The 53,398-nt window shown below is 43.9% G+C and carries 77 protein-coding genes, 2 tRNA genes, 1 rRNA gene and 1 pseudogene (1 of these 81 cut by a window edge); 71 read left to right on the plus strand and 10 right to left on the minus strand.

The window, feature by feature from the left end; translation table 11 throughout:
- Positions 1–20 precede the first annotated feature (20 nt).
- From rrf to tsaD, 8 genes are all read left to right on the plus strand, one after another.
- Positions 21–136: ribosomal RNA gene (gene rrf / locus ACWJJS_RS17395) — 5S ribosomal RNA — on the plus strand.
- Between the two features lie 19 nt (positions 137–155).
- Positions 156–232 (plus strand) — tRNA-Met (locus tag ACWJJS_RS17400).
- A gap of 10 nt (positions 233–242) precedes the next feature.
- Positions 243–319: transfer RNA gene (locus ACWJJS_RS17405), tRNA-Asp, on the plus strand.
- A 182-nt stretch (positions 320–501) separates the two neighbouring features.
- Positions 502–1,479 (plus strand): thiamine-phosphate kinase, encoded by a 978-nt coding sequence (gene thiL / locus ACWJJS_RS17410; RefSeq protein ID WP_454023752.1) that lies wholly within the window; start codon positions 502–504, stop codon positions 1,477–1,479.
- A gap of 15 nt (positions 1,480–1,494) precedes the next feature.
- Positions 1,495–1,971, plus strand: coding sequence for a tRNA (adenosine(37)-N6)-threonylcarbamoyltransferase complex ATPase subunit type 1 TsaE (tsaE, locus tag ACWJJS_RS17415; RefSeq protein ID WP_070081450.1), 477 nt, complete (start codon positions 1,495–1,497; stop codon positions 1,969–1,971).
- Entirely contained in the window at positions 1,952–2,641 is a 690-nt protein-coding gene (gene tsaB / locus ACWJJS_RS17420) for a tRNA (adenosine(37)-N6)-threonylcarbamoyltransferase complex dimerization subunit type 1 TsaB (protein WP_070081451.1), read from the plus strand. The genes tsaE and tsaB overlap by 20 nt, the downstream gene beginning before the upstream one ends.
- A 10-nt stretch (positions 2,642–2,651) precedes the next feature.
- Entirely contained in the window at positions 2,652–3,107 is a 456-nt protein-coding gene (rimI, locus tag ACWJJS_RS17425; protein WP_003155993.1) for a ribosomal protein S18-alanine N-acetyltransferase, read from the plus strand.
- Positions 3,100–4,140: a tRNA (adenosine(37)-N6)-threonylcarbamoyltransferase complex transferase subunit TsaD gene (gene tsaD / locus ACWJJS_RS17430; RefSeq protein WP_014304467.1), complete on the plus strand. Its 1,041-nt coding sequence runs from the start codon at positions 3,100–3,102 to the stop codon at positions 4,138–4,140. Before rimI ends, tsaD begins: the two co-directional genes overlap by 8 nt.
- A 223-nt stretch (positions 4,141–4,363) precedes the next feature.
- Here tsaD and ACWJJS_RS17435 read toward each other — a convergent pair whose 3' ends face one another.
- Complete coding sequence (locus ACWJJS_RS17435) at positions 4,364–6,292, minus strand: ABC-F family ATP-binding cassette domain-containing protein (protein ID WP_278071624.1); 1,929 nt, start codon at positions 6,290–6,292, stop codon at positions 4,364–4,366.
- A gap of 139 nt (positions 6,293–6,431) precedes the next feature.
- Here ACWJJS_RS17435 and moaC point away from each other — a divergent pair, with 139 nt between their 5' ends.
- From moaC to tatC, 4 genes are read left to right on the plus strand one after another with little or no spacing between them, the layout of a single operon-like run.
- The gene (moaC, locus tag ACWJJS_RS17440) at positions 6,432–6,944 is read left to right on the plus strand and encodes a cyclic pyranopterin monophosphate synthase MoaC (RefSeq protein ID WP_003155986.1); all 513 of its coding nucleotides are present in this window, start codon (positions 6,432–6,434) and stop codon (positions 6,942–6,944) included.
- Positions 6,941–7,588, plus strand: a complete 648-nt coding sequence (locus ACWJJS_RS17445) for a redox-sensing transcriptional repressor Rex (RefSeq protein ID WP_013351182.1) — start codon at positions 6,941–6,943, stop codon at positions 7,586–7,588. The genes moaC and ACWJJS_RS17445 overlap by 4 nt, the downstream gene beginning before the upstream one ends.
- An 18-nt stretch (positions 7,589–7,606) precedes the next feature.
- Positions 7,607–7,777 carry a twin-arginine translocase TatA/TatE family subunit gene (locus tag ACWJJS_RS17450; RefSeq protein ID WP_003155981.1) on the plus strand — a complete coding sequence of 57 codons (171 nt, stop codon included), beginning with the start codon at positions 7,607–7,609 and terminating at the stop codon, positions 7,775–7,777.
- 6 nt (positions 7,778–7,783) lie between these two features.
- Entirely contained in the window at positions 7,784–8,542 is a 759-nt protein-coding gene (gene tatC, locus ACWJJS_RS17455) for a twin-arginine translocase subunit TatC (RefSeq protein WP_088005343.1), read from the plus strand.
- A gap of 41 nt (positions 8,543–8,583) precedes the next feature.
- Here tatC and ACWJJS_RS17460 read toward each other — a convergent pair whose 3' ends face one another.
- Together ACWJJS_RS17460 and ACWJJS_RS17465 are read right to left on the minus strand one after the other, a co-directional pair.
- Entirely contained in the window at positions 8,584–8,775 is a 192-nt protein-coding gene (locus ACWJJS_RS17460; protein WP_003155975.1) for a YdiK family protein, read from the minus strand.
- A complete protein-coding gene (locus ACWJJS_RS17465) occupies positions 8,772–9,506 on the minus strand; it encodes a CPBP family intramembrane glutamic endopeptidase (RefSeq protein WP_015416945.1) in 735 nt (244 codons plus the stop codon). Before ACWJJS_RS17465 ends, ACWJJS_RS17460 begins: the two co-directional genes overlap by 4 nt.
- A gap of 236 nt (positions 9,507–9,742) precedes the next feature.
- On the opposite strand from ACWJJS_RS17465, the gene groES reads away from it, so the two are divergent.
- Both groES and groL read left to right on the plus strand, forming a co-directional pair.
- Positions 9,743–10,027, plus strand: a complete 285-nt coding sequence (groES, locus tag ACWJJS_RS17470; RefSeq protein ID WP_013351185.1) for a co-chaperone GroES — start codon at positions 9,743–9,745, stop codon at positions 10,025–10,027.
- Positions 10,028–10,068: 41 nt separating this feature from the next.
- Positions 10,069–11,703, plus strand: coding sequence for a chaperonin GroEL (groL, locus tag ACWJJS_RS17475; RefSeq protein WP_003155941.1), 1,635 nt, complete (start codon positions 10,069–10,071; stop codon positions 11,701–11,703).
- A gap of 90 nt (positions 11,704–11,793) precedes the next feature.
- On the opposite strand, the gene ACWJJS_RS17480 is transcribed toward groL, so the two are convergent.
- From ACWJJS_RS17480 to ACWJJS_RS17495, 4 genes are all read right to left on the minus strand, one after another.
- Positions 11,794–12,990, minus strand: a complete 1,197-nt coding sequence (locus ACWJJS_RS17480; protein WP_003155938.1) for a tyrosine-type recombinase/integrase — start codon at positions 12,988–12,990, stop codon at positions 11,794–11,796.
- A 17-nt stretch (positions 12,991–13,007) separates the two neighbouring features.
- Positions 13,008–13,514, minus strand: a complete 507-nt coding sequence (locus ACWJJS_RS17485; RefSeq protein ID WP_003155936.1) for an ImmA/IrrE family metallo-endopeptidase — start codon at positions 13,512–13,514, stop codon at positions 13,008–13,010.
- 72 nt (positions 13,515–13,586) lie between these two features.
- Positions 13,587–14,498 carry an SHOCT domain-containing protein gene (locus tag ACWJJS_RS17490; RefSeq protein ID WP_454023753.1) on the minus strand — a complete coding sequence of 304 codons (912 nt, stop codon included), beginning with the start codon at positions 14,496–14,498 and terminating at the stop codon, positions 13,587–13,589.
- A 242-nt stretch (positions 14,499–14,740) separates the two neighbouring features.
- Positions 14,741–15,103 (minus strand): helix-turn-helix domain-containing protein, encoded by a 363-nt coding sequence (locus ACWJJS_RS17495; protein WP_003155933.1) that lies wholly within the window; start codon positions 15,101–15,103, stop codon positions 14,741–14,743.
- Positions 15,104–15,266: 163 nt separating this feature from the next.
- Between ACWJJS_RS17495 and ACWJJS_RS17500 the strand changes: the two genes are divergently transcribed.
- Positions 15,267–15,494: a helix-turn-helix transcriptional regulator gene (locus ACWJJS_RS17500; RefSeq protein ID WP_003155931.1), complete on the plus strand. Its 228-nt coding sequence runs from the start codon at positions 15,267–15,269 to the stop codon at positions 15,492–15,494.
- A gap of 40 nt (positions 15,495–15,534) precedes the next feature.
- The gene (locus ACWJJS_RS17505; RefSeq protein ID WP_003155930.1) at positions 15,535–15,714 is read left to right on the plus strand and encodes a hypothetical protein; all 180 of its coding nucleotides are present in this window, start codon (positions 15,535–15,537) and stop codon (positions 15,712–15,714) included.
- On the opposite strand, the gene ACWJJS_RS17510 is transcribed toward ACWJJS_RS17505, so the two are convergent.
- Complete coding sequence (locus ACWJJS_RS17510; protein WP_003155923.1) at positions 15,698–15,943, minus strand: hypothetical protein; 246 nt, start codon at positions 15,941–15,943, stop codon at positions 15,698–15,700. The two genes, ACWJJS_RS17505 and ACWJJS_RS17510, sit on opposite strands and share 17 nt — an antisense overlap.
- Before the next feature lie 80 nt (positions 15,944–16,023).
- Here ACWJJS_RS17510 and ACWJJS_RS17515 point away from each other — a divergent pair, with 80 nt between their 5' ends.
- The 20 genes from ACWJJS_RS17515 (at position 16,024) to ACWJJS_RS17610 (ending at position 25,749) form a co-directional block, all read left to right on the plus strand.
- The gene (locus tag ACWJJS_RS17515) at positions 16,024–16,338 is read left to right on the plus strand and encodes a hypothetical protein (RefSeq protein WP_003155921.1); all 315 of its coding nucleotides are present in this window, start codon (positions 16,024–16,026) and stop codon (positions 16,336–16,338) included.
- Positions 16,335–17,105 (plus strand): phage antirepressor Ant, encoded by a 771-nt coding sequence (locus ACWJJS_RS17520; protein WP_003155918.1) that lies wholly within the window; start codon positions 16,335–16,337, stop codon positions 17,103–17,105. Before ACWJJS_RS17515 ends, ACWJJS_RS17520 begins: the two co-directional genes overlap by 4 nt.
- 109 nt (positions 17,106–17,214) lie before the next feature.
- A complete protein-coding gene (locus ACWJJS_RS17525; RefSeq protein ID WP_003155916.1) occupies positions 17,215–17,787 on the plus strand; it encodes a helix-turn-helix domain-containing protein in 573 nt (190 codons plus the stop codon).
- On the plus strand, positions 17,784–18,041 hold the full coding sequence (locus ACWJJS_RS17530) for a YqaH family protein (RefSeq protein ID WP_003155914.1): 258 nt from the start codon (positions 17,784–17,786) through the stop codon (positions 18,039–18,041). Before ACWJJS_RS17525 ends, ACWJJS_RS17530 begins: the two co-directional genes overlap by 4 nt.
- Positions 18,038–18,241, plus strand: coding sequence for a YqaI family protein (locus tag ACWJJS_RS17535; RefSeq protein ID WP_003155912.1), 204 nt, complete (start codon positions 18,038–18,040; stop codon positions 18,239–18,241). The genes ACWJJS_RS17530 and ACWJJS_RS17535 overlap by 4 nt, the downstream gene beginning before the upstream one ends.
- A 102-nt stretch (positions 18,242–18,343) precedes the next feature.
- Positions 18,344–18,694, plus strand: coding sequence for a hypothetical protein (locus tag ACWJJS_RS17540; RefSeq protein ID WP_015388427.1), 351 nt, complete (start codon positions 18,344–18,346; stop codon positions 18,692–18,694).
- Complete coding sequence (locus tag ACWJJS_RS17545; protein WP_095315794.1) at positions 18,694–18,882, plus strand: hypothetical protein; 189 nt, start codon at positions 18,694–18,696, stop codon at positions 18,880–18,882. The genes ACWJJS_RS17540 and ACWJJS_RS17545 overlap by 1 nt, the downstream gene beginning before the upstream one ends.
- Complete coding sequence (locus tag ACWJJS_RS17550) at positions 18,879–19,796, plus strand: hypothetical protein (protein ID WP_454023754.1); 918 nt, start codon at positions 18,879–18,881, stop codon at positions 19,794–19,796. Before ACWJJS_RS17545 ends, ACWJJS_RS17550 begins: the two co-directional genes overlap by 4 nt.
- The gene (locus tag ACWJJS_RS17555; protein ID WP_454023755.1) at positions 19,756–20,553 is read left to right on the plus strand and encodes a PD-(D/E)XK nuclease-like domain-containing protein; all 798 of its coding nucleotides are present in this window, start codon (positions 19,756–19,758) and stop codon (positions 20,551–20,553) included. Before ACWJJS_RS17550 ends, ACWJJS_RS17555 begins: the two co-directional genes overlap by 41 nt.
- Positions 20,554–20,750: 197 nt before the next feature.
- Positions 20,751–21,458, plus strand: a complete 708-nt coding sequence (locus ACWJJS_RS17560) for a DnaD domain protein (RefSeq protein ID WP_071348588.1) — start codon at positions 20,751–20,753, stop codon at positions 21,456–21,458.
- A complete protein-coding gene (locus ACWJJS_RS17565; protein ID WP_014470587.1) occupies positions 21,388–22,170 on the plus strand; it encodes an ATP-binding protein in 783 nt (260 codons plus the stop codon). The genes ACWJJS_RS17560 and ACWJJS_RS17565 overlap by 71 nt, the downstream gene beginning before the upstream one ends.
- On the plus strand, positions 22,163–22,306 hold the full coding sequence (locus ACWJJS_RS17570; RefSeq protein WP_454023756.1) for a hypothetical protein: 144 nt from the start codon (positions 22,163–22,165) through the stop codon (positions 22,304–22,306). Before ACWJJS_RS17565 ends, ACWJJS_RS17570 begins: the two co-directional genes overlap by 8 nt.
- Before the next feature lie 145 nt (positions 22,307–22,451).
- Complete coding sequence (locus ACWJJS_RS17575) at positions 22,452–22,841, plus strand: YopX family protein (RefSeq protein WP_454023757.1); 390 nt, start codon at positions 22,452–22,454, stop codon at positions 22,839–22,841.
- Entirely contained in the window at positions 22,828–23,286 is a 459-nt protein-coding gene (locus ACWJJS_RS17580; protein ID WP_071347885.1) for a DUF1064 domain-containing protein, read from the plus strand. The genes ACWJJS_RS17575 and ACWJJS_RS17580 overlap by 14 nt, the downstream gene beginning before the upstream one ends.
- Positions 23,287–23,404: 118 nt before the next feature.
- Entirely contained in the window at positions 23,405–23,557 is a 153-nt protein-coding gene (locus ACWJJS_RS17585; protein ID WP_003155895.1) for a hypothetical protein, read from the plus strand.
- Positions 23,558–23,638: 81 nt separating this feature from the next.
- On the plus strand, positions 23,639–23,842 hold the full coding sequence (locus ACWJJS_RS17590) for an XtrA/YqaO family protein (RefSeq protein ID WP_003155894.1): 204 nt from the start codon (positions 23,639–23,641) through the stop codon (positions 23,840–23,842).
- A 31-nt stretch (positions 23,843–23,873) separates the two neighbouring features.
- Complete coding sequence (locus tag ACWJJS_RS17595) at positions 23,874–24,257, plus strand: hypothetical protein (protein WP_454023758.1); 384 nt, start codon at positions 23,874–23,876, stop codon at positions 24,255–24,257.
- On the plus strand, positions 24,254–24,511 hold the full coding sequence (locus ACWJJS_RS17600; protein WP_150941133.1) for a hypothetical protein: 258 nt from the start codon (positions 24,254–24,256) through the stop codon (positions 24,509–24,511). The genes ACWJJS_RS17595 and ACWJJS_RS17600 overlap by 4 nt, the downstream gene beginning before the upstream one ends.
- Positions 24,512–24,514: 3 nt before the next feature.
- On the plus strand, positions 24,515–25,357 hold the full coding sequence (locus ACWJJS_RS17605) for a DNA adenine methylase (RefSeq protein WP_308837352.1): 843 nt from the start codon (positions 24,515–24,517) through the stop codon (positions 25,355–25,357).
- Positions 25,336–25,749 carry a hypothetical protein gene (locus ACWJJS_RS17610; RefSeq protein WP_454023759.1) on the plus strand — a complete coding sequence of 138 codons (414 nt, stop codon included), beginning with the start codon at positions 25,336–25,338 and terminating at the stop codon, positions 25,747–25,749. The genes ACWJJS_RS17605 and ACWJJS_RS17610 overlap by 22 nt, the downstream gene beginning before the upstream one ends.
- Before the next feature lie 143 nt (positions 25,750–25,892).
- On the opposite strand, the gene ACWJJS_RS17615 is transcribed toward ACWJJS_RS17610, so the two are convergent.
- Positions 25,893–26,243: an Ig-like domain-containing protein gene (locus ACWJJS_RS17615; protein ID WP_017417491.1), complete on the minus strand. Its 351-nt coding sequence runs from the start codon at positions 26,241–26,243 to the stop codon at positions 25,893–25,895.
- A gap of 108 nt (positions 26,244–26,351) precedes the next feature.
- On the opposite strand from ACWJJS_RS17615, the gene ACWJJS_RS17620 reads away from it, so the two are divergent.
- The 34 genes and pseudogenes from ACWJJS_RS17620 to ACWJJS_RS17785 all read left to right on the plus strand — a co-directional run bounded on the left by ACWJJS_RS17620 (position 26,352) and on the right by ACWJJS_RS17785 (position 52,011).
- Positions 26,352–26,786: a hypothetical protein gene (locus ACWJJS_RS17620; protein ID WP_454023760.1), complete on the plus strand. Its 435-nt coding sequence runs from the start codon at positions 26,352–26,354 to the stop codon at positions 26,784–26,786.
- A 10-nt stretch (positions 26,787–26,796) separates the two neighbouring features.
- Positions 26,797–26,979 (plus strand): hypothetical protein, encoded by a 183-nt coding sequence (locus tag ACWJJS_RS17625; protein ID WP_014304491.1) that lies wholly within the window; start codon positions 26,797–26,799, stop codon positions 26,977–26,979.
- 95 nt (positions 26,980–27,074) lie between these two features.
- Positions 27,075–27,203, plus strand: coding sequence for a hypothetical protein (locus ACWJJS_RS17630; RefSeq protein WP_014304492.1), 129 nt, complete (start codon positions 27,075–27,077; stop codon positions 27,201–27,203).
- Positions 27,204–27,217: 14 nt separating this feature from the next.
- Positions 27,218–27,733, plus strand: a complete 516-nt coding sequence (locus ACWJJS_RS17635) for a sigma-70 family RNA polymerase sigma factor (protein ID WP_454023761.1) — start codon at positions 27,218–27,220, stop codon at positions 27,731–27,733.
- 104 nt (positions 27,734–27,837) lie between these two features.
- Positions 27,838–27,975, plus strand: a complete 138-nt coding sequence (locus tag ACWJJS_RS17640) for a hypothetical protein (RefSeq protein WP_162861726.1) — start codon at positions 27,838–27,840, stop codon at positions 27,973–27,975.
- 297 nt (positions 27,976–28,272) lie between these two features.
- Positions 28,273–28,485 carry a helix-turn-helix domain-containing protein gene (locus ACWJJS_RS17645; protein WP_003155868.1) on the plus strand — a complete coding sequence of 71 codons (213 nt, stop codon included), beginning with the start codon at positions 28,273–28,275 and terminating at the stop codon, positions 28,483–28,485.
- Between the two features lie 132 nt (positions 28,486–28,617).
- A complete protein-coding gene (locus tag ACWJJS_RS17650; RefSeq protein WP_454023762.1) occupies positions 28,618–28,932 on the plus strand; it encodes a hypothetical protein in 315 nt (104 codons plus the stop codon).
- Positions 28,933–29,089: 157 nt separating this feature from the next.
- Entirely contained in the window at positions 29,090–29,845 is a 756-nt protein-coding gene (gene terS / locus ACWJJS_RS17655; protein ID WP_454023763.1) for a phage terminase small subunit, read from the plus strand.
- A complete protein-coding gene (locus tag ACWJJS_RS17660; RefSeq protein ID WP_454023764.1) occupies positions 29,832–31,106 on the plus strand; it encodes a PBSX family phage terminase large subunit in 1,275 nt (424 codons plus the stop codon). Before terS ends, ACWJJS_RS17660 begins: the two co-directional genes overlap by 14 nt.
- Before the next feature lie 21 nt (positions 31,107–31,127).
- Positions 31,128–32,576, plus strand: a complete 1,449-nt coding sequence (locus tag ACWJJS_RS17665; protein WP_454023765.1) for a phage portal protein — start codon at positions 31,128–31,130, stop codon at positions 32,574–32,576.
- Complete coding sequence (locus ACWJJS_RS17670; protein WP_454023766.1) at positions 32,563–33,480, plus strand: phage minor head protein; 918 nt, start codon at positions 32,563–32,565, stop codon at positions 33,478–33,480. Before ACWJJS_RS17665 ends, ACWJJS_RS17670 begins: the two co-directional genes overlap by 14 nt.
- Before the next feature lie 160 nt (positions 33,481–33,640).
- Entirely contained in the window at positions 33,641–34,276 is a 636-nt protein-coding gene (locus ACWJJS_RS17675; RefSeq protein WP_454023767.1) for a phage scaffolding protein, read from the plus strand.
- A gap of 63 nt (positions 34,277–34,339) precedes the next feature.
- Positions 34,340–34,456, plus strand: a pseudogene (locus ACWJJS_RS17680) (collagen-like triple helix repeat-containing protein); the annotation flags it as partial.
- Positions 34,457–34,494: 38 nt separating this feature from the next.
- On the plus strand, positions 34,495–35,457 hold the full coding sequence (locus ACWJJS_RS17685; protein ID WP_139890470.1) for a major capsid protein: 963 nt from the start codon (positions 34,495–34,497) through the stop codon (positions 35,455–35,457).
- A gap of 14 nt (positions 35,458–35,471) precedes the next feature.
- Entirely contained in the window at positions 35,472–35,627 is a 156-nt protein-coding gene (locus ACWJJS_RS17690; RefSeq protein ID WP_180375368.1) for a hypothetical protein, read from the plus strand.
- A gap of 4 nt (positions 35,628–35,631) precedes the next feature.
- Positions 35,632–35,928 carry a phage head-tail connector protein gene (locus tag ACWJJS_RS17695; protein ID WP_013351228.1) on the plus strand — a complete coding sequence of 99 codons (297 nt, stop codon included), beginning with the start codon at positions 35,632–35,634 and terminating at the stop codon, positions 35,926–35,928.
- Positions 35,925–36,263, plus strand: a complete 339-nt coding sequence (locus ACWJJS_RS17700; protein WP_013351229.1) for a phage head closure protein — start codon at positions 35,925–35,927, stop codon at positions 36,261–36,263. The genes ACWJJS_RS17695 and ACWJJS_RS17700 overlap by 4 nt, the downstream gene beginning before the upstream one ends.
- A complete protein-coding gene (locus ACWJJS_RS17705; RefSeq protein ID WP_014471518.1) occupies positions 36,256–36,672 on the plus strand; it encodes an HK97 gp10 family phage protein in 417 nt (138 codons plus the stop codon). Before ACWJJS_RS17700 ends, ACWJJS_RS17705 begins: the two co-directional genes overlap by 8 nt.
- 18 nt (positions 36,673–36,690) lie before the next feature.
- Positions 36,691–37,089: a DUF3168 domain-containing protein gene (locus ACWJJS_RS17710; protein ID WP_003155849.1), complete on the plus strand. Its 399-nt coding sequence runs from the start codon at positions 36,691–36,693 to the stop codon at positions 37,087–37,089.
- Positions 37,090–37,102: 13 nt separating this feature from the next.
- On the plus strand, positions 37,103–37,627 hold the full coding sequence (locus ACWJJS_RS17715; protein ID WP_017417511.1) for a phage major tail protein, TP901-1 family: 525 nt from the start codon (positions 37,103–37,105) through the stop codon (positions 37,625–37,627).
- A complete protein-coding gene (locus tag ACWJJS_RS17720; protein ID WP_017417512.1) occupies positions 37,602–37,883 on the plus strand; it encodes a fibronectin type III domain-containing protein in 282 nt (93 codons plus the stop codon). The genes ACWJJS_RS17715 and ACWJJS_RS17720 overlap by 26 nt, the downstream gene beginning before the upstream one ends.
- Positions 37,852–38,139 carry a fibronectin type III domain-containing protein gene (locus tag ACWJJS_RS17725; RefSeq protein WP_454023768.1) on the plus strand — a complete coding sequence of 96 codons (288 nt, stop codon included), beginning with the start codon at positions 37,852–37,854 and terminating at the stop codon, positions 38,137–38,139. Before ACWJJS_RS17720 ends, ACWJJS_RS17725 begins: the two co-directional genes overlap by 32 nt.
- Before the next feature lie 54 nt (positions 38,140–38,193).
- Positions 38,194–38,700, plus strand: coding sequence for a tail assembly chaperone (locus ACWJJS_RS17730; protein ID WP_003155845.1), 507 nt, complete (start codon positions 38,194–38,196; stop codon positions 38,698–38,700).
- A gap of 35 nt (positions 38,701–38,735) precedes the next feature.
- Entirely contained in the window at positions 38,736–39,050 is a 315-nt protein-coding gene (locus tag ACWJJS_RS17735; RefSeq protein WP_454023769.1) for a hypothetical protein, read from the plus strand.
- Between the two features lie 9 nt (positions 39,051–39,059).
- Complete coding sequence (locus tag ACWJJS_RS17740; protein WP_454023770.1) at positions 39,060–44,135, plus strand: hypothetical protein; 5,076 nt, start codon at positions 39,060–39,062, stop codon at positions 44,133–44,135.
- The gene (locus ACWJJS_RS17745; RefSeq protein ID WP_003155842.1) at positions 44,132–44,896 is read left to right on the plus strand and encodes a distal tail protein Dit; all 765 of its coding nucleotides are present in this window, start codon (positions 44,132–44,134) and stop codon (positions 44,894–44,896) included. The genes ACWJJS_RS17740 and ACWJJS_RS17745 overlap by 4 nt, the downstream gene beginning before the upstream one ends.
- Positions 44,897–44,908: 12 nt before the next feature.
- Complete coding sequence (locus ACWJJS_RS17750; RefSeq protein ID WP_454023771.1) at positions 44,909–48,292, plus strand: phage tail spike protein; 3,384 nt, start codon at positions 44,909–44,911, stop codon at positions 48,290–48,292.
- A 13-nt stretch (positions 48,293–48,305) separates the two neighbouring features.
- Positions 48,306–48,695 carry a hypothetical protein gene (locus ACWJJS_RS17755; RefSeq protein ID WP_003155838.1) on the plus strand — a complete coding sequence of 130 codons (390 nt, stop codon included), beginning with the start codon at positions 48,306–48,308 and terminating at the stop codon, positions 48,693–48,695.
- Complete coding sequence (locus tag ACWJJS_RS17760) at positions 48,685–48,813, plus strand: hypothetical protein (protein WP_017417518.1); 129 nt, start codon at positions 48,685–48,687, stop codon at positions 48,811–48,813. Before ACWJJS_RS17755 ends, ACWJJS_RS17760 begins: the two co-directional genes overlap by 11 nt.
- Before the next feature lie 20 nt (positions 48,814–48,833).
- Entirely contained in the window at positions 48,834–49,001 is a 168-nt protein-coding gene (locus tag ACWJJS_RS17765) for an XkdX family protein (RefSeq protein ID WP_003155837.1), read from the plus strand.
- Between the two features lie 12 nt (positions 49,002–49,013).
- Positions 49,014–49,235, plus strand: coding sequence for a hypothetical protein (locus ACWJJS_RS17770; protein ID WP_003155835.1), 222 nt, complete (start codon positions 49,014–49,016; stop codon positions 49,233–49,235).
- 34 nt (positions 49,236–49,269) lie between these two features.
- Entirely contained in the window at positions 49,270–49,692 is a 423-nt protein-coding gene (locus tag ACWJJS_RS17775) for a phage holin family protein (RefSeq protein WP_003155834.1), read from the plus strand.
- A gap of 44 nt (positions 49,693–49,736) precedes the next feature.
- Entirely contained in the window at positions 49,737–50,894 is a 1,158-nt protein-coding gene (locus tag ACWJJS_RS17780; protein ID WP_079005187.1) for an N-acetylmuramoyl-L-alanine amidase, read from the plus strand.
- Positions 50,895–51,048: 154 nt separating this feature from the next.
- Positions 51,049–52,011 carry an NYN domain-containing protein gene (locus ACWJJS_RS17785; RefSeq protein WP_003155831.1) on the plus strand — a complete coding sequence of 321 codons (963 nt, stop codon included), beginning with the start codon at positions 51,049–51,051 and terminating at the stop codon, positions 52,009–52,011.
- A 128-nt stretch (positions 52,012–52,139) separates the two neighbouring features.
- On the opposite strand, the gene ACWJJS_RS17790 is transcribed toward ACWJJS_RS17785, so the two are convergent.
- Complete coding sequence (locus ACWJJS_RS17790; RefSeq protein WP_003155829.1) at positions 52,140–52,331, minus strand: hypothetical protein; 192 nt, start codon at positions 52,329–52,331, stop codon at positions 52,140–52,142.
- Between the two features lie 550 nt (positions 52,332–52,881).
- Between ACWJJS_RS17790 and ACWJJS_RS17795 the strand changes: the two genes are divergently transcribed.
- Positions 52,882–53,398, plus strand: partial view of a glycoside hydrolase domain-containing protein gene (locus ACWJJS_RS17795; RefSeq protein ID WP_454023772.1) — the start only. It continues 1,769 nt past the right edge of the window; only the first 517 of its 2,286 coding nucleotides appear in the window; the start codon lies at positions 52,882–52,884; its stop codon lies beyond the right edge, outside the window.

Genomic DNA, 53,398 nt, shown 5'->3' on the forward strand with positions numbered 1-53,398 from the left:
TGAGAGAACACTCTCAATGGTTTGGTGGCGATAGCGAAGAGGTCACACCCGTTCCCATGCCGAACACGGAAGTTAAGCTCTTCAGCGCCGATGGTAGTCGGGGGTTTCCCCCTGTGAGAGTAGGACGCCGCCAAGCTTTTCTAAAATTTTATCATCGCGGGGTGGAGCAGTTCGGTAGCTCGTCGGGCTCATAACCCGAAGGTCGCAGGTTCAAATCCTGCCCCCGCAACCAAAAATTAAATGGTCCGGTAGTTCAGTTGGTTAGAATGCCTGCCTGTCACGCAGGAGGTCGCGGGTTCGAGTCCCGTCCGGACCGCCATTTTTATTGTAAACGAAACGATCATGTTTTCGTTTTTTTTGTGTTTTCTTTTAAATGCTGGCAGCTTGGTATCTAACCAAGCTTTCTTTTATATCGTTAAAGTCTTGGATATTGAAACATAATCCGATACACTAGAAAGAGCTGTATTTCACAAGAGCGTCAGAAAGGGAGACGGGAGATATATGGATGAGTTTGAGTTGATTCACAGTATTACTCCGCATTCGCATTATCATCCTTCCGTCGATGTAGGGATCGGTGATGATGGTGCGGTTTATACAGCGTCACCCCATATGCAGCAAATTGTCTGCCTTGATACAATGGTGGAGAATGTCCATTTTAAATTAGAGTATTCCTCTCCTCATGATATCGGTTATAAAGCGCTTGCTGTTAACATTAGTGACGTGGCGGCGATGGGAGGCATTCCGAAGTTTTATTTGGTGTCTCTAGCGGTTCCTTCTTGCTGGCAGAAAGCTGACGTCCAGGCAATGTATGAAGGGATGGCGGAACTGGCGAAACTATATCAAATGGATTTGATCGGGGGAGATACCGTCTCCGCTTCCGGTCAAGCCGTAATTACCGTTACTGTCATCGGAGAAGTTGAGAAGGATTGCGCTTGTCTGCGAAGCTCGGCAAGACCCGGAGATGTTGTGTTTGTTACGGGGGATATCGGCTCGTCCGCAGCAGGACTGTCTCTTTTGTTGGGAGAAACACTTTCTTCTGCTTTTCACACGAGTGATTATTTTATCCGAAAACATAAACGGCCCGTTCCGAGAGTTCAAGTCGGCCGCTTCTGCTCTCAGCTTCAGCGCGCGGCTCTGAATGATATCAGTGACGGATTGGCCAGTGAGCTGCATGAAATAGCTGCGGCAAGTTCAGTTACGATAGAAATTGAAGAACAACTTCTGCCGGTGCATCCGGATTTGCCTGAGGCAGATTCCGAGTGGAAGAAATGGGTGTTATTCGGCGGTGAAGATTTTGAATTGGTTGGAACGGTTTCTCAGCAAGAGTGGATTTCTCTGCTTGATTACTGCACTCAATCGGGCATTCCGATTGCGAAGATAGGAGCGGTATCTGAACGGAAGGAAGCATGTGTTCTTTTGACAGCCAATGATCAGAGACAAATCGTCCTTGAGAAAAAAGGATACAATCATTTTAAATAAGACGGGTGACTCACTTTGAAGACATTACAATGGAGAACGAAAAACCCCGAAGAAACGAAAGCCGTAGCCAAGCTTGCCGCTTCTTTGGCAAAGCCGGGAGACATTTTGACACTGGAAGGCGACTTAGGCGCGGGAAAAACGACTTTTACAAAGGGTTTTGCCGAAGGACTGGGAATCACGAGAGTGGTAAACAGCCCGACTTTTACAATTATAAAAGAATACCATGACGGTTCGATTCCTCTATATCATATGGATGTGTATCGTATGGAGGATGAAAGCGAAGACTTAGGGCTTGAAGAATATTTTGAGGGACAAGGCGTCTGTTTAATTGAATGGGCTCATTTAATTCAGGATCAGCTGCCTGCTGAACGGCTGCAGATCGTCATCAAGAGAGCCGGTGATGAGGCAAGGGACATTACCTTTACGGCTTTCGGAACACGGTATGAAACGCTTTGTGAGGAGATAAATAAACATGACAATACTGGCAATTGATACGTCAAATTACACGCTGGGTGCCGCGCTCGTTCGAGAGAAAACGGTGATGGCGGAGTATATTACATATTTAAAAAAGAATCATTCCGTGCGGGCGATGCCTGCTGTCAATTCATTGCTGAAGGATTGCGGCCTGACACCGCAGGACCTTACGAAAATAGCGGTGGCGAAAGGACCGGGATCGTACACAGGTGTCAGAATCGGTGTGACGCTGGCAAAAACATTGGCATGGTCGCTGAAGCTTCCGGTTTCCGCTGTCTCGAGCCTGGAGGTGCTGGCGGCTAACGGACGGCACTTTCAAGGACTGATCTGCCCGTTATTTGATGCCCGGCGCGGACAGGTATATACGGGACTTTATGAATATCAGGACGGCCGATTACAATCCGTTCTTCCTGATCAGAATGTCCTTTTGACTGATTGGCTCGGCATGCTGAAAGAAAAAGCGTCTCCGGTTTTATTTTTAGGGCACGATACAGCCATTCATGAAGAAACCATTCTGCATGAAATGACATCTCAAGCAGTGATAGGAACGGCTGCACAGCATAATCCGCGGCCGTCAGAGCTGGCGTTTTTAGGCTTGGAAAAAGAAGAAACGGATGTCCACAGCCTTGTTCCGGATTATTTGCGTCTGGCAGAGGCTGAAGCGAAATGGATGGAATCTCAAAAATAGGGTGATAGGGATGAAAACGAAAACGGCGATTCGAAGCATGCGGCCGGAAGATATTGATCAAATTTATGAAATTGAAACAGCATCCTTTACTTCTCCATGGACGAAGGATTCATTTTATCATGAGCTTTTGGAAAATCCGTATGCCCACTACCTTGTTATTGAAAAGGACGGCTGTCTGGCGGGGTATTGCGGAATCTGGATTATTATAGATGACGCGCAGATTACGAACATAGCCATTAAGCCGGAATATCGGGGCCAATCGTTGGGAGAAGCGCTGTTTCGCTCTGCGATAGAATTGTGCAGAGAAAAAAAGGCAAGAAGGCTCTCTCTCGAAGTCAGGGTCTCAAATCATCCCGCCCAATCCTTATATAAGAAATTCGGTCTTCAGGCCGGAGGAATCAGAAAACAATACTATACAGATAACGGGGAAGACGCGTTATTAATGTGGGTGACATTACATGAGTGAAAAACAAGATATTTATGTATTAGGAATCGAAACAAGCTGTGATGAAACTGCGGCCTCAGTCGTGAAAAACGGAAAAGACATCATTTCAAACGTTGTCGCTTCTCAAATTGAAAGCCATAAACGTTTCGGCGGGGTCGTGCCTGAAATAGCGTCCAGACATCATGTGGAGCAGATTACCCTTGTGATTGAGGAAGCTCTTTCAAAGGCGGAGATGGGCTTTGATGATCTTGATGCGATTGCTGTAACGGAAGGACCCGGACTTGTCGGAGCCCTGTTAATCGGAGTCAATGCGGCAAAGGCGTTAAGCTTTGCCCATCAAATACCGTTAGTCGGCGTCCATCACATTGCGGGCCATATTTATGCAAACAGGCTGATAGGAGAGCTTCAGTTCCCGGCGCTTGCTTTGGTTGTGTCAGGCGGACATACGGAATTGGTTTATATGAAAGAGCACGGTTCATTCGAGGTTATCGGTGAAACGCTGGATGATGCCGCAGGCGAAGCTTACGACAAAGTGGCAAGAACGATGGGGCTTCCCTATCCGGGAGGGCCGCAGATTGATAAGCTAGCTGCTGCGGGAACGGATTCCATTCCGCTTCCGCGTGCGTGGCTGGAAGAAGGGTCTTACAATTTCAGCTTCAGCGGCCTGAAATCAGCCGTGATTAACACGCTTCATAACGCCTCGCAAAAAAATGAGGTGATTCCTCCGGAGGATCTTGCCGCAAGCTTTCAGCAGAGTGTCATTGATGTACTGACGGCAAAAACCTCTAAGGCCGCGAAAGAATACGGGGTTAAACAAGTGCTGCTTGCAGGGGGCGTAGCCGCTAACAAAGGGCTGAGAGCCGCACTGCAGCGGGAATTCAGCCATTCAGGAGATCCCGAGCTTGTCATCCCGCCGCTTTCTTTATGCACGGACAATGCAGCGATGATTGCGGCTGCCGGAACCGTTGCTTTTGAAAAGGGGATCCGGGGCTCGTACGATATGAACGGACAGCCCGGTTTGGAATTAACATCCTTTGATCGTCTCACGTTGTAAAACGTGAGGCTTTTTTTTACTTATTAACAGATAATTCTAACATATCCACAGGATTGTGAATATATTCAGAAATCCAGTCTGGATAAGGGACTGTAAGTTGTTAGTAAAGTGGATAAAGTCAGAAAATTTTGTGGATAGTGTGTATAAAGCGCTTACTTAAATGGCTGACAAGGAGGATAGCTGTGGATAAAAAAGCACCCCTTAAAGAGGTGCTTGACTTTTTCTATTCTTCTGAGGAGAGTTCCTCCCATTCTGCTAATAAGTTTTCGAGCTCTTGATTCAGGGCTTCATTCTCCGCGTGAATGGTCTGTACTTTTTCATGATCCTGATACACGTCAGGGTCGCACAGCAGCTCCTCATTGGCACTGATTTTCTCTTCGGCGGATGAGACGGCCGCTTCGATTTCTTCAATGCGTCTCAGGCGCTGCCGTTCTTTCTTCTTCCATTCTTTTTCTTCCTCGTAAGTTCTTTTCGTATCCTGTTTGACCTTGCCGGCAGGCTGAGCCTGCTCCTTTTCCTGCCGCTTCATTTCTTCCAGTTCCAGCTGCTGTGCTTTTTTCTCGGTGTAATAGTCATAGTCTCCCAAATATTCTTCTGCATGATCAGGTGACAGCTCCAGCACTCTTGTGGCGATCCTGTTAATAAAGTAGCGGTCATGCGATACAAATAACAGTGTTCCCGGGTAGTCGATCAGGGCGTTTTCCAGCACCTCTTTACTGTCCAGGTCAAGGTGGTTTGTCGGCTCATCAAGGATGAGAAAGTTTGCTTTTTGAAGCATCAGCTTGGCAAGCGCGACTCTTGCTTTCTCCCCGCCGCTTAACGAACGGACCGGTTTCAGGACATCGTCTCCGCTGAACAGAAAGTTGCCGAGGCATGTTCTGATTTCTTTTTCCGGCATGTCCGGATATTCTTCCCACAGCTCGTCCAGCACGCGTTTGGACGATGTCAGTTCAGCCTGCTCCTGATCGTAATAGCCGATTGTGACATTGGAACCGTACGTGATCGACCCGGATTCCGGACTGATCGTGTTCATAATCGTTTTCAGCAAGGTTGATTTGCCGATTCCGTTCGGTCCGACGAGGGCGGCGCTTTCGCCTCTTGTAATGCCGAAGGTCAGGTTTTTCAAGAGCGGCGGCTGGCCGTCATAGCTGATGGAAACATCCTGTACGCGCAGGACGTCGTTTCCGCTCTGTTTTGTAATGTCAAAACGGAAGGCGGCGGATTTCTCATCCCCGAGCGGCTTGGCCATGACGTCCATCCGTTCAAGCTGTTTTCGTCTGCTTTGGGCTCTTTTCGTTGTAGAAGCTCTGGCCAGATTGCGGTCGACAAAATCTTGAAGCTTGGCGATTTCGTCCTGCTGTTTTTCATACAGCTTCAGGTCTTTCTCATACTGCTCGGCTTTTTGTTCTAAATAGGCGCTGTAGTTGCCGAGGTATTTTTTGCTTTCTGTCCGGGAGACCTCGTACACTTGGCTGACGACTTTATCAAGAAAGTATCTGTCGTGGGAAACGATCAGGATTGCGCCTGAATATCCCTGTAAATAATGCTCAAGCCATGTAAGCGTATCGATGTCGAGATGGTTCGTCGGTTCATCCAGAATAAGCAGATCAGGCTGGGTCAGCAGCAGTTTTCCGAGCGCAAGCCTTGTTTTCTGACCGCCGCTCAGGCTTTGCACTTTCACGGAATCGTCAAATTTTCCGAAGCCGAGTCCGTGAAGGATAGATCGGACGTCCGCTTCATATTGATAGCCGCCTTTATCCTTGAAATCCTGCTGAAGCCTGTCATAGGTTTTCATCAGCGTCTCAAGCTCCGCCGGGGCGGCCGTGGCCATCTTTTCTTCAATAGAGCGCATCTCTTTTTCCATTGCTTTCAGGAAATCAAAAACGCTCAGCAGTTCTTCTTTTATGGTAAGCTGGGATTCCAAGCCAGTGTGCTGGGCAAGATATCCCATCGTTAATTCTTTCGGTTTGATTAATTCACCCTTTTCATATGAAAGGTGACCTGCGATAATTTTAAGGAGAGTTGATTTGCCGGCTCCGTTTCTGCCTACTATGGCGATGCGATCCCGAGATCTGACTTCAAGCTTTATATTGTTTAAAATAGGATCAGCGCCAAAAGATTTGGATAGCTGATTAATTTGTAAGATCATCATATTATTTCACCTCTGTTATAATAAGTTAAGTGTAGCTTATCAACCTGCTGTCAGCAAACAATACATCAGAATTGGAACATTATAGGATAAGACATCAGGGAGAAAATAGTGTATGATCAGAAGTAAGGAGAGTTTAAATATGAATGGATTTTCTCATTTTAATGAAGAAGGCCGTGCCCGCATGGTGGATATAAGCGATAAATCTTCAACAGTCCGTACTGCCGCTGCGATATCCAGCGTACACATGAAGCATGACGTGTACAGCAGAATCAAAAACCGCGAGATCGGAAAAGGAGACGTGCTGGCTGTCGCACAGGTGGCAGGAATTATGGCCGCAAAGCAGACGTCAGCGATTATTCCGATGTGCCACCCGCTTTCTTTAAGCAGCGTCGACATTTCATTCGGCTGGGAGGAAAAGGATTCCGAAGCCGTTCTTCATATACAGGCAAGCGTAAAAACGAAAGGGAGTACAGGTGTGGAAATGGAAGCGCTAACTTCCGCTTCAGTCTGCGCTTTGACCGTGTATGACATGTGCAAGGCGCTGGATAAAGGAATGGTCATCGGCCCGACCTGCCTCATGGAAAAAACAGGAGGCAAAAACGGTGATTTTAAAAGAGATGCATCTGAGTATAAAGTGGAGGACCAATCATGAACAAGGATCAATCAAAAATTCCACAGGCGACGGCAAAAAGGCTGCCGCTTTATTATCGCTTTTTAAAGAATTTACACGCCTCAGGAAAGCAGCGCGTTTCATCAGCTGAACTGAGCGACGCGGTAAAAGTCGATTCGGCCACGATCCGCCGGGATTTTTCCTATTTCGGGGCGCTCGGCAAAAAAGGATACGGCTATAATGTGGATTACCTGCTGTCATTTTTCAGAAAAACACTGGATCAGGATGAAACGACGAACGTCATTTTGATCGGTGTCGGGAATTTAGGGACGGCGTTTCTTCACTATAATTTCACAAAAAATAATAACACAAAAATATCTATGGCTTTTGATGTAAATCAGAGTAAAATAGGAACTGAGGTAGGCGGTGTGCCTGTCTTTGATCTTGATGATTTAGAGCTTCACATAAAGGATGAACCCGTGGCGATTCTTACCGTTCCGGCGGTTGCCGCCCAGTCAATCACCGACCGGCTCGTGGCGCTCGGAATCAAGGGAATCCTTAACTTTACGCCGGCCCGTTTGAATGTGCCGGATCACATTCGAATTCATCATATAGATTTAGCTGTAGAGCTTCAATCATTGGTTTATTTCTTGAAGCATTATTCTGTTTTGGAAGAAATTGAATAGCGAAAGGAGGAGCTGCACATGATCGGTCCTGGAAGCCTGGCGGTTATCGGTGTGGTGGCGGTAATTATTTTCGGTCCGAAGAAGCTTCCCGAATTAGGAAAAGCGGCGGGGGACACGCTTCGTGAATTTAAGAACGCTACTAAGGGATTAGCCGGTGAAGAAGAGGAAAAAAAGAAAGAAGAACAGTAAGATAGGATGACGCGTATGAGAGTGAATCAAATGACGCTTGTGGAGCATATTGCCGAACTTCGGAAACGATTGCTGATTGTGGCGTTATCCTTTACGGTTTTCTTTATTGCCGGCTTTTTTCTGGCAAAACCTATCATTGTGTATCTTCAAAAAGCCGATGAAGTAAAAGAGCTCACCCTTAATGCTTTTAACCTGACGGATCCGCTGTTTATCTTTTTGCAGTTCGCGTTTATCATCGGCATCATTTTGACTTCGCCGATTATTCTCTATCAGATTTGGGCGTTTGTCAGCCCGGGTCTGTATGAGAAGGAGCGCAAAGTAACACTCAGCTATATTCCGATTTCGATCGTGCTGTTTGTCGGCGGTGTGTCGTTTTCTTATTATATTTTATTTCCGCTGGTCGTTGATTTTATGAAGCGGGTCTCGAATGACCTGGATGTCAACCAGGTGATCGGGATCACCGAATACTTTCATTTTCTGCTGCAGCTGACGATTCCGTTCGGGCTGCTGTTTCAGATGCCGGTGCTGATCATGTTTTTAACGAGACTCGGTGTTATCACGCCGATGTTTTTATCGAAGATCAGGAAGTACGCATATTTTGTGCTGCTCGTGATCGCCGCGATGATTGCGCCGCCTGAGCTGCTGTCTCACTTGATGATTACCATTCCGCTTTGCATTTTATACGAAATCAGTATCCTGATTTCAAAAGCGGCGTATCGGAAAAGGCAGACCGGCAGTGAATCTGACCAGGACGTATCAGCATAAAAAAAGCCATTTCTCAATGATGAGAAATGGCTTTTCTTTTATTATTTTTGATTTTTCTTCACTTTAAATGAGAAGGCGAACATTTTAAACGAGATGCTGATATTATAAGCGGCGAAAACCATCAGCAGTATGGAATAAAAAGACCACATGCTTCCCGGAGAGCTTGCGGCCAAATACGTAAAGATACAGCCGACTGCGAAATAAATCAAGCCCCAAGTCATTGGGTTCCTCATACAAACAATCCTCCAATAATTAATTGCATTTGCTCACTATGCTGTTCAATATATTTTTGGGCGGGGCCGAGCTGCATGACCACGACAATGGTATTCATCATGACATGGGCGAATATCGGCACAATAATCCGTTTCGTCTGCACATACAAGAACGCAAAGGTAAAGCCCATGGCCGTATACAGCAGCAGGTGCGTGAGGTCTTGATGCACAATGCCGAAGATGACGGAACTGATCAGTCCGGCGATAAAGAAATTCGTTTTTTCATATAATACACCGAAGATGATCTTCCGGAAAATGATTTCTTCAAGAATCGGCCCGACGATAGAAGAAACGATAATCATGAGCGGCATGGCTTTAATAATGTTGAGAATGGCTTTCGTGTTTTCGGAACCGCTGTCCACGTGAAAGACATACTGCTCAATCATCCCGGCGATTCCCTGAGAAAATAAAGCGAGCCATATTCCCGCGACCGCCCAGAGAACGGACATGCCGGCGGATGCTTTCTTCCCGTTTCTTAATGTCTGCTTCGGCGCGGTTCTCAATATCAAGAGAACGATAATCAGGCAGATAAAAAAGCTTACGACGGAATAAATCCCCTGAGCCATGGTGAGATTCGCATTCGTAGGGTGCCCGCCCGCATAGCCGAATTTGTACATTAAAGGAATGCCGATCAATGCGGAAAGCTGCATGATAACATATGTCAAAATGATATACCAATACTGTTTTCTCAAATGATATGTACTCCTTTATCCTATAAAATCAACTTATTTGTTCTTATTGTAACACAAGTGAACTTGACGTGAAAAAAGGAGAAAATCAGTGTGAGAGAGAATCATGTAAGCGTGAAAATTTTTTATTCTTATGACTTGAAATTGGAAGTGAGATTCTTTATTATAATAACTGTGTTAGCACTCTTTAGAGCTGAGTGCTAAAATTACATATTCATACTATTGAGGAGGTTATTACATTGTTAAAGCCATTAGGTGATCGCGTTGTCATTGAACTCGTAGAATCTGAAGAAAAAACTGCCAGCGGAATCGTATTACCGGATTCTGCAAAAGAAAAGCCGCAAGAAGGCAAAATCGTGGCAGCCGGTTCAGGTCGCGTGTTGGAAAGCGGAGAGCGCGTTGCTTTAGAAGTAAAAGAGGGCGACCGCATTATCTTCTCAAAATACGCCGGTACTGAAGTGAAATACGAAGGTGCTGAATACTTAATCTTACGTGAAAGCGACATTTTAGCTGTAATCGGCTAAGCAAATAAATATTTTTAAAAATTCGAGGAGGTTTCGTTAACATGGCAAAAGATATTAAGTTTAGTGAAGAAGCACGCCGCGCTATGCTTCGCGGTGTCGATGCGCTTGCTGACGCTGTAAAAGTAACTTTAGGGCCAAAAGGACGCAACGTGGTTCTGGAGAAAAAATTCGGTTCTCCGTTAATTACAAATGACGGTGTAACAATCGCAAAAGAAATTGAACTTGAAGACGCGTTTGAAAACATGGGTGCGAAGCTTGTAGCTGAAGTAGCCAGCAAAACAAACGACGTTGCCGGTGACGGTACAACAACTGCAACAGTTCTTGCGCAGGCTATGATCCGTGAAGGCCTGAAAAACGTAACTGCGGGAGCTAACCCTGTCGGCGTACGTAAAGGTATGGAACAAGCTGTAACTGTTGCAATCGAAAACTTAAAAGAAATTTCTAAGCCGATCGAAGGCAAAGAGTCTATCGCTCAGGTTGCTGCGATCTCTGCTGCTGATGAGGAAGTCGGAAGCCTTATCGCTGAAGCAATGGAGCGCGTAGGAAACGACGGCGTCATCACAATCGAAGAGTCTAAAGGCTTCACAACTGAGCTTGAAGTTGTGGAAGGTATGCAATTCGACCGCGGATATGCATCTCCTTACATGGTGACTGACTCTGATAAGATGGAAGCGGTTCTTGACAATCCTTACATCTTAATCACAGACAAAAAAATCACAAACATTCAAGAAATCCTTCCTGTGCTTGAGCAAGTTGTACAGCAAGGCAAACCGTTGCTTCTGATCGCTGAAGATGTTGAAGGTGAAGCTCTTGCTACACTCGTTGTCAACAAACTTCGCGGCACATTCAACGCTGTTGCCGTTAAAGCTCCTGGCTTCGGTGACCGCCGTAAAGCAATGCTTGAAGACATCTCTGTTCTTACAGGCGGAGAAGTAATCACAGAAGACTTAGGCCTTGACCTGAAATCTACTGAAATCGGACAATTGGGACGCGCTTCTAAAGTTGTGGTAACGAAAGAAAACACAACAATCGTAGAAGGCGCCGGCGACACTGAAAAAATCGCTGCACGCGTCAACCAAATCCGCGCTCAAGTGGAAGAAACAACTTCTGAATTCGACAGAGAAAAATTACAAGAGCGTCTTGCGAAACTTGCCGGCGGCGTAGCTGTCATCAAAGTCGGCGCTGCGACTGAAACTGAGCTGAAAGAGCGTAAACTTCGCATCGAAGACGCCCTCAACTCAACTCGCGCAGCTGTTGAAGAAGGCATCGTATCCGGCGGTGGTACAGCGCTTGTCAACGTATACAACAAAGTCGCTGCAGTGGAAGCTGAAGGCGATGCGCAAACAGGTATCAACATCGTGCTTCGCGCGCTTGAAGAGCCGATCCGTCAAATCGCACACAATGCAGGTCTTGAAGGATCTGTCATCGTTGAGCGCCTGAAAAACGAAAAAATCGGCGTAGGCTTCAACGCTGCAACCGGCGAATGGGTAAACATGATCGAAAAAGGTATCGTTGACCCGACAAAAGTTACACGTTCAGCCCTGCAAAACGCAGCTTCTGTAGCAGCAATGCTCTTAACAACTGAAGCCGTTGTCGCTGACAAACCGGAAGAAAACGCCGGCGGCGCAGGAATGCCTGACATGGGCGGCATGGGCGGTATGGGCGGCATGATGTAATCAAACGGAAAAAACCCTTGATACACCAAGGATTTGACCGTTTTTCATCACCCCAATTAGCCGAAAAAATAACAAAAAAATAACATTTATTTATGAAATCCCGAAATTGAGGATGTTTCCAAAAGTCTGCTGGACTTTGTGGGAGGCATCCTCTTTCATTTTTTTGGTTACATGAGTATAAATCTTCATTGTTGTTTTCATGTCGTCATGCCCAACTCTTTCCATTACAGTTGGCAAGTCAACTTTTGCCTCGGCCAGCATGCTGATATACGTGTGTCTAAATATATGGGGAGTAGCATGTTTTTTAATTGATGTTTTTTCCAGTATTCTTTCCATTCTTACAATGATATTTTTTGGTAAAAAGGGATAGCCATTCTCACGAGCAAATAGGAAATTACCGTCGTGGTATTCGCTTGGATCAATCCTGGACTGTAGGCGCAACTTCTTTTGTTTGGTTACATGTGCCTTCAATATATCTATTATCTGATCGTCGAGAGTGATAGTTCGCACCGATCCGGCTGTTTTCGGCGGAGTTAATTCATAATTTCTCATATTGTTATCTTCGGAATATATGGTTTTAGTGATACGCAGCTCTTTTGTTTCAAAATTTATATCAGGAAGTTTGAGGGCGCACATTTCCCCTGAACGCATGCCTGTAAAAGCGAGCAAGTAAAATCGTTCAAGGTCCATTTCCAAACCATGGACTTTTACTGCTAAGAGGAACTCTTCAAGTTCTTCCCTTTCAAGATATTTTTGCTCTATTTTACTACTTTCAATATCTTCTACTGTCATTCTCTTTTTAGGAACTACAGCGCCAGCCACTGGATTATCTTTTAAAAGCTTCACCTTTACAGCGTATTTAAAAATCATTCCGGCTGTCGTATGCACACCACTAATGGTGGTACGGGCATATTCTTGATCAGTGAGATCGTTGAGTATTTTTTGATATTTTCTTCCTGTTACCTGAGCGATATTGATTTTAGCGATATACCGGTTTAAGATGTTAATTTCTTTCCTTCGAATACGCAGAGTTGCTTTTTTCTTTCCTGTGAGAGCATATTCGTTCAACCATTCGGCAGCAAGCTTTTCGAAAGTCATTTTTTTAACAACTGATTCATCAATGCCATCTTCTTTTAAGGCATCAATAGCATCTCTAACTCTTTGTTCAGCTTCTTTTTTTGTTTTGCCACGCCGCGCAATTTGTTTGCGTTTACCGGTAACGGGATCACGAGGTCCGTCACCAACAGCCAGCCATTTTTTACCCTTGATCAATTCCTCTGTATACATTTTGTCACCCCAATTTTTCAATGAATAGTTTTAAAGAGCTGTTTATACATCAAGAATGAGAACTGTTTTCTTGTATACATATCGAGCCGTTTAGCAGCAAATTGATATGTAACATTAAAGGTATCACCTATTAATTTTATAACCTCTGATTTCATGCGTGGCAACGAAATCTTTTCAAGCATAAAACTAGGTACACAGAAATGATACATAAAGCTATTAGCCTGATACTCTTGCAACTGGCGAAACATACGATTCATGTTGAACTGGTTTCCGCAATGTTTAATCACATGCCCTAGCTCATGAACAAAGTCTTGCCACTGTTCTTGCGGAGAGGCTCGAGCATCAAGGACAACGCTATACTCACCGTTAATTTGAAACATGCAGCTTTCTCTTTGCTCATAATGCAGCCAGATACGAAATGCCGCGGCAATCCTTTCTAAATCAATGTCTTCAGGAGTCTCAATATTTAATTTGTAATAGATTTTTTTCACTTCTTCTTCAAGATACGATAACTGGATTGACATTAAAAACACCACCATGTAGGGAATGTATGTTCTGTTTTTGGTGTGAAAGAAAAGCCCGAGGAAGAAGGGCTGTCATAAATTCAATAGCTGTTTCTTTTTAATTTCATATTCTTCTTGAGTGATAGCATCCATATCCAACAATTCTTTATATTTTTTCAATTCATCAGCTGCAGATACAGTAGGGGCAGGAGCTGGTGGTATTGTTGGAGCTGGAATAGACTGATGCTCTTCTATGTATTTTTGAATTTCTAAAACCATAGGCAGTTCATTTGTGCCAAAAGTGAAGGAGTTATCGTCTTGTATTGCGTCCCAGAGTCCACTTGTTTCATTAGCAGCTGGCGTTAAAAATTGAAAATAGCCTGAGGTTACTAATCCAGGTTTTTTTATTTGAAGCCCGGACAGTTCGCTGATTCTATAAGATTTCTCCCCACTATACCCTCGTGTGATAGTGTTAACAGCGCCTTTTCTTGCTACTCTTATATAGTTTCCATCAAGTGTGATTGTTGTTTTTGCTGATTTAAAATAGTATTCTTTAGTTTCTTTCTTTAAATCCTCTTTTTCACTTTCGTATCTTTCCTCATTGCCAGAGATTTTTGATTCAACATATTTGATAAAGCCGTCAATATCACCTTCTGATATTGAATTGATGTTTAAGTCTTCTTCGGCTGTTTTAAAATCAATCTTATGTCCAATTAATGGCTTGCGACTGGCAGTAATTTTAATTATTTCTTTATAGGGCCAATTCTTTAAAATTGGTTTTTTCTTTTTCAAGACAATGAAATATACTTGATTTTCTGTAGCAATAAAATGCCCCCATGTCGCGTCACTCTTCATAGTTCCGCAAACGAGTTCATGAATTGTTTCATTTCTTTCATCAATCAGAGGTTTAGCTGCTTCATAAGTTTTCAAGAAATTTTTAGAAGCCTTCATGCGTTTTTTAAACTGACAGTTATAGATTTCGCCATTTTCCATCAAAAAAGACAAATTTAATTTCCCCTTTATAAGTAATACACTTGAGTATATTTTTTTCTGATCAGATCCCGTTTGAATCCAGATGCAATCCAGATGAGAAAGAATTCTATTTCCCTTGATATAATTGGCTTCAACCTACTGGTGAAAAATTCTTTTCCGATCCAGTTCGGTTCTAATCCCGATCCAATCCTGATCTTATTAGTAAACAGAAATAACATAATAACAATAATATAAATAAAGGTTTCGGCAGTTAGTTACTTTTTAGGCTTACGGCCTTCACGTTCTTCTTTCTCTTTGAGGTACTTTATAAAATCAATTGCTTGTTTTTGTCTTTCTTCTGAGAAGTCACTCGCTTCTCTAAAGGCGATCTGTAGATCAGGATCATCAAAAAGGTCATTATTAAAAGTAGGTTCTTTGCCAGTTAGGAGATAATCAGTTGTTACACCATACAAACTTGCAAGTCTAACGAGCATTTCTCCATCTGGTTTCCTTAAACCGTACTCCCAGTTCGCATATGTAGACATTGTTTTAATACCTAATTTTTTTGCGACGAAAGATTTGCTCCAGCCTTTCTTTTCTCTTAATTCAGTTAAGATTTTCCCTGTTATATTATCCATTATTATACACCTTTTTTTATTTGGTGTGTAAATTTTAACACGGTTTACACACAAGAGATAATTACTTACACAAAAAGAATAAAAACATGTTGACTTACCCTTATTGTGTATATTATTATGTATTTAACGAGTTACACGAAAAGAGTAAGGTGGTGAGTTAATAGTGCTAGAAAAATTACGGGCTACAAGACTTTCTCAAGGAAAGACCCAAACTTTTATGGCAAAAAAGCTTGGCTATAGATACGCAAGCGGTTATGCAAATATAGAAATGGGGCGTACAAAGCCAAGTCTTGAAAAAGCACACCAAATATCCGAGTTACTGAATGAAGAAGTCGATGAGCTTTTTTTTAATGAAAAGTTACACAAAAAGGGTAACGGGAAAACTGCTTAGGAATGAAAGTTACAAAAAAACAGTATAGGAGGTCGAAGTTATGGATCAAAAAAAGCTGGAACAAATTAAAAATTTGTTGAATGGTATGTCCCAATCCGAGTGGAGCCGTGTTAAACAACATGTCGATGTACTGTTCAGTTCTAAAGCCGCCAAATTGCAGTTTGACGACCCAGAACTGTTAGAAGCTAACCTTAAACGTGAATTTAGGATGAATACTTGATTTGGATAAACATTGGGTGAATGCGATATTCAGCATTTTTGTAATAAATATTAACGTAATCTTGCTGATACATCGTGTGCTCTTCTTTAGAATTAGGGCTCCAAATTGAAGCACCTTCTTCCCACCATATGTATGGAGAAGACATAGATTCACCTATTTTGCAGTCCGGATCACTAGTCAAGTCAACCCATTCACCACAAAGGCAAGCGTAAACCTTAGTAGAAGCCATTAAATCTCACCACCTTCCATGCATATTTTACCACATGAAAGTGAGAGATTATAAAGCTCATTGTAAAGGAGGTTTTTTATATGTTCACTATGCAATACGATGAGAAATTCATTGAACAGATAGCTGCCAAAATTGCTGATAGAGCAACAGACATGCTGGTAGAGCGGCTCAGCTCTTTGAACGAGCTTCCTCACATCTTGACGAGAACTGAAGCGATGGAGGTGCTGCGGTGCGGTCCCACTAAAATGGCGGAACTGATGGCCCGTCCGGATTTTCCGGTTAACGAAGAATGTGGCAAAAAAATCCCTACGACTTTGCTTTTTAAATGGATTGAGAGCAACACGCGTTGGGTTGCTGAGAACACCGCATACTATCAGAAAGGAGCTTCGGCATGAATAATTTACAAACATTCAAAAATGAAATTTTCGAAGTTGCAGCCAAAATTGAGAATGATCAAATCCTTTTTGATGCCGAGCAAGTTGCTCGTAACTTAGGCCTCACTACCGTTGCCAAAAGTGGCAACGTAACAATCCGATGGAGCCGTGTGAATACTTACCTTCCGGATAACTTTCCAGAAGTAGAGAAAGGTGATTTTATTCCTGAACCATTGGTGTACAAGCTGGCTTTTAGAGCATCTAATCAAATTGCCGAACAATTTCAAGATTGGTTAGCCTTTGAAGTTATACCCACAATCAGAAAAACCGGGGGATATGTCGCAAATGATGAACAGTTCATTCAGACGTATTTGTCCAACGCAGACGAAAATACCAAATTATTTTTCAAAACAACTCTTCACGCACTAAAGGAGCAAAATAAGCAAATTGAATCTATGAAGCCAAAAGCTCTTTTCGCCGAAGCCGTGGAAGCATCTGAATCATCTGTGCTTGTTGGCGAGTTAGCGAAAATCATTCAACAGAACGGCGTAAAGATTGGACCTAACAAGTTATTTCAATGGCTCCGTGATAATGGTTATTTAATTCGTAAGACAGGCGAGTCTTTCAATCTACCAACACAGCGAAGTATGGATTTGGGTCTCTTTGAAATTAAGAAGAGAACAATGAATAACCCTGATGGTTCAATTAGAACTACCCGAACGCCAAAGGTTACGGGAAAAGGTCAGATTTATTTTGTGAATAAATTCATTTCATCAGAAACAGCTTGAAACAATCTCCACAAATTTGGGGAGATTAATGTTCGAGAAAAGGACTAGCTTGTCCCTTCATTAATTAAATTTTACCAGTGAACAACTGGATATATCAGGAGGCAAACATATGGAGAACAACCCATACAATTTGCATAATCTACCCCGGATCATGCGTAGTGTCCGCAAAGCGGCAGGACTTGCACAGTATCAGATCGGTAATTTGATAGGGGGAAAGGATCAGCGATATGTTTCGGACGTTGAAAATGGATTCAGTAAGCTTACCCCGGAATTATGCATTAAGTGGTTTGAGGCGTGCGAGGCATACGAACATATTGATCTGGTACATTATCTCTTCAAATTGCACCCGACGACGGCGGCGCCAATTGATCCAGCACTTAACGAGAGTGCAAGCGCGGCGGTAATCAATATGATTCACCAGCTTGAAGAAGCATTACAAGCAACAAGGCATTTAGCGCGCTGGTTGGCAAACGATAGGCCAGGCCGACAACCTGAAGAACTGCCCATGGCCGATATAAAGCAGATTTTTGATCTGATCCCAGCAAATAAAACGCTGATATATTCGCTGGCCCGTAGTCATGGACTGAACATGAAGGAACTGGCCGAAAGGTGGACGCGGAAAGCGCTAATGAGTCAGGTTGCAATGGCGAAAACAGAAGAAAGGCAGGCGGTGCTGGTATGAAAATCAATCAGTTTCTTAAAGCAGATGCAGATTCAGCAAAAAGGAAAATCGAGTCGGCGGAAAGGCTCTCTATCATGCTTGCGGAGGCGTTGCGGGATGGCGATTATGAAGAAGCTATCAGTCTTGCAGGGAGCATCAAGGTTCTTACAGAGGATATAAACCGGCTGACGAATAAAGGGCGCTTACATCAAACTGTCTTAAATATGGCGGCCCGCGGGATTCACCTGAGTGTTGTAAGTAGGTGTTCACAATGAATATTGAAAATCCGATGGTCTTGAACAACTGGCATGACAAACTGACTGAGCCGGACACGCAAAAGGATTACTTTGGGGATGAAGTAACGGCTTTCGATGATTACGTGATAGATAGTGCTGAGGGTGAAATCATCTTGAGGGAAAACCTTGAGCGGTATCTGAAGGAGCATCTTGGTTTTGAATTTAAAAATGAGCAATAAAAAAGCCCACTTGGCAGAGTGGACTAGGTAAGGCGTTTTGATAATTGATTGTATTCCTATTATACCAAAACGCCCCATAAAAAACAATGGAGGTTGTTGGTGATGTCTGAATCTCAATTAAAGCAAGAAAACGAGATTTTAAAAAAGCAATTAGATCATATGAAGGAGGTCTATAAAGAAAACATGTCTCTTCATATGGCTGTTAAACAGGGTGAGCAGTTAAGAGCTAACTTGGATGCATATTTACGAGCAGATGATCGGGTTTATAGTCCTCGTTTCATAACACCAAAACAAAAGGGATATATAGCAGAGCTTTTCAAAAAACATGGTTTGGCTCCACTCAGTAAAGCGAAACGAAAAGTGGTTAAGCGCTTTAATGGTGGCGGTTTGCTATCGGAACACGAAGCACATCAAATTATACAAATGTACGAAAAGAAAGCAGGTGCTAAATAATGGCTAAAGCAGTTAAAGTGGCATTCAGCGAGCGTGCTGAGGATCAGCAACGTTTAAGGCAGGTAGGCGGTTCAATTGTATTCGCCAAAAACGGTAAAGCGCAGTTTAGTTTCCCTTCAATGGATCATTACCGGGAATGGCAACGGCTCGGAACCGAAGCGTACAAAAGAAAGGTGGCAGCACAATGAACGGACTATCTCAGGTAGATTACTCAGATTACATGCCAGCGCCTCAGCAGGCTACTAGCGTGACTACTGAAGCGATGGTAAGCCGACAGGCTCAAGAAGTACAAGCGGCAATGGTCATTGCAAAGAAATTCCCACGGGACGTATACGCGGCATTTGACCGGATTAAAAAAGCATGCGAGCGGCGGCTATTGGCCGAGAATGCGGTGTATGAATATCCGCGCGGCGGCACAAAGGTATCTGGTCCGTCAATCCGATTGGCTGAGGCATTGGCGCAGAATTGGGGCAACATTGATTACGGAATTATGGAGCTCGAGCAAAAAGCCGGGGAATCCTCTGTCATGGCGTATGCTTGGGATCTTGAAACGAATACACGGCAAACCAAAATATTCACTGTGAAGCATGAGAGAAAGGCAAAAGGTACAGTAACAAAGCTTAATGACGCGAGGGATATTTACGAAATGGTTGCCAATCAAGGAGCCCGCCGGGTTCGCTCCTGCATACTCGGAGTGATTCCTGGCGATATCGTCGACGCTGCAGTTGATATGTGCCAGAAAACGTTAATAAACGGCCATAAAGAACCACTGGAAGATCGGCTCAGAAATGCTTTATCAACATTCAAAAAAGAATTCGGAATCACCAAAGAAATGATTGAAGAATACATCGGCAGTAACGTCGACGCCTTTACAGAACAAGACTTTTTGAAGATTGGCCGCATTTATACATCTTTACGTGATGGTATGGCCAAGAAAGAGGATTACTTCAATGTGAAGGCCACAGGCGCGACTAAGTCAAAGGCTGAGGAAGAATTCAAAAAGCAGAAAGAGCAAGCTGACAAGCCTGCTGATAGTAAAGAAAAGGCGGGTGATCCTGCTAATGCGGATACCGGCACTGAACAAGGAGAACTATTACTCTAACGAGATTGATAGACACTACATGTCAAATTCTCAATATAAAAGCTTTTTGCAATGCGAGGCTGCTACGATGGCAAAGTTGAACGGAGAATGGACGCCGCCCACATCGGAGGCGCTCATCTTCGGCCAATATGTTCATGCCTGGCTTGAAGGTGAACAGGCTTTTGATGAATTTAAAAAGAACACCCCATCACTTTTTACACAAAAGGGCCAGCTGTACAAGCAGTATCAGTTAGCTGATCTGATGATTGAGGCGATTCAACATGACGAACTCTGTATGTTCGTTTTGCAAGGAGAAAAAGAAGTCATCGTAACTACTGAATTGTTCGGTGTTCCGTGGAAAGGAAAGCTGGACGTATACAACCCAGCTGGCGGCCGTTTCTCCGATCTGAAAACAGCGCGGTCATTGCGGGAGAAAGTTTGGGACCCGGAAATAGGATATTGCTCATTCGTCGAGGCCAATGGCTATATTGCACAAATGGCACTGTATGCTGAGCTTGAAAAAAGAATGACTGGACGGAGCGAATGGCTTGAGCCCCTGATTGTAGGAGTTTCAAAAGAAGATCCACCTGATAAAGCTGTCATCAATATTGATGAAGGTAGGATGGAAGTAGAGCTTGCAGAGATTGAGCAGCGGATGGACCGGATTTTGCAAGTGAAACACGGCGGAGAGAAACCAGAGCGATGCGAAAAATGCAAGTATTGCCGGGCCACTAATCAACTGAACAGCATCATCCATTTTTCGGAGTTGGTGAGCTGATGGAAAGGGAGCTGATCAGGATTCCTATCCCGCATTGTTATCTCTGGCTGGTCAAAACGGTTCAGCGCGACTTGAGAAAGGACTTGTATACCCGGTACACGACTGACTACTTAAAGACAAATGAGCCGTCTCTGAGATTAGTAGAAGTAGATTTCAAGGCTCTGACAGCACTGTGTGAAAGGAAGTAGGTGAGCGGCATGGATATGCAAGGTTTGGGGTATGTGGTCCTGCCCCGGCTGCCATTTAAAGATTCACGAGACGAGACAATATACGATTATTTATTCAAACGGGCGGAGTACAGGGCAGATCAAGAACTAAAGCTCGGGCAGACAATCATTAAGCTTGTAGATTTAGCCAAGCGCTTCAACTGGTCTTCTGATCAGATCAAATACTCGTTAGATCGGATGGTAAAGCAAGAGTATTTGAAGCTGGACCGGCTGCCGCAAAAACGCGGTTTCATTGTGACGGTGTTGAATTATGCCGAGTACATACAGCTTGGAAATTACAACAAGAAGATAGACCCGGCTCCAATACCTTTAGGACAGCAGGAGGTTGACGAAAAAATGAAAAACGCATTTGAACTATTCGAAAACAAAACAGCCCGCACCATTGGCACGATGGAGGTTCAGCGGCTCGGATATATGGTGGATGATTACGGTGAAGAGAAAGTTATGGAGGCAATGAAACAGGCTTTCAGAAGCAAGGGTAACAACGTCAATCTGAATTACATTGAAGCAATCCTCTCAAACCCATTCAGTCAGAGACGAAAGGAGAAACAGCAGTATGCCAACAAACAACAGAACACAAAGTACGGACGCGGCGATGGCTGCAGTCATGAAAGAACTTCAGGAAAGGTCGGCTCAATTTTCGGCGGACAAGTCGGCCGCCTCAGAAGAAAAGGCTGAGTATGACTGTCAGGTATGCAAAGACGAACTCGGCTATCTCGAAAACAAGGACGGTTATCAAGTGTGGGTACGGTGTGGATGCATTGAGCGGCGCCGCATCCGGAAATTAATGAATTCCAGTGACATCACCCCGGAATTTGAAAGGTTGCAATTCAAGAATTTTGTAACCGAAGGGAAGCCGGAAATGGTGAAAGTGACTTACGATACAGCGGTCGAATACTACAAGGAGTTTGATAACATACGCGGCACTCGAAACAACAGCATCGCCCTGCTCGGGCAGCCGGGGGCAGGCAAAACACATCTGCTTACTGCAATATCTAACAAGCTGATTAAATCAAAAAATATCGCGGTTCAGTATTTTCCATACGTCGAAGGATTCAACGATCTGAAAGATGATTTTGACAAGCTGGAAGAAAAGCTCAAGCGAATGAAAGAGGTTGAAGTCCTGTTTATAGATGATCTGTTCAAGCCTCTGAATGGGAAGCCACGGGCTACCGATTGGCAGGTCGAGCAAACATACTCTGTTATCAACTATCGCTATCTGAACCATAAACCGATCTTGATTTCAAGCGAGTTGAATATCGAGCAGATCGTAAAGATAGACGAGGCGCTCGGCACCCGGATTTACGAAATGTGTGCGGATTATGTTGTGATCATCAAGGGAGACAGAATGCTGTTAAATCATAGATTGGCGGGATTGAGAAATGGATAAACAGGTAAATTTCACGGCATCCGGCGGCATGTATATGTTCGGGCCCGCCGAGCAAACGGCCGGCCAGGACCTTACCCCGGCGATAAGGGTGCTTGAGGAAAAAATCAAACAAATGGAGCTGATGCACAGTGCTTAAAGCGGTTATCCTGCTGCCGGCCATCATCATTTCAGCGCCGTACAAGGAAAAGCAGATCAAGTATTGGGAACAGATTGACGGGAGGTAACGACGGCACGGGGAAACGGGCCGATAAGGAAATAGTCAGAGATATGGAGGCAGCAGAATGAGAGAAATTAAGTTTCGTGCTTGGGATGAAAACTCTCAAGAGATGATCTATGAAGTAGGAATTACACCGGAGGGCATACCTTATTCAATTCCAGAGAATGCAGAGGGGTGTGATCAATTTAATTATTTTCTAACTTGCTACAAAATGCAATACACCGGATTGAAGGACAAAAGCGAGGCCAGGCAGGAGATTTGGGAGGGAGACATTCGAAAAGACGCTTTGGGGAGAATATTTAAAGTTGTTTACGAGAATGATTTGGCTGCATTTTACGGAGAATATACCAACGGGCATTATGATTCTCTTGGTGATTGCGGGCCGGATTCTGAATTTCTCGGAACAGTCTATCAAAATCCTGAGCTTTTGGAGGCATCACATGTCAGCCAATAAATACGGCGCCAGAAAAACACAGGTAGACGGCATCACGTTCGACAGCCGGGCCGAAGCCAAATACTATGAGCAATTGAAATGGCTCAAGGTGAGCAAGCAGATCAAAGATTTTAAGCTGCAGCCGCGGTTCTTGCTTCAAGAGGCATTCAAAAAGAACGGCAAGACTTTTCGGAAGATTGAATATATTGCAGATTTTGAGGTTCATAACTTGGATGGCAGCATCGAGATTATTGACATCAAGGGCGTGGAAACAACGGAATTTGCCATCAAACGCAAGCTGTATGAGCGGCTTTACGAGACGCCACTCAAGGTGCTGGCGCTGGATAAGGCACTCGGCTTCATTGAGCTGGACGAGCTGAAAAAACTCAAAAGAAAGGCGGGGAAGACCACTGCGAAACGTGGTAATCGTAGACGATCGGCCGTTGTGGGTGCAGGAAGAAGATAAGCTCATGGCCTGCATGACGCTCTGTTCCAGTTACAGACGATGCGCCAGCTGGATGGGAGCGGATTGCAAAAAGCTTGGAGGTTCAGAAATACCAAAAATCAATTCAGGAGGTTATCTTATGCAAGAAAAAATCAATCCATACAAGCCTGGTCCAGTTAAAGAGTGGAAAATGACGCCGGAGCAGTTGGCAGCATACGTCGAAAAGCATCCGATCATTTACCGCGAGGAATTAAAACCATCTGCCGGCGTAACGATGCGGCTTCCATCGTAAAACGTAAAAAAGCACCGAAGCTGCGCCTCAGTGCCCTTGATATGAACTGGTACTTCTATCATAGCACAGGGGGCGGCCAGAGTGAACAAGCCAACAGAAATAAAAAATCATGAAACAACTATTCAGCAAAGCATCGAGCCGGGGAAAGTCCGCATCATCGTTTTAGATGGCACTGAAGGGACAGCCCACTTAATGGACGCCCCGGAACACGGTAAAACAATCATTCAAACAATAAAAGGCGGCCTGGCTCGTTGTGATTACGAGATCGGCCACAAATTCAAATAGCAGGGGTTTCCCCTGCGGGGGAGGAACGGGCATGAAAGAATTCAGAATCAATTTGTCAAAAGGTGAGGTTTTATATACCGGCTCTTACATTTGCACCCTTTCGAAAACGGCGGCCAGTGCACCCGAGCAAATTTCTTTAGAAGAAGCGGCCGAAAAGCTCGCGGAAGAGTTAATCATGCAACAGGCCATGAATCGGGAGAATCAGCGGCAGCAGGAAATCGCGGTCAATCAGTTTCGGCAGGCTCAGGCAGAGATACTGCGGCTTACAAAAGAGAATGACAGGTTCAGAAAAGCCTTACATCTGTTCGCAAATATGAAAACAGTGAGAACGGCGCCTGAATTAGTAATTCAAAGCTATTCACGATATGCGAAGGATCTTCTTGAAGGCAGAGGATTGGAGGGTGATGCGGAATGATGCCATTACAAGTAGAACTGCAACGGAACGTGAAGGCCACGAAGGACGAAGCAATGACCGTCGAGCAGGCGGCCGAGCTTTTAAAGGTTCACCCGGACTACATCCCGACGCTTGTCGCTCGGTCTGACGATCTAAAAATGATCGGCGATACCATTATCGCTAAACGGGATAAAACAAATATCTGGCTGGTCGGGGCATGCGTGGGGCTTTTCTTCTTCGCTGTCGCTGTCCTGCCGAATCTGATCGGGGGTTAAGGGATGGCACGCTCACCGTTAATCTGGTTCGGTGGCAAGGCAAAATACGCCGATCAGATCATAAATAAAATGCCCGCCCATAAGGTGTACGTCGAGCCTTTCGGCGGCGCGGCTCATGTCATAGCGAATAAGCCGCAAATGGGACATGAAGTGTATAACGACATTGACGGCCATGTGGTGAATTTCTTGATGCAAGTCAGAAAGGATCCGAAGGCCATGCAGCAGGCTTGCGAATCCATCCCGTACAGCCGGGCGCTCTATGAGAAATGGAAAACTGAAGATTACCCGCAAAATGATTTTGACCGGGCTGTCAGGTGGTTTTATATGAATCGCTCCGGCATTAGTAAGGGGAACGCGGAGGAAGTGCCGCAGACAGGCTGGAGGCATAGCACACAAAGCGGGCAGAACCCTGCTGGCGGATACATAAGCGCCTGCGCTGCCTTCGAGTCTTTCGCCAACCGTATGAAGGGCGTCATGATCGAATGTAAGGATTTTCGTAACATCATCGAGAAATACGATAGCCCGGATACTCTGTTTTATGTGGATCCACCATATGTTGGGCGTGAACGGTTTTATGCTGGCGGCTTTACCGAAGAGGATCACCGGGAACTGGCCCGGCTGCTTAATCAGGTCAAAGGGAAAGTGGTTCTTTCTTATTACGATGATCCTTTGATACTCGAGATCTACCCGAACTGGGAGTCAGAAACCTTTTCCGCATACAAACAGGTTGTCGGTGGATCCGGAAAAAGCCGCGGAGCTGAAGAATTATTGCTGTTTAACTATAAAATCACTCAACTCAGCTTATTTGATCAGGAGGGAACCCTATGCCAACAACAGAGCAATTGAAACGAATGAACGACATAAACGATTTGATCAAGCTTATTGCAAGCATTGATCATCGTACATTCTACCGCAAGTCAAAGGATCGTATAGCGTATTTCAGGTTTAAGAAAAAACTGTTCTTCGTTGATGATTACACGGGCGCTGACGTTTACCCATATGAATTGGGATACGGGCGTGCAAATGGTTTTTCGCATGGGGGCAACATGTGGCAACTAGTCAACAGCTTCAGAAAATTCATCATAACAGGGAAATGCGGCGAGCTGAGGGATTATAAAGAAATATGGGCTTACAGCTATGAAGGATGTATGAAAATCCGTCAGAAGGCGAAGGAGATTGGTTTCATTGAAAGTGTTGATTACCCCTACAGCTTTGATGAATGGGCGGATAGTAAATGATCGAATATCATTGCCCGGACTGAGATTATAAAAAACTTGATTTAGAAATCCGCGCAGATGCCCGCTGCCCGCATTGTGGGCGCTGCATAGGTGGTGAAGTGGAAAAATAGAAGAGCATATTAGAATGCTCTTCTATTAGAAAATTAATAGACAAATACGTGTAACTGACCGTATACTGATCCATTTTTGAATATAGTTAAATATGCATTTCCAGCTTTATTGCCACGGACAAGTCCATTGGTATCTACTGTGAAAACAGCGCTATTATCTGAATGATAAGCGAATCCTGATCCTAAATATTTTGCATCTAATTGTTTAGAACCCCCAGCTCTCACTTCAAAAGTATCGTAATAGGCTTTAATTGGACCAGGAGATATAGTTGTTTGCATTTCATTTTTTTGAGGAGTTATCTCCTTAGCTGAAGCCATACCACTAATTGAAAAAGCTAATACAGGAATCGATAGTGCAGTCACAGCAATCTTTTTGAAATTCATTTTAAACACTCCTTTGGTTTTTTATGGAACACAGTAAGAATTCGAGCAAAATAACGATTATCCTTGTAAATAAATGTTAATTATTTGTGAATTAGGAAGGGGAAAATAATGAAAAAACTATTCAAATCAATCATTTTATCAGCTGCATTTCTTACGGGAGCGGCGGCCGTTGCGTCGTCTGCTTCCGCCACATGGTCCGGCTGGCAAAACGAATCTGGGTACAGCGGCCGGGTGTTTACGGATGCCGCGACTTACACGGCCCGCGCCTCAACGGTGGACTGGAAAGCCGAGAAAAAAGGATCAAGCACACTTTATTACACTGCCGGCGTATACAAGAAGCGCAGCGGCGGCGGGCTTACTGATACGAATTTAGTACAGCGGGGCAGCTTCAAAACGGCAACGCCTCTGAAATCATTCAACGTGAAAACGATCCGAAATAAGACCGGGAAAGGAACCTATGTCATCCAGCTGGACTGCTACTCTGATTCCGGCAAGCGGAACTACATCGGGACATTTGAATCAGCAAAATTTCAAATCAAATAAGGGGGATTCGATGGCGCTGAGAATAGTTTTTATGCTGATGGGTTTAGGATTCTGGTTTTATTTCCAGTACGAATACAGGCCGGACATGAAGGCGAATATCACATTAATAGGCTCAATCATTGCATTCACGGCCGCGGCGTTTTTTCAAGATATTGATAAGTATGTAGAGAAGAATAAGAACGAATCTAACTGAATAAGTCCAAGACGGAAAGCCTGCGGACACTGATCATTGCACAGAATCACTGTGCTCTGATTGGTGTCCGTTTTTTATTTGAGCGGAGGGATGTCATGAAGCAGAAAAAGAAAAAGCCCAATAAAAACGCGCAGGAGCGATCTGAACGCTTTTGGCGGCAAATGATGGGACAAGACATGCAAAGACTTAAACGAGGCAAGGGCGGCGCATTTAAGCGCAAATAAGGGGAGGAATCAGAATGCAAGATTTAATCATTGAATATAAACGAGCTTTAAGAGAAACAAGAAAAATGTACCGGCTCTACAAAGATACGGCCGAAGTCAATCTGAAGGCTGAACAGATCAACGACAAAAAGATTATCAGTAGCATGATCAGCGATATTGAATTCACTCTTGAATGGCTGCAGAACGGAAGACAGCCGGGCGCCCGCCGAGGTGCTGACAGAAGAGACGCATATCAAAGGACGATTCTTGCTGATCCGCGCTTAATTGATGCGCTGCCGGAAGAATATGCAATCGTTCAAGAAGTTGAGGGAGAGGTAAGTGATTGGGATAAGGAAAGAATCGCTGATGCCCTTTCCGTCCTCACAGAAAGAGAAAAAGACATTTTCATGATGCACGCTGTGCAAAACATGTCATTCGAAGAGATAGCGCAGTTATTGGGGATTAAAAAAGGAACCGTGCAGAAGAATATAGAACGTTCCCGCCTCAAAATGAAAAATAGAGCAGATCACAGCCTATTCTGTTTAGCGTGAATAGGCTCTTTTTTATTGGAGAAATAATGAAAAAAGCCCATGAAATTACTTGACGTAAGTAAAGTGTTGAGGTATAATTAAAGTATAGAAAGGAGGGAAAGAAAGTGGCTGAAATCGCATTGGTACTGGGGATTATCCTCACAACTCTCACAGTTGTTGAAAAAGTCCTCATCATCAGGGAAAAGCTTAAAGCAAAAAAGCCCAAAATCAAAAAACGCAGACGTCCAAGAAAGCGCAGATGATTTTGAGCCGAGGGAGAAGGTAGCGCTTCTCCCTTGCTCCAAGTATAGCAAATGCGGCGACTAAAGAAAAATACCTGAAAGCCAGCCACTTTCAAAAAATGAAAAGTGTACAGTCCACCACCGATATTGTTGTTCTTCTCGCCCTGGCGTATATGCTGTTTTTCCGTCAGGATGTGGCAGCGGGACCATTGAAAACGGCTCTCGACATTAGCCTGATCATTTTATTTGTTGTTTCGATCATCGAGAAAGCATTTTCCCTTTACTTGAAATATCGCGAGAAAAAAGGATGATTCAAAAATGTACAAGCCTAAAGAGCGTGACGCCATCAAGAAATTCCTGAATGAAGAGATACTCAATACAAGTGAGGCGCTTGAGATATTGGGGTTCACCCGTCAGTATCTGAACCAGTTAGTAAAGACCGGGGAATTGGAGCCGATGAAAGAAATGCCGCGGGACAGGCTTTTTCTGAAAGAGGATATTTTGGATTTTCAAAAACATAGGCGAAAATGAGCACCCTGTCAAAAGGGTGTTTTTTCGTCTTACGGTTGCCACCTATTTATGAAGGGCGCTTTCGTTCGACAAATTGTGCAAATAGTTCCTTTATCACACTCCTTAACCGATAATAAGGTGGGAGGTGAGAATATGAATTTTGAAGCGCAAATGAAAAACCTTGAAAAACAAATCAAGGCTGCTACAGATGGAACTTATTCAGTGGAAGAAGTAGTGAATGATGAATTTGTAAGAAAAAATACTCAATTTAAGTCAAAAGAAGAATTTTTCAAAGCGGCACCCCAGGTTTTAAATGAAACTAAAGATTTAGATACGTTGAGTAATCCTGATGTTGACAAGTTTATTGCGGAGAATTCGAGTTACAAAACTTGGATTGAGTTGAAAGAAGCTGCTAAAAAAATTTTTGTAAAACAACTTTTGAAGAAAAAAGGATTCAATGTTCAATAAGACACCCTTCGGGGTGCTTTTTTATGTTCTCTGTAAACTGATTCCGGTAAATCTCAGAAAAACAATTGGCGGTTAACGGTCTGAGTACGGCGTCGGTTTAGAGGGAATATCTTTTCCGAAACAAACACGAATCAGAAGGGGGCGGCGGTGAATGTAGATGGCTGAAAAGCACATTCAGGCGTATAAGGATTACGTCAAAGGCATGAAATACAAGGACCTTGCCGAGAAGTACGGGGTGTCGGTGAACACCATTAAATCGTGGAAGCAGCGGCATGGTTGGGAAAGGAAAAAGGGTGCACCCATTGAAAAAAGTGTGCACACAAAAATAGGCGGGCAACCCGGCAACAAAAACGCATTAGGAAATAGCGGCGGGGCGGCTCCGGCAAGAAATCAAAACGCTGTATCACATGGGTTCTTTTCAAAGTATCTGCCGGAAGAAACGCTTGAAATCATGGAAGAGATTCAGGAACGTTCCCCTGCTGATATGATATGGGATCAGATTCAAATACAATATGCAGCCATTCTACGGGCGCAACGCATTATGTTTGTGCAGAATAAAGATGATACGGCAAAAGAGCTTAAAAAGGCAAAATACGCTTATCATCAAGATGAGGACGAAGATGGCAATCTAACATATGAAAAAAACATTGTAGAAGAAGAACTTGAAATACAGTTCGCTTGGGATCGTCATGCGACTCTCTTAAACGCTCAATCTCGGGCAATGGGTGAGCTCCGGAGTCTGATTAAGCAGTTCGACCAGCTGGCGCATGAGCAAGATGAGAGGCGCCTTAAATTGGAACAGATGCGCTTGAATATCGAGAAAACACGGAACGAAGTCGAGAAAGACGCTCCGAAAGACAGCGGCGTGACGATCATTGATGATATAGGAAGTGAAGACGTTGACGAAGGTTAAGCGAATATCGGACATCGTAACGCCGAAATTCCGTTCGTTCTGGACGGCAGCCAACAGTCACAAATATCTTCGGTATGTCTTAAAGGGAGGCCGTGGCTCTTCGAAATCGACGCATATTGGCACCCGAATAGTAAACGACATGATGAAATACCCGGTCAGTACACTTGTGGTTCGGAAAGTTGCCAACACATTAGGGGAATCGGTTTTCGAGCAGCTTAAAGAGGCAATTGATCTGCTGGGCGTGGGTGAATACTGGCATGTCAATAAATCGCCGATGAGGCTCACGTACAAGCCCAGGGGAAACAGCATCATCTTCAGGGGTGCGGACGATCCGGCAAAAATCAAGTCACTCAAGATCGCAAAATTTCCGGTTGCCTTCCTGTGGGTCGAAGAGCTGGCCGAATTTAAACTTGAAGAAGAAATTTCAATGATCGAAAATTCCGTCCTGCGGGCTGAACTCCCGGACGGTCTTTTTTATGCTTTTTATTATTCATACAATCCGCCGAAAAGAAAGCAATCGTGGGTTAACAAAAAATATGAATCTTCATTCGTACCAAAGAACACATATATCCATCATTCAACATATCTCGAAAATCCTTATATCTCAAAAGCCTTTAAGGAAGAGGCTGAGATCGTTAAGGAACGGAACCCACTAAAGTACAGATGGGAATATCTCGGCGAAGCGTTAGGGAGTGGTGTTGTGCCATTTGATAATTTGAAAATCGAGAACGGCTGCATTACTGATGAAATGGTTCGTTCATTCGACAATATCCGGCAGGGCGTTGACTTTGGATATGGTCCTGATCCTCTCGCTTACGTCAGGTGGCACTATGACAAGAAGCGGAACAGTATCTATGCGATTGATGAGCTTTATGATCAAAAGGTTTCCAACAGAGAGCTGGCAAAATGGATCAGGTCAAAAGGATATGAGAGTCAAGAAATTACTGCTGACAGTGCCGAACCTAAAAGTATTGATGAATTGAAAATAGATCACGGCATCCGGCGCATTACAGGCGCGAAAAAAGGACCTGACTCGGTTCAATATGGCGAGGAATGGCTTGATGATTTAGACGCCATTATCATTGATCCGTTGAGAACGCCTAATATCGCCCGGGAATTCGAGAATATCGACTATCAGACTGATAGAGACGGCAATCCGAAGGCGAAGCTTGAGGACGCTGATAACCACACTATAGATGCTACCCGTTATGCTTTTGAACGGGATATGAAGCGGCCGGGCGTACGGGTCATGACGAGATAAAAAGAAAGGAGCTGATTTCTATTGTATCCAATAACACCAACACACACAGAAGAGCTGTTGAAGATCATTGAGGACAGTGCAGAAACATCAGATACTCTGCCGGACACTACGGTTATTCAAAAGATGATTGATAAACACGAATTAGATCGTGACCGAATGCTTGAGGGCGTCGCATATTACATGAATCAGGCCGACATAAAAAAAAGACTGCGTTATTTCTATGAGGATGGCGTACGCAAAATAGATAAGGAAAAACCCAATAACCGTATTTCTCATAACTGGCACAAGCTGCTGGTCCAACAGAAAGTGCAATACCTGGTCGGGAAACCAATCACTTTTAATGCTGAAGATTCAAAGTTCTTGGAGTTGGTCAACGAGTTTGTAAACGAAGATTTTGATGACGTAATGAATGAGCTTTTGAAAAACGCCAGTAATAAGGGCAGTGAATGGCTCCACCCGTTTGTTGATGAAGACGGGGAATTTGATTTTATCCGGATTCCTGCTGAAGAAGTCATTGCGGTATACGATACAACGAAAAAGCGGAAGCTTCTGTATGCAATCAGGTATTATGATGTTAAAAACATTGATGATGAATACACTCGTAAGGTCGAATTGTATACGGATGAGCAGATATTCTACTACGTAATGCACGATGGCACTCTCGTTCTTGATTTTGACTACGAACGAAACCCGGAGAGTCATTTTTATTTAGGTAATGCCGGGTATGGATGGGGAAAAGTCCCCTTAATCGAGTTCAAGAACAATGAAGAAGGCGTCAGCGATCTTGTTTTTTACAAGGATTTAATTGATCAATACAACAGCAACATTTCAAACAACGCAAATACTTTTGATGAAATGCAAGAAATTATTTATGAATTGATAAATTACTCGGATGATCTATCTGAATTTGTCACAAATCTGCGCCACTATAAAGCGGTTGCCGTTGGTGAAGGTGGCGGATTCAACATGAAAACTGCTGAAATTCCCATGGATAGTTCTAATTCTCATCTTGATCGACTTGAGGAAAATATATACCGGTTCGGGCAGGGAGTTAACAATAATCCTGACAAAGTGGGAAATTCACCGACGAACGTTGCAATTAAAAATCTATATTCTTTACTTGATCTGAAGGCAAATGAAGCTGAGAGGAAATTCCGTCCGGCTTTACATGCCTTCTTTTGGTTTTTCACTGAATATTTGCGGATGACCGGCCAAGGGGAATACGATCACACTCTCTTACAAATGACATTCAATCGTTCACGTATGACCAATGAACTTGAAGAGGTGCAGATGGGTAATCAAAGCACTGATTTAAGCAAAGAAACTCGTCTCGCTCATCATCCATGGGTTGACGATGTAGAAGCTGAAATGAAGCGAATTGAATCCGAAGAAATCGAATACAGGAACAGCATGCCGCCATTAACGGATGTGGAAACAGACGCGGGCGGTGATGAAGATGAACCAGAATGATATTGATAAGTACCTGGACGACATGATCACTGAGGATGCTCAGAAGATTGATGTCGTTTTTGCGTCTCGCTTAAAGGAGATCAACGCACAAATTGCCCGGCTGTATGCGAAGTACAGCAAGGACGGTCAGCTTACTTTAGCCGATGCCAACAAATACAATCGTCTGAACAAGGAAATGGAGAGGATGGCCGAGGAATCTCACAAGGCTTTCAAAACCATTCTGACTATTGTTGAGGCATTAGCAGCCAAGCAGTTTTTAGAGAATTATATGCGTTCTGCTTATCTATTTGAAATGGAATCCGTGGTTAACTTGGGTTTTAGCATCCCAACAGCCGAAGTCATCCGGCAGGCCCTCCTAAACCCTATAGCCGAATTGACTTTGTCAGCGATATACAGGCGGCATCGAAACGATTATGTCCGGCAGATTCAAATTTCCGTCGCACAGGGCCTGCAAGCGGGAGAGGATTATTCAAAGATCGCCCGCCGCATTGAAAGAGCAACCGAATTTGCCCGCAGGAAAGCCCGTGACGTGGCGAGAACAGAAGCTCATAGGGTACAAGTCTCGGCAAGAATGGAAAGCGCTGAGAAGGCCTCAAAACGGAGCAATCTTGAAAAGATGTGGAATGCTACCCTTGATCTTAAAACACGAGTCGGGCACAGGAAGCTGGACGGGAAGACAATAGAACGCAATGGGCTGTTCAAATCAATTTACGGCGGCGTCGGACCGGCTCCGGGGCACATGAATAATGCGAAAGACGATATAAACTGCCGTTGTACGATTGCTTTTAAAGTGAACGGCGTCCTGCCGGATACGAGAAGGGCGAGGGAAGGCGGCAGCGGAGCAGGTCAAACAATCCCATATCAAACATATGAAGAGTGGTACAAATCTATTGAAAGTAAGTAGAAATGTGGTGGTTGCATAGAAGAGGGGTGCAACAAGCGGTTAAGAGGGTGAAACGGTCAGGGGCCGCATGCTGCTCGTTTTAAAGGTTTAGAGCAAAAACAAACGTAAATCCTGTGCGTGAGGTGGACACGCAAAAAAACATCAAAGGAGAGAAAAAGAAATGAGTTTAAAAGAATTGCTCGGTGATGATTTATATGCTCAGGTGATTGAAAAAGCCGGAGATCAAAAGATTGATATTGTCAGTAACGGCCAATGGTTCCCAAAGGAGCGTTTTGATGCAGTCAACAATGAGAAGAAGGACTTGAAAAGCCAGCTTGACGAGCGGGACCAGCAATTGAATGCCTTGCAGAAACAGGCTAAAGGAAACGAAGAGCTTCAGGCGGCAATTGAACAATTGCAAGAAGACAACAAAAAAACTGCTGATGAGTATCAGCAAAAATTAGATCAGCAGGCTTTTGACTTCGCGATTGAATCAGCATTGCGGGATGCGAAGTCAAAAAACATCAAGGCTGTTAAAGCCAATTTAAATCTTGATGGTTTGAAATTAGCTGACGGCAAGGTGATTGGTCTTGACGAACAGCTAACGGCTCTCAGGGAAAGCGACAGCTATCTTTTTGAGGAAGACCAAAAAGGCGCTCCGTCTTTAGCAGGTAGGCAGCCGCATGTATCCGGTCAATCCGGAACGCAGACGCCTACAAACCCTTTTAAGAAAGAAACGTTGAACCTGACTGAGCAAGGGCGCCTTTTTAGAGAGAATCCAGAATTAGCGATGCGCTTGCAAAAAGAGGCGCAGTGATGGAGGTGTGAAGGTATGAAAAAACGCATTCCGCGTTTTCTTCGCAATGTGAAGCTACCAGCAGGAGAAAGAGGCCCTAAAGGTGATAGAGGCCCAGCCGGTCCGCAGGGGCCAAAAGGAGATACAGGACCACAAGGCCCGGCAGGTCCCCAAGGTCCAAAAGGCGAAAAAGGCGATCCGGGAACATCAGCTTAATTTAAAATAAAGGAGAAATGACAATGGCAACAACTAAAATAGCGGACGTTATCGTTCCAGAGGTTTTTAACCCATATGTAATTCAAAGAACAGCCGAATTATCAGCATTACAACAGAGCGGGATTATCTCAAATAATCCGGAATTGGATCGTTTAGCCTCTTCAGGCGGTACAACTATTCAAATGCCTTTTTGGGATGATTTAGAGGGAGAAGATGAAGTTTTATCTGACAAAACACCTCTTACACCTGAAAAAATCACATCAGATTTTGATGAAGCGGTGCTTTTACTTCGTGGTAAAGCATGGGGAGCAAATGAATTGGCAAAATCATTGGCTGGTAGTGATCCAATGGCCGCGATCGCTGCACTTGTAGCAAGCTATTGGGCACGACGCAGACAAGCAACACTTTTAGCAGAGCTGAAAGGTGTGTTCGCTTCACCAACGATGAAAGACAATATTCTTGATATTTCTACTTTGTCAGATGGTGTTTTCAATGGTGAAACATTCATTGATGCAACACATGTGATGGGGGATGCTGAGAATAAATTGACTGCGATCGGGGTTCACTCAAATACTTATGCGGAAATGAAGAAGCAGAACCTTATTGAATTTGTGAAGGATTCAGAGGCGGCTGCAAAAATTCCATTCTATCAAGAAAAGCGGGTTATTGTGGATGACAGCATGCCTGTTGAAACCCTCGAGGAAGGCGGAAAAGTATATACTTCGTATTTATTTGGTGCGGGAGCAATCGGCCTCGGGAACGGAGCGGCGCCAACACCTACCGAAGTAGACCGCGACAGTTTGCAAGGTGAAGACATTCTCATTAATCGTCAACACTTCCTTTTACATCCACGCGGAGTGCGTTTCGTGAAAAACAATGTTGCTGGGCTTGCACCAACGAATGAGGAATTAGCCGATCCGTCCAACTGGAAACGTGTTTACGAGCCTAAAAACATTCGGATGGTTGCATTCAAACACAAGCTGTAAGGAGGCTGGTCTTCATGGGTCTGGCTTCTTTTAATAGAATGCGACGGTTGAAAACTATGGATTATAACAAAATGACTCTTGATGAACTGAAGAGAAAAGCAAAAGAGCAGGAGATACCCGGTTATTTCAACATGAAGCGCGAAACTCTGCTTACAAAATTGAAAGGGTGATCCAATGGACATCCAACAAGTAAAACGAATGATAGGGATAACCACCGATAAGCATGACGCTTATTTGTCTGAGGTTGTCCCTATTTTAATTGAGGTTGCCGCAGACGAATGTAAAAATACTTTTGATCCAAAAGCGCTGCCCGCTGGTGTAAAAATATTTGTTGCGAAAGCGGCTGAATACAATATGACGCCGTCTGGTCTGTCTGGGAGAAGTATGGGGGATGTGTCATATTCGTATAACACGGAATTCCCGCAACACATTATGAAGAATCTGTACCCATACAGAAAGGCATTCCGATGATCTATGAAGAATTCCCGCATGTCATAACGTTTCAGCGGTGGGAAGAGGTGCCGGACGGCGGCGGGGGCTATGTTGAAAAATTCACTGATTATCTCACAACAGAGGCCTTTGTCGGTGGGATTACGTCCCGGGAATATTATCAGGCTCAACAGCTTCAGAATCCGGTTGATTGCAATGTGTATTTCCCGTATCGCAATGACATTGAGAAGACAATGCGGATCATCTACGAAAACAAGGTGCTGACTCTCAAATCAGATCCGATCGACCAGGGCGGCATGCATGAGATTATGAATTTGAAATGTCAGGTAACGGGGGTACTGAAGGGCAATGGCTGAGGTGAGCGGAAGATGGGTCAGGCAGATGCAAAGAGCCACGAGCGAATTCAGAAGCCGGGTCATAGATGATATTAAGCAACTGGTCACAGACACGGCCGAGCTGATTTACAGCCATGCTGTTCTGAATGCTCCGACCGCCGCAATAGACGGGGGAAACCTGAAAAATTCAATTGAAATCGACTACCAAGAGGGCGGCTTACGGGCCGTTATTTCTGTTGGTGCCGATTATGCCGTATATGTGGAATACGGGACAGGGATTTACGCAGAGGAAGGCGGCGGCCGGCAAACGCCATGGGTTTATTATGACACCAAGCTTAATAGATGGGTGGTCACGCGGGGAATGCGGGCACAGCCGTTCTGGAATCCAGCGGTGGACGAAGGCATGCGGTATTTTGCCAGTCAAATGTGATAGAAAGGAGCTGTCATCATGCGATCTGCCCTGTGGCCGTTGCAGGCTGCTCTATTTAAGAGGTTATCAACAGACGAAGAGCTGAACGGGCGCGTCACGGGCGTCTTTGATGCAGTCCCGAAAGATCAGCAAAAGCCTTATGTGACAATGGGCGATGATGATGTATCCCCATTTAAAACCAAGACATCCAGCGGTGAAGAAATCAATGTGGTTTTACACTGCTGGTCAGGTTACAACGGAAAAAAAGAAGCAATGGAGATTCTGAGCCTCATGCTTCAAGCGTTAACAAGCAGGCCCCTAACAATAGAGGGCTTTTCTTTATGCCGTTCTGAGTTGCGCAGCATGCAGGTGATCACCGATATTGACGGGTACACGCGTCACGGCATTCTCAGAATGCGCTTCACAATAAACAATTGAGAGGATGAACAAAATGGCAGATTTATTGAATGGTATTGATGAGGTTTACTTTGTTCAACCGATGAATGCTACTTCGACTGAAGGTCTGTTTATCGCATTCCAAACAGAAGGCAGTCATACGAAAGAACAAGATACAAAAGATGAATCAACAAAGTCTGGCCGAATTGTTGGGTACGGCCCTAAATCTGAGAGCATCGAACTGACATATTATGCTGCTGTCTCTGATCCAGGTCAAACGGCGATTGAAGATGCTTATGACAACGAAGAGACAGTTCAGGTATGGAAAGTAAACCTGAATAAAAACAAAAACGATAAGCATGATTCTGAATATGGACATGCAATCATCGAGAACTTAGAAAAAAGTGCACCGCAAGATGGGTTTATTGAGGTTTCAACAACATTGCCTGTTCTCGGTAAGACCCGTAAAGGTGAACTTGATCCTCTGCCTCAAGAATTAATTGACGAGATCAGATCTTCTGCCGGTGCCAAAGAGTTCATGCAGTTTGGCGAGAATGCCAAAAAAACAACTACGCCCTAATGCGCCCCAAAATCTATCGTTCACGGCTACAGCTGACAGCGTGACCGTGAAATGGGATGCGGTAGATGGGGCAACTTCATATAAGGTATACAGGGGAGCGAGCAAGCAGCTGGACGCAACTGTCACTGGCACATCCCACACCTTGACAGGAATTGCGGCCGATACGAAACTCACGGTCAACGTCTCTGCTGTGAACGATGCGGGTGAGTCCTCAATGACTGAGATTGTTACGCAAACACAAGCGGTTACGCCCTAACGTTCCCCGCAATATAACTGCGAAAAGCGCCACTTCAAATCAGGTGAGTTTTTCATGGGATGCGGTGAAAGGGGCGACATCTTACAATATTTACAGGTTTTACGCAAAAATAGCGACTGTCTCAACGAATTCGTACACGTCGAATCCTAACCTGAAGCCGGATACCGACTACATTTTTAACGTGTCGGCAGTGAACTCGGCCGGGGAATCGGAACGATCGGCCAATTTTACGATACGAACAGAAAAGGAATCATAGGGTCCGGGATTCCCGGGCTCTTTTTTAACATACAAAAATAATCGGAGGTTTATAATGGCTTACTTAACTATCGGAGATAAAGAATACAAATCACGTTGCGACTTTGCTTTTGACAGATTGGCAAACGAAAAATACTCCACTGAGGACGAAAAGGGCAAAGGCGGCACAATGAATATTTACATGAGTCTGCTGAATGAAGAGGCTTCCTATCTTTCTGCTTTTTGGGATTGCGCACTTGCTTACTTGAAGAAAGAAAAGCCTTCAACTGAGGCTATTGAAGAAGCAATCATGAAAATCATTGATGAAGACGAGACAGGCGAGGCAATTGACAAGATGATCAATGAAGCATTCACGACACTGGACTCAGCGGGTTTTTTCAAAGGTGTGATCCGTCAGCGCTGGAAGATGATGGAGAAGATGAACAAAGGGAAGAAACCGGCTCCGAACGAAACACCGGAAATGGAAGCGAAACGGTTGGAGGACGAAGAGAACGGCAAGGAAGTCTTGAAGATGATGAAAGAGGCATACAAAGAGAGAACGGGATCGACTACGACCAAATAATTACGAACTCCGCACATTGGCTCGGGGTTTATGATGTGGATTTAATCATGTCATGGACTCCTAACGAGTACAAGCTTCTGCTCAAAGGGGCCAAGTTGCGAGAAATAGATGAATTGGAGCTTATGGCAAGAAACGCCATGTTTCACCGTTACGCCATGAATGAGAAGCGCCCCAAAGAAACGAAAATGTTTGATGCGAAGAAGGCCAGACGCCAATTGGAGCGCAATATCACTGGCGATAACGACAAATGGCGCAAGTCAGATGTAAACGAGCTCGGCAAACGAGCCAAAGGGGTTCAGCGGTTTAATGATGCAATCCGCAACCACTTTGCAAATTTGGTCAAGGAATGAGGTGAGGGAATGATCGAAAGACTGACAGCAATAGTTGAAGCACAGACAAGAAAATTTAATCGCAGTATGGATCGTGTCAACGATATAATGCGCCGGATGGCTGATCATCACACAGTCGAGGTTGACGCCGAGATTGCCAGCTTTCAGGCAAGAGTACGGCAGGCGGCGCAACAAATAGATAACTTTGTTCATCGACATCAACGCACGCGAGTTGATTTAGATGCGGATTCAGGCCCTTTAACTCGGGCCATCAATTGGGCGAAGCAAAGATTAAGACAGATTCCCCAAACTGTCACCACGCAATTAATGGGGAATGTGCGGCCGTTATCTTCCGCATTGGCACGCGCTAAAGCAGGGCTATCGGCGGTGGCGAACAGAATCACAACGACGATAGACGGAAATCCCACTCCTTTAGGGCGTGCTGTCGCTGTTGCGCGGTCAGCCATAGCATCAGTATCTCATAACGTAACTACCACTTTTAATGCGGCCACGTCGCCTATCATGCGCGGGGTTTCGTCAGTCCGTTCAGCTTTGGCTTCACTGCCAAACAGAATTACCACGGTCATAAACGGAAACACGGCTGCGCTTATGCGCTCTGTGGCAACGGCTCGCGCTGCTCTGGCGTCCTTACCGAGAAGAGTATGGATCAGTATAGAGGCTCGAATTGATCGGTTTGAAACGTCAATGAACAGGCTTGCCAAGATCACAAACTCAGTTTCAACAGTCATCGGTCATTCAATTGCTGGGGCACTAACGTCCCTACTCCCTGCAATTTCGCCAGCCCTTGCAAGTATTGTCGGGGTAATCGGCTCATTGGGTCCTATGCTCGGGGTGGCAGCCGGCGGAGTAATGGGGTTAACCAGTGCATTTGCAACAGCGGGAACAGGCGCGGCGGCATTCGGCGCCCTTGCTATTACTTCGATAAGCGGTGTATTCAAAGCATCCGAAGACCTTTCCAAGCTGCAGGAGAAGCTGGACAATGCAACAAGCGCAAAAGAGCGCGCTAAAATCATGAAACAGATCAATAATCTGCAAAAATCTCTTGGAAAAGAAGAGAGAGAGGCATTAAAGAACCTCGAAGACTTTAAAGACAACTGGCGGGACATCGGTACGATGGTTCAAAAGCCGATCTTAAAAACATTCGGTATGTCTCTTAATACGTTCAAACTCGCGCTTAACTCACTGATTCCAATGTTTAACGGGCTGGCGAAAGAGGGCGTGGGACTGGCAAAAAGCATGGACAAGGCTTTCAAGGCTCCGGACATGCAGAGATTCATTTCCTATCTGAACAAAGAAGCTCCGAAGGCGTTTGCTTCATTCGGCCGATCTGCCGGGAATGTCTTGCGGACAGTTTTCAATCTCATCGTAGCATTCGGACCGACCGGAAAGAGCATGACAAAGTCTATCGAAGGAATGACCCAATCATGGGTGAAATGGTCAGCGAACTTGGGCTCCTCAAAGAAATTCCAGGCTTTCGTGGAATATACAAAAACCAACGGCCCGAAACTGCTACAGATCATCAGAAACTTTTCGGGCGGTCTGACAAAGCTGTTTACTGGATTCGCTCCTATGTCTCAAGACATGATGACATCCCTCGTAGACCTGACCAAGCGGTTCAATGAGTGGGCTGGCAGCGTCACGAAAACAAAAGAATTTCAATCGTTCATTGACTATATTAAAACCAACGGCCCTACAGTATGGAGCACATTGGGGCAGATCGCGAAAACTATCATCAACTTGCTTGTTGGCATGGCTCCACTAGGCAAAACGATTTTGGAGAATGTAAACGGGTTTTTGAAATTTACTAATGCGGCGATGGAAGCAAACCCGGCAATCGGGAAGTTCATTGCGGCGGGTATTTCATTAATCGGTGCTTTAAGAGCTATTGTTCCGGCGATAGTAGCAGTCAGTGCTGTAACAAATGGGCTTAAAGACTTTATGACTGCTGCTCGATATATTCGGAGTTTCAGTTCTGCCGCATCCGGAATTAGAATGGCCGGATTGATCACCCAATTAAAATCAGCGATAGTTACTATAGGGCAATTCATTGCGAGATATACCGTTATGGCAGCAAAGGCAACAGCTAATGCTGTGAAAATGGCAGCATCATGGACTGCGATGAAAATCGGTTCTTTTATAACAATGCTGAAAAACGGCATTAAGCAGATGGGACTTTTCATTGCCAGAATAACTGTTTTAGCAGCAAAATCAGCAGCCCAAGCAACACGTATGGCAGCGGCGTGGACTGCGGCAAAAATCAGTTCATTTGTGTCAATGTTGGCGGCAGGAATTAAGCAAATGATCTTATTTGGTAAACGCTTGGTCATTCTGGCGGCTCAAGCAGCGGCAAATGCGGCGCGCATGGCAGCATCATGGGTCATCGCAATGGGGCCTATCGGGTGGATTACGGCGGCGGTTATAGCCTTAGTTGTTCTCATTATTGCCAATTGGGATAAGGTCAAGCAGTACACCCTTCAAGTTTGGGGTGTCATATCTCAGTGGCTCCAATCTGTATGGGAAGGCATTAAAACAGCGGCAACATCAACATGGAACGCAATAACGTCGTTCTTCTCCACTGTTTGGAATGGAATTGTTTCGGCTGCTAAAACCATTTGGAACGGGCTATCTGCTTTTTTTAAGTGGGAATTCAATCTGTACAAAACCATTTTCACAACAGTTTGGAATGCTATAAAATCGTTTGCCTCTTCTGTCTGGAATGGGATTAAAAAGACTGCGACTTCAATATGGAACGGCATTAAGAATACTATTACCTCAATTTGGTCAGGTCTTAAATCGGCGGCTGTCACAGCCTTTACGTATATGCGGGCCCAGATCGTTAACAGGATCATTGCGACGAGAGATAAAATGATCAGCATCTGGAATGCAATTAAGAGTAAAGTCTCGTCCATATGGAATGCTCTGAAAAGTGCTGCAGTGACTGCTTTTACCTATATGCGCGCACAAATTGTGAATCGGATTATTGCCACCAGAGACAAAATGATCAGTTTGTGGAACGCGATAAAAAGCAAAGTGACATCTGTCTGGAATGCTTTAAAAAGTGCAGCTGTAACAGCCTTCAACTACATGCGGGCGCAAATCGTCAATAGAATTGTAGCGACGAGAGACAGAGTAATAAGCCTCTGGAATACAGTGAAAAGCAAAGTGATGTCCATTTGGAACGGCATTAAAGGCGCGGCTTCTACAGCATTTAGTTACATGAAAGCGCAAATCGTAAACCGTATCCAAGCAACAAAAGAACGTATCGTCAGCATTTGGAATGGTGTCATGAAATTTTTTAGAGGCATCAACCTCAAGTCCATTGGCCGCAACATCATACAAGGCTTAATAAATGGTATCAGCGGCATGGCGGGAGCATTAGCGAGCAAAGTGAAATCAATGGCAAATGCTATTCCTAACGGCATGAAAAAACTTCTTGGAATCCATTCTCCATCAAGGGTAATGCGTGACCAGGTCGGTTATCACGTCGGCACCGGTATGGCGGCTGGTATTGATAAATCACAGGGAAAAGTAAAAGCGGCTGCGGCAAAAGCAGCGAAAGTGGCTCAGAAGGCGGCTGAGGTAAAGGTTTCCAATAAAATTAAGAACGCTGAAGTGAAGTATGACACCAAGAAAATGGGCGCCGATACGTATATCAAAACATTGCAGAAGATTCAGAAGCAAAACAAGCTTACCAGCGAGCAAAACCGAAAAATCCAACGCGAGATATATCAGGCATCCAAAAGCGCCTCTGATAAACAGAAGAAGCTACTGAAAGAGCAGCAGCGCAAGGAAGCGAAGGCGAAACTGGCGTATACCAAGAAAGTATCAGATCAGATTAAGAAAGCTGAGGCAAAATACGATACAGGAAAAATCAGCGGGAATACCTATATCAAAACGCTTGAGAAAATCAAGAAGAAGAACAAGCTGAATTCTGACCAGCAAATAAAGGTTCAACGGGAAATCTATCAGACTCAAAAAACGATGGCTGATAAGGCCAGAAAGCAGAAGGAAGCCGAAAAGAAAGCGGCTGACAAACTTAACAAGGGCATTCTTTCTGCAAACAATACTTATCTCTCAAAATTCAAAAAAGTGAATGATAAACTGACTGCCGATATTAAGGCGGCCAACGATGCCTATAAAAAGGAGCTGCAAGACCGAACTGACGCGATTTATAACGCCATCGGTCTATTTGACGATGTCTCAAGTCAAAATGTGAACGGCTCCAAGCTGACTTCAAATCTTAAAAAGCAGCTGGACAAGATCAAAACGTTCAACACTGACATCACAAAAATAGCAAGCCGGGCACCGAAGGCATTCACAGACGAATTGAAAGAAATGGGTGTCGGGTCAGCTGATCAGATTAATGCAATAGCCCGCATGACAGATTCGGAGCTAAATGAGTATGTCAGTCTGTGGAAAGAAAAGCACAAGCTGGCCAGTGACCAGGCTACCCAAGAATTAACCGGGTTGAAGAACGCGACGACCAAGAAAATAAATGAATTACGATCGGCCGCAAATAAAGAACTGGCACTTCTGAAAAATGACTATCTCCGCAAAATTGGGGAGCTTACAGTGGATGTAAAACAGCTTGGTTCTCTCAAGAAAAGCGGAAAAGCCATCGGGTCAAATACAATGGCCGGCATTATTTCTGGAATGAAGAATATGAAGGGAGAGCTGGCGAAAGAAGCAAATTCCATCGCCTCGACAATTGAAAAAACGATTAAGAAAAAATTGAAAATCCACTCCCCATCCAGATTGATGCGGGATCAGGTCGGGATCATGGTTCCTGCCGGTATCGCTGTGGGGATTCAGAATGGTATCGGCACCGTTCAGAAAGCTATGGGCGTCGTCAGTGATGCCATGACTATTCAGCAGGAGGATCTGAATTTTGCATATGACACATCTATTTCCAGCAGCGAACTCGGCACGGTTAGAAAAGAATTGAGCGCGGACATCCGGAACCTTGAATTGCCTGACAGGATGATTGTTGTTGAGATGGACAGCAAGAAGGTCGGTCAAGGAGTAGAAAAGCCTGTAACATACGCACAAAAACGGTCAAACGCAAGGAGGGATAGATTTAATTGATCAATTATCAGGAACTGCTGCCTAATCAATGGAAAATCACGTTTGACGGCATTGATATATCACCCTTCTTTTATGTAAAGTCCACGGGCGGCCGAGGCGTGACAGGGAGGGAAGTGAATACAGCCACTATCGGGAATCGCCCCGGCGGTTTCCTGCGGGACACAAGAATTCCTGTAAGAGTCATAACCATTGAGGTTCTTTTTGCCTTCCGTAGTGAAGAAGAACTGAAGAAAAAGCAGGAGGAACTGACTTTTATTCTTCACACTGAAGAGCCTAAACCGTTAATTTTTCACGATGAGCCTGACAGAGTCTATAATGCTGTCTTTGAAAGCATTTCAGAAGGCGAAGAACAGGGAGGCTTTCAGACTGCAACATTGACTTTTATCTGTCCTGACCCAAAAAAATACGGCCCGGCGAAGGATTTTGAATTTAATTCAGGTATTCAGACTATCACTAATCCGGGATATGCGGCCGTAGACCCGACAATCGAATGCGTCTTTGAAGAGAAAGCCACTTCATATGAGGTGGCTCTTCTTAATGCTGATGGATCTGTATCGAAAACGATCAAGCTGCTGTACGATTTCATCGCTGGTGACACACTTGTAATTGATTCAGCAAAAAGAAAGGTCACTTGCAGCGGTAATTTAATCATGACAGCACTTCAAATTCAATCAGATTGGTTTCTGCTGCCGCCCAGAACGCCAGTTAAAATCAAGTTCAGTCATAATAGCAGCATCAAATTTAATGAGGCATATTTGTAAGGAGGTCCGGTCATGGCTGACATTTATATACTTTCACCAGATGATAAATTATTGACAGTGCTGTCCAGCCACGGACGAGAAACCTGTACGTTCTGGGATGCGAAATACAAGGAAGAGCTGAACAAGGGCTCTTCTTTTTCTTTTGTAGCGGACGCCTCCCATCCTGACGCACGCTTCTTATTTGAAGAGAATCAAGTGGTGTTCAGAGATAAGGACGGTGTACTGCGTCTGTTTGTCATCAAGGAATTGGATGATGCAGACGAAGAAGGAGAGGTTAACACCCAGGTTACCTGTGAGGCTGCCATGATGGAGCTTGCCGAAACATTTGTAAAAGATTTCCGCCCAACTAACAAAACTGCTCAGTTTGTACTGGACAACGTCCTTTCTCGGTCAAGATGGGTGGCGGAAGTAACGGCGGAGCTTGGAGTGAATTCGACTACCTTCTATAAAAAAACAGCGTTGGATTGTATTGCTGACGTGATCAATATATGGGGCGGAGAGCTTCAGGACACTATAGAATTTGATGGAAATAAGGTCGTCAAACGAATCATAAAAATACTTCCCCGTCGCGGTAAAGACAGCGGGAAGCGCTTTGAGAGTGATAAGGATACAACGAATATCCGGCGGACTGTTATCAGTTACCCGGTGACAGCCCTTTGGGGTTACGGGGCATCCATAGCATCTACGGATGAGGAAGGAGAGGAAACGGGCGGCTATTCTCGTTTTATTGATTTCTCTGAAGTAGAATGGAAAAAATCAAAAGGCGACCCGGTCGATAAGCCTTTAGGCCAGGAATGGGTTGGCGATCCGGATTTATTAGAACGATTGGGGCGCCTTAAAGATGGAAAGTTGATCCATAGGGAAGGCCAATACAATGATGAAGACATAACGGAGCCGGAAGAGCTTTTAAAGGCCACATATAATCATTTGATAACGACTGCATGTAAGACAGAAATCAATTATGAGCTGTCTGTGCAGCTGCTTGAGAGCGTGCCGGGACACGAACACGAACATGTGGAATTGGGAGATACAACGATCGCAATTGATCGAAACTTCGCTATCCCAATCGAGACATCGCAGCGCATTATTTCAATGGAATACGATATTACCGACTCTGAAAATACTTGCGTTGTTGAGATCGGCCAATTTTTATCAGCATTACAAAAAGACGGCCGGATTGATCAAATTGAAAGCGTGATAGAAAAAAACCGCGGTACTTGGGAAAGCAAACCGGACGCCGGGGAGGTTACGGATGGAAGTTTCCCTGACAAAGCCCCGCCAGTTCCGTCGAATGTAGTGATCAAGGCAATGTTTCAGAATGTGGCCCTGACATGGGATTATGATCCGTCCAGTTATATTGCAGCCTATGAGGTATATGCTTCACAAGTAAATGGATTCACTCCATTAAAAGAGAATCGTATTTTCAGAGGCAAAACAGGCGGATATGAGCATTTTACGGGAGTAAATGAAGTTTGGTATTATCGCTTGCGCTCAATCAACACACGAGGCACAGCGAGCGAATTCACGGATCAGTTTTCCGCGACCACTCAGCGCATTTTGACTGATGACATTGTTTTCGGAGCGATCACAAAGGAAAAACTGGCCCAGCTGGCCGTTGATGCTGATAAACTTTCAAGAAACTTTGATGATGCTAATATCTTACCTGGCTCTCTTTTAAAATCTAAATGGTTCTATGATTATACGGACACCAGCCACAGTGTTGAGGAAAAAGAATTTAATGAAATGACTGTTTCTCAGATCATCAATGGAACAACTAGAATAGCTTTCGGAATATGCGGGAACAGGTCATCGCCTGTTAATATTCAAAGAATGGCATTGATCAAAGATCAACAATATACACTGTCATTTGAAATAAAACGGAATAATACCACCGACATAAGTTATATTCATTTGAAAAAAGGCAGCACTTTCATACAGATTAGCAGCGATGAACAGAAAGATATTTCTGCTTTTCCGTCTGACCAATTTATAAGGGTTAATATCAAATTTACTGCTCCGGAAACCGGCTCTGATTACACAATTGGAATCGGCGGATATAATCGAAACGGAAACACTGAGCCCTGTAGCTTTGTTATTCGTAAGGTACAGGTGCGCAAAGGCGATGTCATTTCTGATTATGGTTATAGCCCGTTTGATACTCAGCTGGTTGATGGTGTTATTGATGGCGACCACCTCCAAAAGGCGGTAATAGAAACAGCTCATATAAAAAATGCAGCCATAACAAGTGCGAAAGTAGCTGAAGCGGCTATCGGGACAGCGGCTATTCAAAATGCGGCTATCGCAAAGGCGCATCTAAAAGAAGCAATAATTGATTCGGTACACATCATTGACGGTTCAATAACAAACGCCAAGATCAAAGACCTTTCAGCGGACAAAATAAATGTCGGGACGTTAAAAGGTATCACGATTGAGGGGGTGACCATAAAAGGGGCCCGTTTCGAGGCGCTGACACAATCAGAAGATGCCGAATACTATATCGAAGGCGATAAGATTTACCAGTACACCAGAGACTCTCATTATGTTTACAACAAATTGATTGTTAGTTCTGGGAAAATAACGCAGGAACAAGGAAAGTTTTTTGATCCTGGTGATTCCTATAATGAAATCTACAGAACAGTTTCAATTGGTGATGGCAAAATAGAGCTCCGTGGCGCAGGCAAGCAAACCGCATATGAAACGGTTCCAACTATTTCAATGTATTCAGAAATAGGAGATGTTGGACAAGTTATAAGCCATTTTAATATGAAAATGGAAAGACAGGCAGCTGTTGAAGAAGACGCTTTTCTTCTTACTGCTACTACCAATCCTAAAAATATAGGAGAGCCGTTCACATATAACCGTTATCAGGCCCTTTTTGAAGGATCAGCTACTATTTATCGCTTTAAACCGAATAATTTAGATATTGATGTCCCCGGGGTCATTCGACTGAAATCAGGCCAAAAAACGATTGTTGATGCATCAGATTTAACGCTGCCATTGGGAACCAAAGTTGTAGCAGGGAATGCAAAAAATTGCGAATTCAAATTGATGGGTGGCAATGTTTCTACAGAATTAGAAGACGAGCATGGAGGCCTACAATACGGTTTGATGGTTTACTGCTTTACTTGGGACATTAAACTGCCGCCTGACGGAGGGGCAACTGCGTACGCGCGCTACAATCGCATTCCTTTTGTTGATAGTTTTGATTATGCGCCTGAGAACGTTTTTGCGGCGGTAGGTACAGCGATTGGCGCATATTCTAATGCGGTTACGGTAGGATTAGAAAATATAAGCGCCAGTTCTGTTGATATTGGAGTGAGAGGGACCGGGACTACTGCCGGAGTTGCGGGAAAAACAATAAAGGTTCAAATTGTTATTTTTTACGAATCACAATAAGGGAGTAATTTTTATGGTTGAAAAAAGGGATTTTAACATGAGTCTTTATTATGCGGACGGCATCGAAATAGAAGAAACCGGCGCGGGAATTGAAATAACTGCCGGCTCTATAAAAAAAGGAGACAAGACATATCCCATGGAGGCTGTTTCGTTCGATCTGCAGCCGGACGATACAACAAAAGTAGCGTATCAATTATATGTCCTTCATGATATAAAGGCTGATGAAATAAGTTATTTGCTCACAAAAACTTATGTAGAGCCTGACGGTTATTATCAAGGGTACAGTGGGAGCAAAAAGCTTATTATGATTCCAGTTCAAATTGTCGTTGATCCACAAGGCAACCGAGAAGGGCTTATAACAATCTATGTTCAAAATAAGGAGGATGGCAAAGATGAAGCTTGAGCCCGTGGTATTAAATATTGAAGCAAAAGATAGAGAGAAGGAAAAGACTACAGAGGAAAAGTTGCAGGAACAAGTTCTTGACCTTCAGCGGGTTTGCAATCTCTTAATGAATCAATAAAAGGAAACGGGGGGAGCCCATTGGAGAACCGAAGTGCTCTTTTCGGGTTTTTTGAGGATTGCTGGAAAAACGGAACTGTTTTGACCGTTGAAATGAGAAAAGCCGTTGAGAAAGGCCGCATCACACAAGCGGAATATGATGAAATTACAGAAAGCGAACGCGGTAATGCGTATCCCGATCAAGAGTAAGGAGTGAAAGGCATGCAAGAAATGACAAAAGAGCAACTTCAGGACCAGTTACAAATAGCAGCATATAAAGCTGCTTCCCTACAGCAGGAATTGAATCTGAAGAACAATGAGCTGGCCGAATATAAAGCGCTATACACGTTTACAGATAATAAACGCGAGGAACTCGAAAAGCAATTAAATGCGGCAGTAGCGGCGAAAGAAAATAATAGTGAACCAGCACCTGTAACTGAATAGGTGTTTTTATTTTGCCTCGAAGGAGGTGATCAAAATGGAGGGAATACATGTGTGGATGAATTTTGAAAGCTTACAGATCGCAAGAACATATCTTTTCGGGGAGGTGAAGTACCTTGACTTGCTTCTAATCCTCAGCATCTTGGATGTCATCACCGGCATTATCAAAGCGTGGAAAATGAAGCAGCTCCGGAGCCGCAGCGCGTGGTTTGGGTATGTGCGGAAGATGCTCAGTTTTATGGTGGTCATCGTCGCCAACATTATTGATACGATAACAAATTTGAACGGCGTCCTGACCTTTGGAACCGTTCTTTTTTATATCGCAAATGAGGGCCTGTCCATCACGGAGAATTTGGCGCAGATCGGCGTTAAAATTCCGGCCGTCATCACTGACCGGCTTCACGTAATTGAAAGCGACAACGATCAGACAAAAGAAAAAGATGATCAGGCGGCTGGTTAATCCGGCTGCTTTTTTGAATCCAAAAACAGAATAGGAGAGATTTTATGTCAGCATACAGAAACCAATATATTGATATTAATAAATGGACGCGGCCGGGAATCAAAAACAACGGCGTGAAGAAACTTGTGGTGCATTACACGGCCAACCCCGGCGCGCCTGCTGCCAATCATTATAGATATTTTGGCCAAACGCTCCCCGCACAGAACAGAAATCTATCTGAGAAAAAACAGACGTTTGCATCTGCACATATCTTTGTCGATCGTACAGAGGCTATTTGTATCATTCCGTTGAATGAGGTTGCCTATCATGCGAATGACATTCAGCAATTCGTCAACGGGCAGCCTTACCGGGGTGTCGCGGCGCTGAAACCGAATGCAAATTTCTTATCTATCGGCGTGGAGCTTTGCATTGAAAAGAACGGCACTTTCCATCCGGATACGATTGCCCGTGCAGGACAAGTTTGTGCCGAGCTGTGCAAAATGTACAAACTTGATCCAACCAATGATATTGTTCGACATTATGACATTACACATAAAATTTGCCCGGCGCCGTGGGTAAGCAACTCTCAAGGGTTTGCCGATTTTAAGAGCCGTGTTGAAAAGCGAATGGATGGTGTGGTTGTAACGGCGCCTGTATCAAATCCGGATGTTACCCATACAGACACAGGAAGATTCATCAAAAACACGGTGGTTTCAAGCGATGGCCTTGTTTTACGTACACAACGGAGCGCCTCTTCTTCCATGGTGCTTAACCTGCCGAATGGCACGGTTGTAAAATATCAGCTTGGATCAACTGTCAACGGATGGGGATATGTTGAATACACCAATTCTAAAGGCCAGACATTCCACGGATATGTGAATGTCTCATATATCAAAAGCGATAACGAGCTGAAAAGCGGCGGCCAAAAGAAGGTAAAAGCCTCAAAGCCTAAAACCACTCAAAAATCAAAATTCAGTCTGCCTGCGGGTGTTTTTAAAGTGACAAGCCCATTGACCCGAGGGGAGGCCGTAAAACAGATTCAAACCGCGCTGGCGGCTCTTCATTATTACCCCGATAAGAGCGCAAAGAACTTCGGAATTGACGGCTCATATGGCGCGAAAACAGCAAATGCAGTCAAACGGTTCCAGTCTATGTACGGGCTGCCTGCTGATGGCATTTATGGGCCGAAAACAAAAGCGAAACTTGAAAAATTATTGAAGTGATATAGCCTCGTCCAATGGACGAGGCTTTTTTTGTTGTAAATGGGAGAAATACATAACTTTTAAGCTAGTATGAAGTCAAAAAATATACTTTTATTGGTGAATATATGGTAAATTCTTTTATGTGTGTTATTTCTAATGAAATGAGGGAATTTAATTGGACGAATTAAAAGAAAAAAGAACAGGGACGGTTGCCCAGCCATTACCACAACCAGCAGTTGACGAACAGCTTAAATCAGCATTCCAAATCATGACATCTGTGGTGAACGATTCGAATCGAACGTTTAATTCTGAAAGAAAACTTGATAATGTAGCTATTTTTGTTGATTATGATAACGTTTACTGGTCTCTAATGAATAATTATAGCCATGATCCAGATTATCAATCTGAAGATAAAAATTTATTTTCAAGGTTATGGGAACGATACGGTCAAGACAATGTACGTTCATTTAGAGTGTATGCGGATTTTAACAAATTAAGAAGTAATATGACAAGTCTTCAAAAAAAGCGTGTTCAAATAAGGCATGTTTATTCAAATGGAAAAGATGGGGATCATCGTAAAAATGCATCAGATATTGAACTTTGTATTGATGCTATTGAAAATACATACAAGGATCCTTCGATTAGTTGTTATGTTTTTGTAACAGCTGATAGTGACATGATTCCTATTATGAGTAGATTAATGTACAAGGGAAAAAGAGTTGAGCTTTATTATTCAGCTAAAAACGCTCCTAAACATATTGAATTTAAGAATTATGCTCATCATGCTGAAGATTTGGCGAGTTTACTTGGTATTGAAGAAAAGCAGTATGACCGAGATAAACTTATGAATCAAATTCTTGTTGAGATAAAGAAATGGCACGATAGCTTTGGTACACAAGGAGATCTGTTCTTAGGCTTGAGTTGGTTCAAAAGATATCTAATAAATACATTATCGACCCCAGCAGAGATTATTAGTGAGATTTTAGAGGAACTTAAACAAAAGAGCTTTATTGTTGAAGAGACAAAAGTGTTAAGCAAAGGTAAATTAAAGGGCAGTTCCAAAAATCAAATCTTATGTTCTGAATTAGGGTTAGCTAAAATAACTGAATCAGAAGATCAAGCACAAGTTGTAAAATAATTGCTTTTTTGCTTGACAGGAAATATATATTGGATGTATTATGAATACACATTAGAAAACACATACGCTATTATTACTATTCGCTACATATTCGCTAAAGAAAGCAGGGAGATACCCTGCTTTCTTTTTTATTTAAAATTCCACCTGTTTTTATGCTTATCCCACTTCAAAATGCGCTGCCTCATCAAATTCTTCACAGCAGCACGGATCGTCTGCTCATCTTTCCCGGTTTTCCTTTTCAATTGTTCCATGGAGGGATTTTTCCCGAAGCGGGTCATATTAAAAATAATCCGATACACTTTACGCTCAAAATCGGTCATTGTGTTTCATCTCCTTGGAGACGATTATAAAGAACGTGTGTTCGCGATGCAAACAAACCTGTTATTTTTTAAAAAATAACACAAAAATAACGAAAGTTGCGTCAGGGTCTGAAACAATGCGGTTTTTGTTTCTTTTCCATTCATGATCACACTAAAAAAATAACACCGATTGAAAGGGTGCGAAAGCGAGCGAAAACCGTGGTAATTATGGGCGGCATGATGTAAAAAAATTATGATCCCTGTTTGGACATAAGGGGTTGCCAGATGTAATGCCATATCGAGGTCTCTCACAAGTTCAATGAATTTGTGAGGGACTTTTTTTATTTCTATCATTCATCTTAAATTACAAATAAATGATTCTAATTTATTCAAGTTAGCATCAAGGCATATGATTTTGTTATAAATCTTTTAAAAGGATTTATGTTCATTGGCGCTTTGCTGATTTTTATTCTTTACATCTTTTGAAGTAAGAGCAGATATTCTTATTTTGTCATACGTTTGCCACTTTTAAATGAAGTACCTTACTAACAAAAAATAAGGAGTGGAAACAATGGATGAAATGGTACGAAAAGTTCAACAATGGGTAAATCTTGTTTACTTGAACAAGCCAGGTTATGTGAAAATTGATGAAAATGGAAAAACAGGGTGGCCTGTGATTGAAGCTTTGATTACAGGATTACAAATTGAAGAAGGAATTACGTCAACTACTGGAACATTTGGACCAGCTACTATGGCAAAATGTCCTACATTATCAACTAAATCTAATTCTTCGAATGAAAAAACAAGAAATCAAATTATGATTCTTCAAGGTGCATTGTATTGCAAGGGATATAATCCAACTGGTTTTACAGGAACCTATGGTGATGGTACAAAGGCTGCTATAAAAAAATTTCAAACTGATGCAGGGTTGTCTAATCAAGATGGAATTGCAACTCCTATAATCTTTAAAGCGTTATTAAATATGGACGCTTTTGTAAATGTAGGAGATGCCAAAATTCGTAATATTCAACAAGAGTTGAATCGGAAATATTATAAGGTCACTGGCCTTAATCCATGTGACGGTAGAT

Source organism: Bacillus sp. JK106 (assembly GCF_053663355.1).

Excerpts from the sequence above, each read along its gene's own strand:
- thiL (WP_454023752.1), top strand. The coding sequence starts at position 502 with ATGGATGAGTTTGAGTTGATTCACAGTATTACTCCGCATTCGCATTAT.
- tsaB (WP_070081451.1), top strand. The coding sequence starts at position 1,952 with ATGACAATACTGGCAATTGATACGTCAAATTACACGCTGGGTGCCGCG.
- rimI (WP_003155993.1), top strand. The coding sequence starts at position 2,652 with ATGAAAACGAAAACGGCGATTCGAAGCATGCGGCCGGAAGATATTGAT.
- tsaD (WP_014304467.1), top strand. The coding sequence starts at position 3,100 with ATGAGTGAAAAACAAGATATTTATGTATTAGGAATCGAAACAAGCTGT.
- ACWJJS_RS17435 (WP_278071624.1), bottom strand. The coding sequence starts at position 6,292 with ATGATGATCTTACAAATTAATCAGCTATCCAAATCTTTTGGCGCTGAT.
- moaC (WP_003155986.1), top strand. The coding sequence starts at position 6,432 with ATGAATGGATTTTCTCATTTTAATGAAGAAGGCCGTGCCCGCATGGTG.
- ACWJJS_RS17445 (WP_013351182.1), top strand. The coding sequence starts at position 6,941 with ATGAACAAGGATCAATCAAAAATTCCACAGGCGACGGCAAAAAGGCTG.
- ACWJJS_RS17450 (WP_003155981.1), top strand. The coding sequence starts at position 7,607 with ATGATCGGTCCTGGAAGCCTGGCGGTTATCGGTGTGGTGGCGGTAATT.
- tatC (WP_088005343.1), top strand. The coding sequence starts at position 7,784 with ATGACGCGTATGAGAGTGAATCAAATGACGCTTGTGGAGCATATTGCC.
- ACWJJS_RS17460 (WP_003155975.1), bottom strand. The coding sequence starts at position 8,775 with ATGAGGAACCCAATGACTTGGGGCTTGATTTATTTCGCAGTCGGCTGT.
- groL (WP_003155941.1), top strand. The coding sequence starts at position 10,069 with ATGGCAAAAGATATTAAGTTTAGTGAAGAAGCACGCCGCGCTATGCTT.
- ACWJJS_RS17480 (WP_003155938.1), bottom strand. The coding sequence starts at position 12,990 with ATGTATACAGAGGAATTGATCAAGGGTAAAAAATGGCTGGCTGTTGGT.
- ACWJJS_RS17485 (WP_003155936.1), bottom strand. The coding sequence starts at position 13,514 with ATGTCAATCCAGTTATCGTATCTTGAAGAAGAAGTGAAAAAAATCTAT.
- ACWJJS_RS17495 (WP_003155933.1), bottom strand. The coding sequence starts at position 15,103 with ATGGATAATATAACAGGGAAAATCTTAACTGAATTAAGAGAAAAGAAA.
- ACWJJS_RS17505 (WP_003155930.1), top strand. The coding sequence starts at position 15,535 with ATGGATCAAAAAAAGCTGGAACAAATTAAAAATTTGTTGAATGGTATG.
- ACWJJS_RS17510 (WP_003155923.1), bottom strand. The coding sequence starts at position 15,943 with ATGGCTTCTACTAAGGTTTACGCTTGCCTTTGTGGTGAATGGGTTGAC.
- ACWJJS_RS17515 (WP_003155921.1), top strand. The coding sequence starts at position 16,024 with ATGTTCACTATGCAATACGATGAGAAATTCATTGAACAGATAGCTGCC.
- ACWJJS_RS17520 (WP_003155918.1), top strand. The coding sequence starts at position 16,335 with ATGAATAATTTACAAACATTCAAAAATGAAATTTTCGAAGTTGCAGCC.
- ACWJJS_RS17525 (WP_003155916.1), top strand. The coding sequence starts at position 17,215 with ATGGAGAACAACCCATACAATTTGCATAATCTACCCCGGATCATGCGT.
- ACWJJS_RS17530 (WP_003155914.1), top strand. The coding sequence starts at position 17,784 with ATGAAAATCAATCAGTTTCTTAAAGCAGATGCAGATTCAGCAAAAAGG.
- ACWJJS_RS17535 (WP_003155912.1), top strand. The coding sequence starts at position 18,038 with ATGAATATTGAAAATCCGATGGTCTTGAACAACTGGCATGACAAACTG.
- ACWJJS_RS17540 (WP_015388427.1), top strand. The coding sequence starts at position 18,344 with ATGTCTGAATCTCAATTAAAGCAAGAAAACGAGATTTTAAAAAAGCAA.
- ACWJJS_RS17545 (WP_095315794.1), top strand. The coding sequence starts at position 18,694 with ATGGCTAAAGCAGTTAAAGTGGCATTCAGCGAGCGTGCTGAGGATCAG.
- ACWJJS_RS17550 (WP_454023754.1), top strand. The coding sequence starts at position 18,879 with ATGAACGGACTATCTCAGGTAGATTACTCAGATTACATGCCAGCGCCT.
- ACWJJS_RS17555 (WP_454023755.1), top strand. The coding sequence starts at position 19,756 with ATGCGGATACCGGCACTGAACAAGGAGAACTATTACTCTAACGAGATT.
- ACWJJS_RS17560 (WP_071348588.1), top strand. The coding sequence starts at position 20,751 with ATGGATATGCAAGGTTTGGGGTATGTGGTCCTGCCCCGGCTGCCATTT.
- ACWJJS_RS17565 (WP_014470587.1), top strand. The coding sequence starts at position 21,388 with ATGAAAGAACTTCAGGAAAGGTCGGCTCAATTTTCGGCGGACAAGTCG.
- ACWJJS_RS17570 (WP_454023756.1), top strand. The coding sequence starts at position 22,163 with ATGGATAAACAGGTAAATTTCACGGCATCCGGCGGCATGTATATGTTC.
- ACWJJS_RS17575 (WP_454023757.1), top strand. The coding sequence starts at position 22,452 with ATGAGAGAAATTAAGTTTCGTGCTTGGGATGAAAACTCTCAAGAGATG.
- ACWJJS_RS17580 (WP_071347885.1), top strand. The coding sequence starts at position 22,828 with ATGTCAGCCAATAAATACGGCGCCAGAAAAACACAGGTAGACGGCATC.
- ACWJJS_RS17585 (WP_003155895.1), top strand. The coding sequence starts at position 23,405 with ATGCAAGAAAAAATCAATCCATACAAGCCTGGTCCAGTTAAAGAGTGG.
- ACWJJS_RS17595 (WP_454023758.1), top strand. The coding sequence starts at position 23,874 with ATGAAAGAATTCAGAATCAATTTGTCAAAAGGTGAGGTTTTATATACC.
- ACWJJS_RS17600 (WP_150941133.1), top strand. The coding sequence starts at position 24,254 with ATGATGCCATTACAAGTAGAACTGCAACGGAACGTGAAGGCCACGAAG.
- ACWJJS_RS17605 (WP_308837352.1), top strand. The coding sequence starts at position 24,515 with ATGGCACGCTCACCGTTAATCTGGTTCGGTGGCAAGGCAAAATACGCC.
- ACWJJS_RS17610 (WP_454023759.1), top strand. The coding sequence starts at position 25,336 with ATGCCAACAACAGAGCAATTGAAACGAATGAACGACATAAACGATTTG.
- ACWJJS_RS17615 (WP_017417491.1), bottom strand. The coding sequence starts at position 26,243 with ATGAATTTCAAAAAGATTGCTGTGACTGCACTATCGATTCCTGTATTA.
- ACWJJS_RS17620 (WP_454023760.1), top strand. The coding sequence starts at position 26,352 with ATGAAAAAACTATTCAAATCAATCATTTTATCAGCTGCATTTCTTACG.
- ACWJJS_RS17625 (WP_014304491.1), top strand. The coding sequence starts at position 26,797 with ATGGCGCTGAGAATAGTTTTTATGCTGATGGGTTTAGGATTCTGGTTT.
- ACWJJS_RS17630 (WP_014304492.1), top strand. The coding sequence starts at position 27,075 with ATGAAGCAGAAAAAGAAAAAGCCCAATAAAAACGCGCAGGAGCGATCT.
- ACWJJS_RS17635 (WP_454023761.1), top strand. The coding sequence starts at position 27,218 with ATGCAAGATTTAATCATTGAATATAAACGAGCTTTAAGAGAAACAAGA.
- ACWJJS_RS17645 (WP_003155868.1), top strand. The coding sequence starts at position 28,273 with ATGTACAAGCCTAAAGAGCGTGACGCCATCAAGAAATTCCTGAATGAA.
- ACWJJS_RS17650 (WP_454023762.1), top strand. The coding sequence starts at position 28,618 with ATGAATTTTGAAGCGCAAATGAAAAACCTTGAAAAACAAATCAAGGCT.
- terS (WP_454023763.1), top strand. The coding sequence starts at position 29,090 with ATGGCTGAAAAGCACATTCAGGCGTATAAGGATTACGTCAAAGGCATG.
- ACWJJS_RS17670 (WP_454023766.1), top strand. The coding sequence starts at position 32,563 with ATGAACCAGAATGATATTGATAAGTACCTGGACGACATGATCACTGAG.
- ACWJJS_RS17675 (WP_454023767.1), top strand. The coding sequence starts at position 33,641 with ATGAGTTTAAAAGAATTGCTCGGTGATGATTTATATGCTCAGGTGATT.
- ACWJJS_RS17685 (WP_139890470.1), top strand. The coding sequence starts at position 34,495 with ATGGCAACAACTAAAATAGCGGACGTTATCGTTCCAGAGGTTTTTAAC.
- ACWJJS_RS17690 (WP_180375368.1), top strand. The coding sequence starts at position 35,472 with ATGGGTCTGGCTTCTTTTAATAGAATGCGACGGTTGAAAACTATGGAT.
- ACWJJS_RS17695 (WP_013351228.1), top strand. The coding sequence starts at position 35,632 with ATGGACATCCAACAAGTAAAACGAATGATAGGGATAACCACCGATAAG.
- ACWJJS_RS17700 (WP_013351229.1), top strand. The coding sequence starts at position 35,925 with ATGATCTATGAAGAATTCCCGCATGTCATAACGTTTCAGCGGTGGGAA.
- ACWJJS_RS17705 (WP_014471518.1), top strand. The coding sequence starts at position 36,256 with ATGGCTGAGGTGAGCGGAAGATGGGTCAGGCAGATGCAAAGAGCCACG.
- ACWJJS_RS17710 (WP_003155849.1), top strand. The coding sequence starts at position 36,691 with ATGCGATCTGCCCTGTGGCCGTTGCAGGCTGCTCTATTTAAGAGGTTA.
- ACWJJS_RS17715 (WP_017417511.1), top strand. The coding sequence starts at position 37,103 with ATGGCAGATTTATTGAATGGTATTGATGAGGTTTACTTTGTTCAACCG.
- ACWJJS_RS17720 (WP_017417512.1), top strand. The coding sequence starts at position 37,602 with ATGCCAAAAAAACAACTACGCCCTAATGCGCCCCAAAATCTATCGTTC.
- ACWJJS_RS17730 (WP_003155845.1), top strand. The coding sequence starts at position 38,194 with ATGGCTTACTTAACTATCGGAGATAAAGAATACAAATCACGTTGCGAC.
- ACWJJS_RS17740 (WP_454023770.1), top strand. The coding sequence starts at position 39,060 with ATGATCGAAAGACTGACAGCAATAGTTGAAGCACAGACAAGAAAATTT.
- ACWJJS_RS17750 (WP_454023771.1), top strand. The coding sequence starts at position 44,909 with ATGGCTGACATTTATATACTTTCACCAGATGATAAATTATTGACAGTG.
- ACWJJS_RS17755 (WP_003155838.1), top strand. The coding sequence starts at position 48,306 with ATGGTTGAAAAAAGGGATTTTAACATGAGTCTTTATTATGCGGACGGC.
- ACWJJS_RS17760 (WP_017417518.1), top strand. The coding sequence starts at position 48,685 with ATGAAGCTTGAGCCCGTGGTATTAAATATTGAAGCAAAAGATAGAGAG.
- ACWJJS_RS17770 (WP_003155835.1), top strand. The coding sequence starts at position 49,014 with ATGCAAGAAATGACAAAAGAGCAACTTCAGGACCAGTTACAAATAGCA.
- ACWJJS_RS17775 (WP_003155834.1), top strand. The coding sequence starts at position 49,270 with ATGGAGGGAATACATGTGTGGATGAATTTTGAAAGCTTACAGATCGCA.
- ACWJJS_RS17780 (WP_079005187.1), top strand. The coding sequence starts at position 49,737 with ATGTCAGCATACAGAAACCAATATATTGATATTAATAAATGGACGCGG.
- ACWJJS_RS17790 (WP_003155829.1), bottom strand. The coding sequence starts at position 52,331 with ATGACCGATTTTGAGCGTAAAGTGTATCGGATTATTTTTAATATGACC.